Genomic DNA, 55,777 nt, shown 5'->3' with positions numbered 1-55,777 from the left:
GGCGAACGCGCCGGAGTCCGATGACACCTCCTTCACCTGGGAGTTGTTCGCCGCGGGAGTCAACAAGGATCTCGCCGACACACTCGGCAACTTCGTCAACCGCGTGCTGTCCTTCTCCCGTAAGCGGTTCGGCGACGAGGTGCCCGCGGGTTCCGCCGCCGGTGAGGCGGAGGCGAAGCTCGGCGAGCAGATCGCGGGTCTGCTGGCGGAGTACGAAAGCCACATGGAGACACTGCAGTTCCGCAAGGCCGCCCAGTCGCTGCGCGCGCTGTGGAGCGCGGGCAACTCCTACCTGGAGGAGAAGGCGCCCTGGATGGAGATCAAGACCGACCCCGACGGCGCCGCGCTCACCCTGCGCACCGCGATGAACCTCATCCACCTCTACGCGGTCGTCTCCGAGCCCTTCATCCCGGCCTCCGCCGCCGCGATGCGGGCCGCGTTCACGCTGCCCGACGACACGGCCCCCTGGGTCAGCGCCGACGAGGCCCGCGCCTTGGCCTCGGTGCCCGCCGGCACCCCGTTCACGGTGCCGCCGGTGCTCTTCGCCAAGATCAGCGACGAGGACCTGGCGTCATACGTCGAGCGCTTCGGCGGCGACCCGGACGCCCAGGCGTAGTACGGCGGTTCGGCTCCGGCTTCGGCTCCGTGCCGCCGCCGTCAGCGAGGGCACGGGACGCGGCACGGCAGCGTCACCTGGCCCGCTGAGGCGGCGGCTCCGAGCCCGGGGAGCGGGGTGTGCGGTACGGGCGCGGAGCGGCCCGCCGTGCCGGTCGCGGCCTCCCCCGAGCGCGGCGGCGGCAGGCGCAGCGGCCCCTCCTCCGCCACCCGCGAGGGCCGCGCTCCCGCGCTCGACTCGGCGCAGCCGGTGAGCGCGAGGGTGACGGCCGCGGTGACGAGGAGAGCCGCGAGCGCGGTGGGACGGGTGGTACGCATGGCAGGGCCTTTCCGGTGGGGGGCCGCGGTCAGCTGAACGACGCGGTCGTCAGCACGGACCTGGCCTCGGAACTCTGCGCCTTCGTCGGGCGGGAGAGGCAGACGGAGGCGTCGACCACCAGGTCGGAGCCGGGGCGCGCCGGGTCGGCGATCAGTGCCTCCCAGACCTGTGTGCCGCCCGCCAGGAGACAGGACTTGGTCAGCTCCGGCGCGTACACCTGGTGCGAGACGCGGACCTTGTCGGCCGTCAGGCGGCTGTACTTCGGCCGCAGCACCACCAGCGCGCCGCCGCTCGGCAGCCGCTTCACCAGCGGCGAGCAGTAACCGTCCATCGGCTGCTTGCAGTGCGCGTTCTGCCCGGACAGCTGCTGCGAGGCGGCGAAGCTGACGTCCGCGGACTCCAGGCGCGACCAGGCGCGCGGCAGCGTCAGGGTGAGGCCGCCCAGGGTGCGGAACTCCACCCGGGTGTACCGGTCCAGGGTCGTGCTGGTGATCGGCGTCGGTGTCGGGTCGGGGCGAGCGTCCGGGGTCGGCGCGTGGGTCACCGCGGTCGGTGCCGGGGCCGCCCCCACGGGGGCGCCGCCGCCGTCCGACGAGTGCAGCAGCCCCGGCACGGTCAGCGAGACCGCCACCGCGGCGGCGACGGCTGTCACCGACAGCGCGGCCGTACGCTGTCGGCGCCGCCGTGTCACCCGGGCCCGTACCCGCTCCAGGCGCTGTGCGGGGGAGGGCAGTTGGGGGACGCCGCGGTGCAGCAGGACGCGCAGCTCGTCCTCGGGGTACTCCTCGTTCCGCTCATCGGCCACAGCGCTCACCCCCGTCCACGGACACCGTCACGGGCAACCGGCCGCGCAGCGACCGCAGCGCCTTCGACGCCTGGCTCTTGACGGTGCCCTCCGTGCAGCCGAGCACCTCCGCGGTGTCCGCCACGCTCAGGTCCTCGAAGTACCGCAGCACGACCACCGCGCGCTGGCGTACGGGCAGTTCCCGTATCGCCGTGGCGAGGGACTGCTCCAGGTCGACCCCCGCGAAATCGTCCACCGCCCCTGGGCGGTCCGGGAGTTCGCCGTGCGGCACCTCGCCGCGCCAGCGGCGGCGCCACCACGAGGCGTGCGTGTGCACCAGCGCTTTGCGCACATACGCTTCCGGGTTGTCCTTCGCGATCCGGCGCCATTTCGGCCACACCCTCGCCAGCACCGTCTGCAGCAGGTCCTCTGCGAGGTGCGAGTCGCCTGTCAGCAGCCACGCGACTCGCAGCAGCCGGGGGCCGCGAGCCGCCACCCACTCCTCGAACCCGGGTTCGCTCACCGTCGATCCTCTCCACACCGCTTTAACGCGATGGGCCCGCCCCCGGGTTGCCTCGCCCCGATAGGGGCGCGGGGAACTGCGCGGCCCGCCCCCACCGGCCGGTGGTCCGAAGACCACGCGTCTGCCCCATTGGGGCCGGTGGTGACCTGCAGCCACGCGACGGCTGGTCGCGCAGTTCCCCGCGCCCCTTCGGGGCGAGGTCTTACTTCCTGGGGCGGAGTTGGATGTGGAGCTCGCGCAGCCGCGCCTCTTCGACCTCGGAGGGCGCACCCATGAGGAGATCCTCGGCGTGCTGGTTGAGCGGGAAGGCGATGGTCTCGCGGATGTTCGGCTCGTCGGCGAGAAGCATGACCATGCGGTCGACACCGGGCGCGATCCCACCGTGGGGCGGAGCCCCGAAGTGGAAGGCGCGGAGCATGCCGCCGAACTCGGCCTCGACCGTCTCACGGGTGTAGCCCGCGATCTCGAAGGCCTTGAACATGACGGCGGGCTCGTGGTTCCGGATGGCGCCGGAGGACAGCTCGATGCCGTTGCAGACGATGTCGTACTGCCAGGCGAGGATGTCCAGCGGGTCCTTCGTCTCCAGGGCTTCCAGGCCACCCTGGGGCATGGAGAAGGGGTTGTGGGAGAACTCGACGGCGCCGGTGTCCTCGTTGCGCTCGAACATCGGGAAGTCGACGATCCAGCAGAAGCGGAAGGCCTTCTCGTCGAACTGCCCGGCGCGCTTGGCGGCCTCGACGCGGACCGGGCCCATGATCCTGGAGACCTCGTCGAACTCCCCGGCGCCGAAGAAGATCGCGGTGCCGGGCTTGGCGCCGACCGCCGCGACCAGCGCGGTGACGTCGTCCTCGGTGAGGAACTTGGCGATCGGGCCGGTCAGCGCGTTGTCGTCGCCGACCCGCACCCAGGCCAGGCCCTTCGCGCCGAGCGAGACCGCGTATTCGCCGAGGCCGTCGAAGAACTTGCGCGACTGGTCGGCGGTGTCGGGCACCGCGAGGGCGCGTACGTGCTTGTCGGCGAACGCCTTGAAGCCGCTGCCCGCGAACACGGCGGAGACGTCGACCAGTTCGAGCGCGGTGCGCAGGTCCGGCTTGTCGTTGCCGTACTTGACCATCGACTCGCGGAACGGGATGCGCGGGAACGGCGAGGTGACCGTGCGGCCGCCGCCGAACTCGGTGAAGAGGTCGGTCATCACCTTCTCGATGACGCCGAAGACGTCCTCCTGCTCGACGAAGCTCATCTCGACGTCGAGCTGGTAGAACTCACCGGGCGACCGGTCGGCGCGCGAGTCCTCGTCGCGGAAGCAGGGCGCGATCTGGAAGTAGCGGTCGAAGCCGGAGATCATCAGCAGCTGCTTGAACTGCTGCGGCGCCTGCGGCAGCGCGTAGAACTTGCCCGCGTGCACGCGGGAGGGCACCAGGAAGTCGCGGGCGCCCTCGGGGGAGGTCGCCGACAGGATCGGGGTGGCCATCTCGTTGAAGCCGAGCGCGATCATCTCGCGGCGCAGGAACGAGATCACCTGGGTGCGCAGCATGATGTTGCGGTGCATGCGCTGGCGGCGCAGGTCGAGGAAGCGGTTGGTGAGCCGCATCTCCTCGTTGGCGTTGTCCTCGGGGAAGACCGGGAAGGGCAGCGGGTCGGCGGCGCCGAGCACCTCCAGGGAGCTCACCTCGACCTCGACCTCGCCGGTCGGCAGCTCGGGGTTGACGTTCTCCGCGGAGCGGGCCAGCACCCGGCCGTCGACGCGGACCACGGACTCCTTGGACTGGCTGCTGAGCTGGTCGTACACCGGCGATCCCGGACGCACCACGAGCTGCGTGAAGCCGTAGTGGTCCCGCAGGTCGACGAAGAGGATGCCGCCCAGGTCGCGGCGATTGTGCAGCCAGCCGGACAGGCGGACGTCGGTGTCGACGTCGGTGGCGCGCAGCTCGCCGCAGGTGTGGGACCGGTACCGGTGCATCGTTCATCCAAGTCGTCGGACAGCGGGGGGTCGCAGTGAGTGGCCGTGAAGCGGCCCAGGACAGCCTACCGGCGTCGGGGGCCCGTCCCCCATCCGGATCATTGGCTCATACCATCTGTATCCCCATAAAATGGCGCAATGCGCACCGAGGACGTCCTGGCTGCGGCCGGCACGGGCCTGTGGCAGTGGGACGACGCCACCGGCACCGTGACGGTCGACGACACGGCGGCCGGTCTGCTGGGCCTGGACGGCGGGGCGAGCGAGCACCGGTCGTCCGCCGTACGGGCGTGCCTGCACGCGGCGGACTACGTGTCGCTCTCCGGCGAGGTGTCGCTGGCCACCGCGGAGGGCACGGTCGCCGAGTCGGTGCTGCGGGTGGTCGGCGAGGACGGCACGATCGTCCGTACGGTACGGGCCAGGCTGCGGCCGCACGGGCCGCTGCTGGCGGGCACCCTGCACGAGGTGCGCGACGGCTCGGCCCCGCCGCCCGCGGCGGCCGCCGGGGACTGGCGCCGGGCCCGGGAGGCGTTCCTGCTGGACGCGGGGCGGGCGCTGGCCGAGGCCGACTCGACCGCGGAGGTGCTGCGGGTCGCGGCCACCCTGTCGATGCCGGGTTTCTCGCCGGACGGCCTGGCCGTCTTCGGTGTCGACGGCGACCGGCTGTCGATCATCGGCCACCACGGGCACGAGACCGGCGCCGAGGGCCCCTTCCGCGAGATACCGCTGAACACCGACTACCCGGCCGCGCTGGTGGTCCGTACCGGCCAGGCGGTCTATCTGCCGAGCCCGGTGGCGTACGAGGACCGGTTCCCCGTCACCTGGCCGCTGGTGGCGCCCTTCGGCCGGTCGTCCTGGGCGTATCTGCCGCTGATCGTGGCCGGGTCCACCATCGGCGCCTGGATGGCGGCCTTCCGCGACCCGGTGGACTTCACCCCCGACGAGCGCTCGGTGCTCACCACGGTGGCCAGGATGCTGGCCCAGGCGCTCTCCCGGGCCCATGTGCACGAGTCGGAGCGCGCCCTGTCCGACGGTCTGCAGCGCACCATGCTGCCGGCGCGCGAGCCGGGCATCGACGGCATGGCGGTGGCCGCCCGCTATGTGCCGACCGGCGGCGGGCTGCAGGTCGGCGGCGACTGGTACGACGTGATCGAGCTGCCGTCCGGCCGGACCGCCCTGGTCATCGGCGACGTCCAGGGCCATGACGTACGGGCCGCCGGGATCATGGGCCAGCTCAGGATCGCGCTGCGGGCGTACGCGGCCGAGGGCCACCACCCCGACGCGGTGCTCTCCCGCACCTCGCGCTTCCTGGCCGGGCTGATCGACACCGAGTTCCTGGACGACGTGCGCTTCGCGACCTGCCTCTACCTGGAGGTCGACCCGGCGTCCGGCACGCTCGACGTGGTGCGGGCCGGGCACCCGGAGCCCGCGATCAGGCTCGCCGACGGCACCACGATCGTCCGTCCCACGGCGGGCGGGCTGCCGCTGGGCATCGCGCCGGATTCCGACTACCCGACCACGCGGATGGTGCTGGAGCCGGGCGAGGTGCTGCTGCTGTGCACCGACGGCCTGATCGAGACCGGCGGCCACGACCTGGAGACCGGCTGGCGGCGGCTGGCGCAGGTGCTGGAGGGCGGGCCCGCCGACGACCTGGAGGCGCTGGCGGACGCGATGGTGCGGGCGGTGCACGGGCCCGCCTCGCACCACACGACCGGGCCGCTGGCCGACCGGCGCGAGGACGACATCGCGCTGGTGCTGCTCCGCCGCGACCTGGACGGCCCCATCTGCGCGGTGCCGGTGCGCCGGGCGGTCCTCACGGTCTCGCAGACCGACCCGGGCCGGATCCGCGCGGCCCGCGCGGACATCCGCGCCCTTCTGCACGACTGGGCGGGCGCCGACCAGGTGGAGTCCGCGGTCCTGCTGGTCTCCGAGCTGGTCACCAACGTCCTGGTGCACACCGACGGCGACGCCGTGCTGACCGCGGTGCTCACCGGCACGCCCGGCAGCCGCCGACTGCACATCGAGGTCGGCGACCGCTCCGACGACATGCCCCATCTGCGCTCCCCCGGCGAGATGGCGTCCTCGGGGCGCGGTCTGCTGCTCATCGAGGAACTCGCCGACGCCTGGGGAGTCGATCCCCACGGCGACGGCAAGTCCATCTGGTTCGAGCTCTACGAGGCCGGCGCCACGGCCGCGTAGCCGCGCGCCGGGTGCGGGCTCAGTGGCCGTACGGCGAGTCCGCGGGGATGGTGCCGAGGCGGCCCGCCTGGAAGTCGTCGAACGCCTGGGCCAGTTCGGCGTGGGTGTTCATCACGAACGGGCCGTACTGCATCATCGGCTCGCGGATCGGCAGCCCGCCGAGCAGCACCACCTCGAAGTTGGGGCTGCGCGAGTCCTGGGTCTCGTCGGCCCGGATGGTGAGGGCGTCCCCGCCGCCGAACACCACGGCCTGGCCCATCCGGAAGGGGCGGGACTCGGGGCCCGCGAAACCGCGGCCCGACAGACCGTAGGCGAGGGCGTTGAAGTCCGCCCGCCAGGGGAGGGTGACCTCGGCCCCGGGGTTGACGGAGACATGGATCATGGTGATCGGGGTGTGGGTGGCGCCGGGTCCCTGGTGGCCGCCGAGGTCGCCCGCGATCAGCCGGATCAGCGCGCCGCCGTCACCCGAGGTGAGCAGCTTGAGGCCGCCGGCCCGGATGTCCTGGTACTTGGGCGGCATCATCTTGTCGGCCTTGGGGAGGTTCACCCACAGCTGGAGGCCGTGGAAGAGGCCGCCGCTGAGCACCAGCGACTCCGGCGGGGTCTCGATGTGCAGCAGCCCGGACCCGGCGGTCATCCACTGGGTGTCGCCGTTGGTGATGGTGCCGCCGCCACCGTGCGAGTCCTGGTGGATGAAGGTGCCGTCCATGATGTACGTGACGGTCTCGAAGCCGCGGTGCGGGTGCCAGGGAGTGCCCTTGGGCTCGCCCGGCGCGTACTCCACCTCACCCATCTGGTCCATCATGATGAACGGGTCGAGGTGCCGGTAGTCGACGCCCGCGAACGCGCGTCGCACCGGGAAACCCTCGCCCTCGAAGCCACTGGGCGCGGTGGAGACCGCCAGCGCCTTGCGCGGCTGCGCGTCGGCCGGTGCGGTCACCTTCGGCAGGGTCAGCGGGTTCTCTACGGTCACGGCGGGCATGACGGCCTCCTCTGGGATGCTCAGCACCCAATATAGTTGAATGCTGAACATCCAACAAGGCGGCGTGTATTCCGCTTCGCCTCACTCCACAGGTAACAGGCGGCCGTGCGGTTTCGCGGTACGCGCGCGGCAGTACCCCTCAGCCGTACATCCGGCGCATGGTGAACTCGACCATCTGTTCGACCGCCTTCGCGTCGAAGACCATGCGATGCTGGCCGTCGATGTCCAGGACGAAGCCGTAGCCGGTGGGCAGCAGGTCGAGCACCTCGGCTCCGGTGATCACGAAGTACTTCGACTCCTTGCCCGCGTACCGCCGCAGCTCCTTCAGGGAGGTGAACATCGGGATGACCGGCTGCTGGGTGTCGTGCAGCGCCAGGAAGCCGGGGTTCTCACCCCGTGGGCAGTACACCTTCGACGTGGCGAAGATCGCCTGGAAGTCCTCGGCCGACATCGACCCGGTGGTGAACGCCCGCACCGCGTCGGCCAGCGACGGCGGGGAGGGCTCCGGGTAGCCACCCGGCATGGGTGCGGCACCCGGGGCAGGCCCGGGTCCAGGGTTCACGCTCTGCTCGTAGCCGTACACGCGCCCAAGGGTAACGAGGAAACGGTCACATCCGAGCCGTCGGGTGTTGCTTCTTATTACTGGCGGGTAGCATCATTTCGTACGACCACCACACCTGCCTTCCCTACCGACCAGTTTTGACAGTCATCACGCGATACGGAGAGCCGTCGTCATGGGCCACTACAAGTCGAACCTCCGCGACATCGAGTTCAACCTCTTCGAGGTGCTCGGCCGCGACCAGCTCTACGGCACGGGTCCGTTCGCCGAGATGGACGTCGAGACCGCGAAGGACATCCTGGGCGAGCTGGCGCGCCTGGCCGAGAACGAGCTGGCGGAGTCCTTCGCGGACGCCGACCGCAACCCGCCGGTCTTCGACCCGGAGACCAACACCGCGCCGGTCCCCGACACCTTCAAGAAGAGCTACGCCGCCTTCATGGAGTCCGAGTACTGGCGGCTGGGCCTGCCCGAGGAGATCGGCGGCACCACCGCGCCCCGCTCCCTGATCTGGTCGTACGCCGAACTGGTGCTCGGCTCGAACCCCGCGGTGTGGATGTACTCCTCGGGTCCGGCCTTCGCCGGCATCCTCTACGAGGAGGGCACCGAGGAGCAGAAGAAGATCGCCGCCATCGCGGTCGAGAAGCAGTGGGGCTCCACCATGGTGCTGACCGAGCCCGACGCGGGCTCGGACGTCGGCGCGGGCCGCACCAAGGCCGTCCAGCAGGAGGACGGCACCTGGCACATCGAGGGCGTCAAGCGCTTCATCACCTCGGGCGAGCACGACATGTCCGAGAACATCATCCACTACGTGCTGGCCCGCCCCGAGGGCGCGGGACCGGGCACCAAGGGCCTGTCGCTCTTCATGGTGCCGAAGTACGAGTTCGACTTCGAGACCGGCGAGCTGGGCGCGCGCAACGGCGCCTACGCCACCAACGTCGAGCACAAGATGGGCCTCAAGGCGTCCAACACCTGCGAGATGACCTTCGGCGACAAGCACCCCGCCAAGGGCTGGCTGATCGGCGAGAAGCACGACGGCATCCGCCAGATGTTCCGGATCATCGAGTTCGCCCGGATGATGGTCGGCACGAAGGCCATCGCCACCCTCTCCACCGGCTACCTCAACGCGCTGGAGTACGCCAAGGAGCGCGTGCAGGGCACCGACCTGTCGCAGTTCATGGACAAGACCGCGCCCAAGGTCACCATCACCCACCACCCCGACGTGCGCCGCTCGCTGATGACGCAGAAGGCGTACGCCGAGGGCATGCGCGCCCTCGTCCTCTACACCGCCTCCGTCCAGGACGCGATCCAGGTCGCCGAGGCCACCGGTGAGGACGCCAAGCAGCTGCACAGCCTCAACGACCTGCTGCTGCCGATCGTGAAGGGCTACGGCTCGGAGAAGTCGTACGAGCAGCTCGCCCAGTCGCTGCAGACCTTCGGTGGCTCCGGGTACCTCCAGGAGTACCCGATCGAGCAGTACATCCGGGACGCCAAGATCGACACCCTCTACGAGGGCACCACGGCGATCCAGGGCCAGGACTACTTCTTCCGCAAGATCGTCCGCGACCAGGGCCAGGCCCTGACCGGGCTGTCGGAGGAGATCAAGAAGTTCCTCGCCGAGGCGACCGGTGGCGAGGAGCTGGCCGCCGCCCGCGACCAGCTCGCGAAGGCCGCGGTCGACCTGGAGGCGATCGTGGGCGCCATGCTCACCGACCTCGCGGCCACCGAGCAGGATGTCCGCTCGATCTACAAGGTCGGGCTGAACTCCACCCGCCTCCTGCTCGCCTCCGGCGACGTCGTCATCGGCTACCTCCTGCTCAAGGGCGCCAGCGTCGCCGCCGCGAAGCTCGCTGACGCCTCCCCGCGGGACACCGCCTTCTACACCGGCAAGATCGCCGCCGCGAAGTTCTTCGCGACCAACATCCTCCCGGGCGTCGGCAGCCAGCGCGCCCTCGCCGAGGCCGTCACCCTCGACGTCATGGACCTCCCGGAGGAGTCCTTCTAACCCGAAGTGGGGCGCCCCGTTGCTTTTAGGGGCGCGGGGAACTGCGCTGCTCGCGCGGAGGACGTGCCCCGAAGGGGCGCGGGGAACTGCGCGACAAGCCACCGCGGTGGCGCGCGTCACCACCGGCCCCAATGGGGCAGACGCGTGGTCTTCGGACCACCGGCCGGTGGAGGCGGGCCGCGCAGTTCCCCGCGCCCCTAACGGGGCACGACCGGTGCCTGGCCCACCGCAAGCGCAGCGCGCTTCCCCGCGCCCCTAACGGGGCACGACCTCTTCCGCAACCCGAGCCGGAGGGCTCCTATGCTGGCGGCATGAGCCCACAGCCGCGTTTCTTTGACCGGAAGCACACCGACGACCTGGCCGCCTTCGTGGAGGCGAGCCCGACGGCGTATCACGCGGTGCGCAGCGTGGCGGAGCGCCTGGAGAAGGCGGGGTTCCGGCAGGTGGCGGAGACGGACGCGTGGGACGGCGAGAGCGGCGGCTCGTACGTGCTGCGGGGCGGCGCGGTGGTGGCGTGGTACGTGCCGCGAGGCGCCCGGCCGGAGACGCCGTTCCGGATCGTGGGCGCCCATACGGACTCGCCGAACCTGCGGGTGAAGCCGCGCCCCGACATGGGCTCGGCGGGCTGGCGCCAGGTCGCCGTGGAGATCTACGGCGGCCCGCTGCTCAACAGCTGGCTGGACCGCGACCTGGGCCTGGCCGGACGGCTGACGCTGCGCGACGGCAGCACCCGGCTGATCGCCACCGAGCGCCCGCTGCTGCGCGTGCCGCAGCTCGCCATCCACCTGGACCGCCAGGTCAACGAGGGCCTGACCCTGGACAAGCAGCGCCATCTGCAGCCGGTCTGGGGCCTGGGCGACGCCGCCGACGGCGACCTGATCGGGTACCTGGCCGAGGAGGCGGGCCTGGACCCGGAGGACGTGGTCGGCTGGGACCTGATGACGCACGACATGCAGCCGCCCGCGTACCTCGGCCGCGACAAGGACCTGCTGGCCGCGCCCCGGCTGGACAACCTGCTCTCGGTGCACGCGGGCACCGCCGCGCTGGCCGCGGCCGCGCACCCCGACCTGCCGTACATCCCGGTGCTCGCCGCCTTCGACCACGAGGAGAACGGCAGCGAGTCCGACACCGGCGCCCAGGGCCCGCTGCTGGGCAATGTGCTGACCCGCTCGGTGCACGCCCGCGGCGGCAGCTACGAGGACAGCCGCCGCGCGCTGGCCGCCACGGTCTGCGTCTCGTCCGACTCCGGCCACGCGGTGCACCCCAACTACGCCGAGCGGCACGACCCGACGCACCACCCGCGGGCCAACGGCGGCCCGATCCTCAAGACCAACGTCAACCAGCGGTACGCCACCGACGGCACCGGGCGCGGCCTGTTCGCCGCCGCCTGCGACCGGGTCGGCGTGCCCTTCCAGCACTTCGTCTCCAGCAACGCGATGCCCTGCGGCACCACCATCGGCCCCATCACCTCGGCCCGGCACGGCATCACCACCGTCGACGTCGGCGTCCCGATCCTGTCGATGCACTCCGCCCGCGAGCTGTGCGGCGCCGACGACCCGCACCTGCTGGCCAGTGCGCTGAAGTCGTTCCTGGAGCAGTGAGCCGGGGGCGCGGGCCGGCGAACGGGCCGTCTCCGCGGGGCCGCTGATTGCGGGTCGGAAGCCCGGGTAGGCGGGCGGCGAGGGGAACTCCCCTCATCCGGGAACCCCCTATGGAGGCGAGCGCCGTGGGAATCGGAGGCTGCATCATCCTGATCGCGATCGGCGCGATCATCACCTTCGCGACCAACTGGCACGCGAAAGGCGTCAACATGGACCTGCTCGGCCTGATCATGATGGCCGTGGGCCTCATCGGTCTGGCCGCGTACGTGAGCATCTTCAAGCGCCGCCGCATCCCCCCGACCGCCGACGGCGACGTCCCCCCGGTCGTGGAGGAGCGCTACTACCCCGGCGGCCGCTACTGAGCCCTGCGCCCGCGCAAGTCCCGCGCCCCAAAAGGGGCGCGGGGAACCGCGCGACCGGCCCTCACAACCCCGCTTCCGGGTCGTCCAGACCCGCCAGCACCAGCGCCAGCCGGGCGACACCGGTGTCGCCGAGCCGTACCGGGACACCCCAGTCCTGCTGGTGGACGTGGCAGGCCGGGTACGGGTTGTCCGGGTCGTCGTCGCAGGAGGCGGCCATCGCGGAGACGTGCAGCACGCCCTCGGGCACGGCGGGGTCGAGCACCAGATCGCGGAAGAGGTCGGTGCCCTTCCCCGCGCCCTCGGCGAGGAGTTCCGGCGGGGTCGCGCTGACCAGCAGCCGGGTGGACGGCCCGTAGCGCTGGTCCAGCTTCTGCCCCGCGGGGGCGGAGAAGACCACTTCGAGCCGGAAGGGGCCCGGGGCGACGTCGGTCGCGGCCCGCTGGGTGCGGTGCGCGACCGGCTCCACCCGCACCGCCTCGTCGGGCAGCCGCAGCCGCGTCAGCCGGTGCCGCGCCGACTCGACGACCACGACGTCGTGCCCGGCCAGCACGGCGTCCGACGGCTCGCGCAGATCGGTGGCCAGCGTGCTGACCTCCCCGGTCGCCGGGTCGTACCGCCGCAGCGCGTTGTTGTACGTGTCGCTGACCACGACCGAGTTGTCGGGCAGCGCGGTGACGCCCAGCGGGTGCTGGAGCAGCGCCTGCCCGGCCGGTCCGTCACGGTGGCCGAAGTCGAACAGCCCGGTGCCGACCGCCGTACGGATCACGTATCCGCCGTCGTCACCGCGCTCCGCCCAGCGCAGCGCCGAGGTCTCGGAGTCCGCGATCCACAGGCGGTCCCCCGCCGCCGAGAGCCCCGACGGCTGCGCGAACCACGCCTCATGGGCGGGTCCGTCGACCAGGCCCTCGTTGGTCGTCCCCGCGGCGGCCTCCACGGTGCGCGTGGCCGGGTCGTACGTCCAGAGCTGGTGGACGCCCGCCATGGCGATCCACACCCGGTCCTCGAACCAGGCCACGTCCCACGGGGAGGACAGGTCGACCTCGCGGGCCGGGCCCGAGGTCGCCGAGCCCTGCCACCACTGCGCGCCGGTGCCGGCGAGCGTGGTGACCCGGCCGCTCTCCAGGTCGACGTGGCGCAGCGCGTGGTTGACGGTGTCGGCGACCACCACGCCGCCGTCCGGCAGCAGCGCCAGGCCCTGCGGCTCGCTGAACCGGGCGGTCTCCGCGTCGCCGTCGGCCAGCCCGCGCTCCCCGCCGCCGATCCGCCGTACGACCGTCTCGCCGTCGGGCGCCAGCTCCACCAGCGCGTGCCGGGTGGAGTCCGACACCAGGAAGTTCCCCGAGCCGGGCAGCAGTACGGCCTTCCCCGGGAACCGCAGATCCGTCGCCACGGGCTCAGGCGGCGTGTAGGGCCCGTCACCGCGCCGCAGCGTCCCGCGTGCCGCGTGGGTGGCCTCCAGCTCGCTCACGAGCTGCTCCAGGGCGTGGGCGTGCCCCTCACCGGCGTGCTGCGCGACCACGTACCCCTCGGGGTCGATCACCACCAGCGTCGGCCACGCCCGCACCGCGTACTGCTTCCAGGTGGCCAGCTCCGGGTCGTCCAGCACCGGGTGCCGCACCCCGTACCGCTCCACGGCGTCCACCACCGCCTGGTGCTCGGCCTCGTGCACGAACTTCGGCGAGTGCACCCCGACGATCACCACCGTGTCCCGATGCCGCTCCTCCAGCTCGCGCAGCTCATCGAGGACATGCAGGCAGTTCACACAGCAGAAGGTCCAGAAATCGAGGATCACAATCGATCCCCGCAGGTCAGCGAGGGTGAGGTGCTTGTCACCTGTATTCAGCCAGCCGCCCTTGCCGACCAGCTCGGGGGCCCGGACGCGTGCACGTGCAGTCATAAACCCATCCAACCGCATCACCCGGGGTAGGCATTCCCCCATGAAATTCGTGGTGCGGGAGAAGATGTTCGCCATCGGCGACGACTACTGGATCGAGGACGAGAACGGGCAGCGCGCGTTCTACGTCGACGGGAAGGTCATGCGGCTGCGGGACACCCTGGAGCTGCAGGACGCGCAAGGCGCCGAGGTCGCCGTCATCCGCAAGAAGCTGGTGAGTCTGCGGGACGCGATGACCATCGAGCGCGACGGGCAGGTGCTCGTCACCGTCAAGAAGAAGCGGTTGCACCTGGTGCACGACGTCTACCGCGCCGAACTCGCCTCCGGCGAGGAGCTCGAGGTGCGCGGCGACCTCATCGGCAAGGAGTTCGACATCGAGTACGAGGGTGAGCGGCTCGCCCGCATCTCCCGCAAGTGGTTCACCCTCCGTGACGCCTACGCCATCGACGTCGAGCGGCCCGACGCCGACGCCGGCATGCTCATCGCTGTCGCGGTCTGCGTCGACCGCATGGTCGACAAGGAGCACGACGAGTAGCGCCCCGTAGGGGCGCGGGGAACTGCGCGACCAGCCGTCGCGGGCCTGCAGGTCACCACCGGCCCCAATGGGGCAGACGCGTGGTCTTCGGGCCACCGGCCCGGTGGGGGCTGAGCGCGCAGTTCCCCGCACCCCTACGGGGCACGTCCGGTGCCTGGGCCTCCGCTAGCGCAGCGCGCGTCCCCGCGCCCCTACGGGGCGAGGTTCGGCCTGGGGAGGCCGAGGACGCGGTCGCGGAGGACGGGGAAATCGCGGCGGGTGGCGGCCACCCGGGAGAGGTCGAGGTCGGCGGTGAGGGCACCCTCGTCCGGGCCGGCCTCGCAGAGAACCTCTCCCCACGGATCGACGATCATGCTGTGCCCCGCCTGCTCGACCCCGGCGTGGGTACCCGCCGTACCGCAGGCGAGGACGTACGTCTGGGACTCGACCGCGCGGGCCTGGACGAGCAGCCGCCAGTGGGCGAGGCGGCGCGCGGGCCAGCCCGCCGGGAGGACGAGCATCTCGGCGCCCGCGTCGACCAGCAGCCGGAACTGCTCGGGGAAGCGCAGGTCGTAACAGGTCGCCAGGCCGAGGACGCCCTGCGGCAGCCGGGCGGTGACGATCTCGCCGCCCGCCGTCATCAGCGCCGCCTCGCCCTCGTCGAAGCCGAAGCGGTGGATCTTGCGGTACACGGCCCGTAGCCCACCGTCGGGGGAGAAGACCAGCGAGGTGTTGTACAGCCGTCCCTCGCTGTCCTTTTCGACGATCGAACCGGCGTGCAGCCACACCGCCGCGTCGCGCGCCGCCGCCGCCATCGCGACCGCCGTCGGCCCGTTTTCGACCGCTTCCGCCTCGCGGCCGAAGTCGTCCGCCGCGAAGGCTCCGACCGGCCACAACTCCGGCAGCACGACAAGATCGGCGGCCCCTTGCGCGCGCACCAGCGCCGCCACACGGGTTCGCCGGTCGGCGACCGTCTCGCTCGGGTCAACCTCGATCTGCAGCAGCGTTGCGCGCACCTGGACACCGCCCATACGTTGGGTCGTCAAGTCGGGCCTACCATCGTCACTCGAAAGCACTGCGTGGGCGCCCGCGCGCAGCGTAACTTAGGCGCACACCACCACGACCGCGCATCGACCGTCGAGGGGTCCCGTGACCGTCCACAGCCAGCTCCAGCCGTACATCGACGCCTGGACCCACTCCATAGAATCCATCAACGAACTGGTGTCGCCGCTGACCGAGGGGGAGTGGAACCGCCCCACGGACTGCCCCTACTGGTCCGTGCGTGACGTCGTCTCCCACATCATCGGCTTCGAGTGCGAGCTTCTCGGCGACCCGCGCCCGATCCACACCCTCCCCAGCGACCTGCGGCACATCACCAGCGAGTCCGCCCGCTACACCGAGGTCCCGGTCGACATCCGGCGGCACCACACGGCGCCGGAGATGACGTCGGAGCTGGAGTACACGATCATCCGCCGCTCGCGGCAGCTCAGGAACGAGACCCGGCAGCCGGACGCGACCGTTCGGGCGATCGGCGGCGGCGAGACCACCCTCGAAGAGCAGCTCTGGAAGCGCGTGTTCGACGTGTGGGTGCACGAGCAGGACCTGCGCCGCGCCCTCGACAAGCCCGGCAACCTCGCCTCCCCCGCCGCCGTACTGGCCCGGGACTACGTGCTGCGCGGGCTGCCGAAGCTGGTCGCCAAGGACGCGGGCGCCAAGCCCGGCTCCGCGGTGGTCTTCGACGTGCACGGCCCGCTGGAGTTCATGCGGACGGTACGGGTGAACGCCGAGGGCCGCGGTTCGATCGACTCCGCGGTCTCGCTCGGTCCCGCCGTCACCTTCGTCGTCGACTGGGAGACCTTCCTGCGCCTGCTGGCGGGCCGTGTCCGCCCGGCCGCCGTCGCCGACCACCTCAAGTCCGAGGGCGACCTGGAGCTCGCGGAAGCGATCCTCTCCCACATCGCCGTCACGCCGTAGCACCTCCCGCCGCCGACGGCCCGCGCCCGACCAACGGGGGCCGTCAGGGCGGCGGGGGTGGGCGGGTCCCGGTCGTGGGATCGCTCAGTCGGTGACGACGGCCGCCGTCGTACGGTGCACGCTCTCCACCCGGCTGACCGCGATGCGTTCGCGCTCCAGCCGCTCCGCGCGGCGGTGCAGGCGCAGGATCTGGCTGGTGCCGAAGGCCTGGAGGACGAAGACGCTGCTCCAGGCGATCCGGTAGTTGTCGCCCGTGGCGTCCAGCAGCAGGCCGATGGCGAGCAGGGTGAGCACGGAGGCGGTGAAGCCGCCGATGTTGACGATGCCGGACGCGGTGCCGAAGCGCTCGGGCGGGTTGGCCGGGCGCGCGAAGTCGAAGCCGATCATCGAGGCGGGCCCGCAGGCGCCGAGCACCACGCACAGCACGACCAGCAGCCACATCGGGTCGTGGCCGCCGCCGGGCCAGCCGAGCACGGCCGCCCAGGTCAGCGCGGTGACCCCGATCACGCCGAGGGTCAGCGGCAGCCGCGCCCCGTGGTGACGGGCGATGAGCTGGCCGAAGACCATCCCGAAGACCATGTTGGCGACCACCACCAGGGTCAGCATGCCGCCCGCCGCGCCGCGCGTCAGGCCCTGGTCCTCGACCAGGTATGGCAGCCCCCACAGCAGCAGGAACACCATGCCGGAGAACTGCGTGGTGAAGTGCGTCCACATCCCCAGCCGGGTACCGGGCTCGGCCCACGCGTCGGCGATCTGCCGCCGTACGTACACCAGTCCCGCGTGGTCGGCGCCGGTACGGGGTGCGGGCTCGTACCCCTCGGGGTGGTCCTTGAGGAAGAGCGCGACCAGTACCAGGACCAGCGCGCCGCCCAGCGCTGTACCGAGGAAGGTCGGCGTCCAGCCCGCGGAGTGCAGCAGCCGGGAGAGGGCGACGGTCGAGACGAGGTTGCCCGCCACGCCGAAGAGCGCGGCGCCCTGCGCGATCATCGGCCCGCGCCGGGCCGGGAACCACCGCGAGCCGAGCCGCAGCACGCTCACGAACGTCATCGCGTCACCGCACCCCAGCACCGCGCGGGCGCCCAGCGCCATCCCGTACGAGTGCGACAGCGCGAACGCGAACTGGCCCGTGGTGAACAGCACCGCGCCCAGCATCAGCACCCGCTTGGTGCCGAGCCGGTCGACCATCAGGCCGACGGGTATCTGCATCCCCGCGTAGACCAGCACCTGGAGGATGGAGAAGGTCGACAGCGCGGAGGCGCCGATGTGGAAGCGGTCGGCGGCGTCGATCCCGGCCACGCCGAGGCTGGTGCGGTGCACGACCGCGACCATGTAGACGAGGGTGCCGACCCCCCACACCAGCACGGCCCTCCGCCCCCCGGGTGGATCTCCGGGCAGCGCACCCCGTATGTCCTTCACGCTTCGCCCCTGGCCAGGACGTTGACCCAGGACACGTGCTGCTCGACGAGGGCGGCCGCGGTCTCGGCGGCGCCGGCGCGGAGGGCGGCGAGGATGTCGGTGTGCTCGGCGAGGTTCTTGGCGACGCGGCTCGGCTCGGCGTGCATGGTGGCGACGCCCATCCGCAGCTGGCGGTCGCGCAACTGGTCGTAGAGGTGGGCGAGGATACGGTTTCCGGCCGCGCGGACGATCTCCGCGTGGAAGCAGCGGTCGGCGACGGCGAAGGCGGCGAGGTCGCCGTTCTCCGCGTGCACGCGCTGCTCGGCCAGCGACTCCTCCAGGCGGGCGAGCAGGTGCGGCGGCACCGCGCCGACCACCTTGGCGACCGCGTGCTGTTCCACCAGCAGCCGTGTCTCCACCACGTCGGCGATCTCCTGCGCCGACACCGGCAGCACCAGTGCGCCCTTCTTCGGATAGAGCTTGAGCAGCCCCTCCGCCTCCAGCCGCAGCAGCGCCTCCCGTACGGGGGTGCGCGACACCCCGACGGCGTCCGCCAGATCGCCCTCGGTCAGCAGCGTGCCGCCCTCGTAACGGCGGTCCAGCACGCCGCTCTTCACATGCAGATAGACCCGCTCGGCGGCGGGCGGGGACTTCGTCGGAACCGCGGTGGCATCCATGATGCACGCATCATAGATACAACACTCGGGCCGACGCCGCCCCCGTCCGCGATCCGGACAGCGGGGTGGGTCAGGCGGGGCCGGAGGACCTGGCGGCGCGCCAGCCGGAGCGCAGTGCGGCGCCGGTGGCGGGGAAGGCGAGGTGCGCGTCCAGCAGGAGGATCAGCACACCGGCGATCACGTGGAGCGCGCCCACCCAGGGCGCGTGGTCCGTGCCGTTGGTGGCCAGCTCGTGCTGGAGCGGCCCGGCCGCCAGCCCGAGCACCACGGCCTCCCAGATCACCATTTTGCCCGCCCGGACGACGAGCGCGACCAGGAAGAGCAGCACCGTCAGGCCGATGATCACCAGGGCGAAGTTGTCGTGCAGCGTGAAGTACCGGTCCTTGAACTCCCCGCCGTGCGCGGTGTCGAAGGTGCCGAGCCCCGCCAGGAGGAACTGTACGAAGATGGCGAGGAGCGTTAACTGCGCGATGATCCGCACCGCCCGTATCCCCCGTGCCTGCTCGTTCACTGCCATTGTGCCTCCAGGACGTCATGTCTGAACCGGGTCGACGGCAGGAAGGCAGGGGGTGGCACAGCAGCGGACACTCCCCTCCCACCCGCCGCTGCGACTACAGTCCCGTAGACGTTCGTCCGGGCGCAAGGGACTTCGGTAAGGGCTTGGGCAAGCCTTCGGGCGGGGGACAGGGGACGCGAATGACCACGGCGCACTACGCGGAGGACCGCTCGGCCCTGACCTGGCCGCTGTTGGGGCTCGGGGTGGCCGTTCCCGCGCTGCTCGCGGCCGGTTTCGTCGCGGGGGTGGTCACCGGCCTCGCGCCGCTGTGGGGCATCACCGCGCCGCTGCTGGTGCTGTGCCTGCTGTTCTGGGGCGGGCTCGCTCTGCGCAACTGGCCGACAGGCATCCGCATCACCGCCGGCGACATCCGTATCGGCGCGGTGAGGTCCGCTCGGGCGGAGCGGCGCAGGCCCACCGTCACCCACCAGAACTGGGCGGTGTTCACCTGCCCGCTCGACGGGGTGCGGGGATTGAGGGTCGAGACGGATCCGGCGGCGATTCGGCGCATCCTTCGGGCGCCGGAGTTCTTCACGCTGAGCAACCGGTGGGGAAAGCCGCGTGAGATGGGCCGCTGCAAGCTCGGGGTGCTGAGCGCCCCCTTCATGCGGGCCGCCCTCGTCATCGAACTGGACGGCGGCTGGGCGCACTTCCCCGCCACGCGCCCGGCGTTCTTCTTCCCGAACACGCCCGGCCGCCCTTTCCGCACCCGGCTCGTCCCCGACGAATCCCTCACCTGGGTGGTGCCCACCCGCCATCCGGAGCGGTTGTGGGCGGCGGTGGAGGCGGCGGGGCTGGGACGTTGACGGGGGTGCGGGGAAAAGGAGTTGGAGGGGTGGCTGGGGGGCGCTAGGGTCCTGGGTGTTGTCCGTGACGTCGGTGCAGGAGGTGAGACCCGTGAAGGCGGTATCGATGTGGGTGCTCCCCCTGTGTGTCACGGTCGGCGACTGATGTAGGTGTCGCCGGGAGCGCCTCGACCTGAAGGCACTCCCGAAAGGCCACTCCTATGTCCTCACACACTCTGCAGTTCACCGCCCGGACCTCCGTGAACGGCGTCGTGGAGCGCGACTTCACCGTCGGCGGCGTCACGGGCGCGCTCTGGTCCCCCGAATCCGGCGCCGATGGCGCGCCCCTGGTGCTGATGGGCCACGGCGGCGGCACCCATCGCAAGGCACCGGCGATGAAGGGCCGAGCCCAACGCCTGGTGGCCGACGGCGGATTCCATGTCGCGACCATCGACGCACCCGGGCACGGCGGCCGCCCGGTCACCGAGCACGACGAGCGCGAGATCGACGCGATGCAGGAGGCGATGGCGACGGGCGTGCCCGTCGGCCCGATCGTCGTCCGCTACAACGCGTACCTGGCCGAGCAGGCCGTGCCCGAGTGGCAGGCCACGCTGGACGCACTCCAGCGGCTGCCGGAGATCGGCGCGGACGGCCCGGTGGGCTACTTCGGCCTAAACATGGGCACCGCGATCGGCATCCCGCTCACCGCCGCCGACCCCCGTATCACCGCCGCGGTCTTCGGCCTCTTCTGGCCGGACCTCGTCGCCGAGACGGCCCGGCGGATCACCGTCCCGGTGGAGTTCTCCCTCCAGTGGGACGACGAGCACATCCCCCGCGAGGCCGGCCTGGCGCTCTACGACGCCTTCGGCTCTCGGGAGAAGTCGCTCCACGTCAACACGGGCAGGCACAAGGAGATGCCGCGCTTCGAGGCGGACAGCGCCGTCCGCTTCTTCGTCCGGCATCTGCGCGCTCCCGCTCCCGCGGCTGTCTAGGGGCGGATCGTGCTGACCAGGCTTGCCGTCGAGGTGAGCGTGGAGGCGATCGTGGGGGCCAGGCTGGTGCCGGAGAGGGTGAATCCCAGCAGGATGCAGATCACCGCGTGGCTGGCCTTCAGGGAGCGGTTGCGCATCAGCATCGCCGTCAGCACGACGAGAACCAGGACGACAGAGATGGAGACGACCATACGGTGATGGCAGCACATATGGTCACGGAAGTGCAGTAAACACGCGCAAGGGAAGGCGAGGTCGTCGGGGGGAACTGCTGTGCGCCGCCACGCCGGCGCGGGATACGACCAGCCGTTCCCCACGCACCAGCACGCAGGAGGGCCAGGACGATGTCCGTCCTGGCCCTCCTGTCCGTGCGTGGGCCGCTTACGCCCAGGTGATCAGCCGCTTGGGCTGCTCCAGGATGGCGGCCACGTCGGCCAGCACCTTGGAGCCGAGCTCGCCGTCGACCAGGCGGTGGTCGAAGGAGAGCGCCAGGGTGGTGACCTGACGGGGCTTCACCTTGCCCTTGTGGACCCAGGGCTGGAGCTTGACCGCGCCGAAGGCGAGGATCGCGGACTCGCCGGGGTTGAGGATGGGGGTGCCGGTGTCGACGCCGAAGACGCCGACGTTGGTGATGGTCACCGTGCCACCCTGCATCGCGGCGGGCGAGGTCTTGCCGTCACGTGCCGTGGTGATCAACTCACCCAGGGCGGACGCCAGTTCGGGCAGCGTCTTGTCCTGGGCGTCCTTGATGTTGGGGACGATGAGGCCACGGGGGGTGGCCGCGGCGATCCCCAGGTTCACGTACGACTTGTGGACGATCTCCTGGTTGGCCTCGTCCCAGGCCGCGTTGGCCCCGGGGTTGCGGCGCAGGGCGATCAGCAGCGCCTTGGCGACCAGGAGCAGCGGGCTGACGCGTACGCCCTCGAAGGCGCGGTCGGTCTTCAGCTCCTGGACCAGCTTCATCGTCCGCGTGATGTCGAACGTCACGAACTCGGTGACATGCGGCGCGGTGAAGGCGCTGGCCACCATCGCCTGCGCGGTGGCCTTGCGGACGCCCTTGATGGGGATCCGCGTCTCGCGCTCGCCGGGGGCGGGCGCGGGAGCGAGGGCACCCGGGGCGGTCACGGCCGGCGGCAGCGGGGCGGGCGGCGCGGCGGCCGCCCGGATGTCCTCGCGGGTCACCACACCGTTGGGGCCGGTGGGGGTGACGGTCGCCAGGTCGATGCCGAGGTCCTTGGCCAGCTTGCGGACCGGCGGCTTGGCCAGCGGCCGGTCGGCCGCCGGGGCGAGCCCGTTCGTCCGGTCGTGCCCGTTGAGCTCGGACCGCGCCGGGACGGCGGGAGCCGCGGCGGTCGCCTTGCGCGGGCGGCGCGTCGTGGACGACGGCGCGACGCCGTAGCCGACGAGCACCGCCTGCCGCTTGGCCTGCTCGGGCGCGGCGGGGGCGGCAGGAGCCGCGGGTGCGGCCGGTGCGGCAGGCGCCGCCTCGGCCTTCGGCGGGTAGTACGTCGCCTCGGGCGCCGCCGGAGGAGCCTCGGCCTCTCCCGCTGCCGGGCCGCCCGCGTCCACCACGATGATCGGCGTGCCGACGTCCACCGTCGTGCCCTCGTCGAAGCGGATCTCGCTGACCACCCCGTCGTACGGGATGGGCAGTTCGACGGCCGCCTTGGCGGTCTCGACCTCGCAGATCACCTGGCCGTCGGTGACGGTGTCACCGACGGTCACGTACCACTTGAGGATCTCCGCCTCGGTCAGGCCCTCGCCGACGTCCGGCATCCGGAACTCTCGGAAGCGCTGTGCCTGTGCGGTCATGGTCGTCACAACCCTCTCCTCAGAACGCCAGTGAGCGGTCGACGGCGTCGAGTACGCGGTCCAGGCCGGGCAGGTACTCCTCCTCCAGACGGGCCGGCGGGTAGGGGGCGTGGAAGCCGCCCACCCGGAGCACCGGGGCCTCGAGGTGATAGAAGCAGCGCTCGGTGATGCGGGCCGCGATCTCCGCTCCGGTGCCGTAGAAGGTCGGTGCCTCGTGCACGATCACCAGGTGGCGGGTCTTCTCCACCGACGCCTGCAGGGTGTCGAAGTCGACCGGGGAGAGCGACCGCAGGTCCACGACCTCAAGGCTACGGCCCTCGTTGGCGGCAGCGGCGGCGGCTTCCAGACAGACCTTCACCATCGGCCCGTAGGCGGCCAGCGTCAGATCGGTGCCCTGCTGGGCGACGACGGCCTGGTGCGGCGAGCCGGGGACGGCCGAGGTGTCGACCTCGCCCTTGTCCCAGTAGCGCCGCTTCGGCTCGAAGAAGATCACCGGGTCGTCGCACTCGATGGCCTGCTGGAGCATCCAGTAGGCGTCGGAGGCGTTCGAGGGGGTGATCACCTTCAGGCCCGGGACGTGCGCGAACAGCGCCTCGGGGGACTCGCTGTGGTGCTCGACCGCGCCGATGCCGCCCGCGTACGGGATGCGGATGACGACCGGCAGCTTGATCTTGCCGAGCGCGCGGGCGTGCATCTTCGCGAGCTGGGTGACGATCTGGTCGTAGGCAGGGAAGACGAAGCCGTCGAACTGGATCTCGACGACCGGGCGGTAGCCGCGCAGGGCCAGGCCGATCGCGGTGCCGACGATGCCGGACTCGGCCAGCGGGGTGTCGATGACCCGCCCCTCGCCGAAGTCCTTCTGCAGACCGTCGGTGATCCGGAAGACGCCGCCGAGCTTGCCGACGTCCTCGCCCATGATGAGGACCTTGGGGTCGTTCTCCAGCGCCTTGCGGAGCGACTCGTTCAGGGCCTTGGCGATTGCCATCTGGGTCATGTCAGTGCCCCTCATCCGAAGCGTCCGAAGCGGCACCCTCGAAGGAGGCCAGATACTCGGCGAACTGCGCGCGCTCCTCGTCGACCAGCGCGTGGCCGTCGGCGTAGACGTTGTCGAAGATCGCCATGGTGTCGGGGTTCGGCATGTTCCGTACGCCCTCGCGCACCCGCTTGGCGAGCGCGTCGCTCTCCTTGGCCGTCTCGGCGAAGAACGCCTCGTCGGCCAGGCCCTCCTTGTCCAGATACGTCTTCAGACGCTGGATGGGGTCCTTCGTCTCCCACTGCTCGCGCTCCTCGTCGGCGCGGTAGCGGGTCGGGTCGTCGGTGGTGGTGTGCGCGCCCATCCGGTACGTGAACGCCTCCACCAGCATCGGCCCCTGGCCACTGCGGGCGTGCTCCAGGGCCGCCCGGGTGACGGCGAGCACCGCGAGGACGTCGTTGCCGTCGACACGGACACCGGGGAAGCCGTAACCGGCGGCGCGCTGGTAGATCGGCACCCGGGACTGCTTCTCGGTCGGCTCGGAGATCGCCCACTGGTTGTTCTGGCAGAAGAACACCACGGGCGCGTTGTAGACCGCAGCGAAGGTGAACGCCTCGGCCACGTCGCCCTGGCTGGAGGCGCCGTCGCCGAAGTACGCGATCACGGCCGAGTCCGCGCCGTCCTTGGCGACGCCCATGGCGTAGCCGGTGGCGTGCAGCGTCTGCGAGCCGATGACGATCGTGTACAGGTGGAAGTTGTTCTCGTTGGGGTCCCAGCCTCCGTGGTTGACCCCGCGGAACATGCCCAGCAGGTTCAGCGGGTCCACGTCCCGGGTCCAGGCGACGCCGTGCTCCCGGTACGTCGGGAAGACGTAGTCGTCCGGGCGGGTGGCGCGGCCCGATCCGATCTGGGCGGCCTCCTGGCCGAGCAGCGAGGCCCACAGGCCCAGCTCCCCCTGGCGTTGCAGGGTGATCGCCTCCGCGTCGAAGCGGCGGGTCAGCACCATGTCGCGGTACAGGCCACGCAGCTCTTCCGGCGTCAGGTCGATGGAGTACTCGCTGTGCTCGACGCGCTCCCCCTCAGGGGTCAGCAGCTGTACGAGCTCGGGCTCGGCCCCACGGCGCTTCGCGCCGCCGCCGCGGGTGGTCCTCCGCGTGGCAGTGCTCTTCACGCTCACGTTCGCTCCTCCGTCTGTCCGGCCCCCGGGATCCGCCGGGCACCAGTGCGGCTCACCTGGTCCGACGCGGCGCACGGGGTGTGTGCGGCATGGCCGTGCCAGGCGTGACAGTGCCCCGGCTAGTGGCCTGCAACAGAGACGTTACCTACTTCGGAACCCCTCCGCGTACGCGGAAGGCACAGTTTCTGACCTGCGACTTTGCTTGGATTTCCTAGCAAATCGCGTTCCTGACCGCGTTCCCGCAGGCCATCGCCGGGACATCCGCACCGTATCCCGGATACCCGGTGTGCGTAAGAGGCAGACAGATCACATCAGTGCGACGCTGGTCAGGTGGCACAAGACGGCGAGAAACCCACAATCCGTGTCTTTCTCCTCGACGATCACGAAGTGGTCCGCCGGGGAGTGCACGAACTGCTCTCGGTCGAGTCCGACATCGAGATCGTCGGCGAGGCGGGCAACGCCCATGAGGCGCTGGCCCGGATCCCCGCCACCCATCCGGACGTGGCGGTGCTCGACGTACGGCTGCCGGACGGCAGCGGGGTCGAGGTGTGCCGCGAGGTGCGCTCGCACGACCCGGACATCAAATGCCTGATGCTGACGTCGTACGCGGACGACGAGGCGCTCTTCGACGCGATCATGGCGGGCGCGGCCGGATACGTCCTGAAGGTCATCCGCGGGCACGACCTGATCGACGCGATCCGCGACGTGGCCGCGGGGCGTTCGCTGCTCGACCCGGTGGCCACCGCGAAGGTGCTGGAGCGGCTGCGCCAGGGCGGCACCCGCGACGGCCGCGAGGGCGGCGACGACCGGCTGGACGTGCTGACCGACCAGGAGCGGCGGATCCTGGACCTGATCGGCGAGGGCCTCACCAACCGGCAGATCGGCGAGCACCTGCACCTGGCGGAGAAGACGGTCAAGAACTACGTGTCCTCGCTGCTGGGCAAGCTCGACATGGAGCGGCGCACCCAGGCGGCGGCGTACGTGGCCCGGCTGCACGCGGAGGAGGACCGCTCCTAGGGCGGCTGCGCGGCTCCCCCAGCTCCATTAGCAGGTGACGGGGATGGACCGCCACCTGCGTCGGGGCGGGCTGTCGTTGTGATCTACCCTGTGCCACGTGACGGGCACGGCGACGGCGCCGCAGGCACGCGGTTCACTGATCGCTCTGCTGCGCCGGTACGAGGAGGCGGGAACCCCGCTGACCTGCGAACCCGTCCCTCTGGGCTTACTCAACCGGGGCTACGAGATCACCACCACCCGGGGCCGTTTCTTCCTCAAGCAGTACCTCGCGCCGGACACCGCCGACCCCGGCCTGATCGTCCGCCAGCACCGGGCCACCAGCGGCCTGGCCCGGCTGGGACTGCCCGCCACCGCGCCCTTGACCGACATACGCGGGCGTACGGTCGCGCGGCTCGGCGGCTACGGCTACGCGCTCTTCCCGTGGATCGAGGGCAGCCATCGCGAGGGCACCGAACTGGACACCGAGCAGTCCGGGCGGCTCGGCGCCCTGCTCGGCGCGGTGCACACCGGCCTCGCCCGGATCCAGCCGCCGCCCCCGGCCGCCGAGCGCCGCCATCCGAGCGCCGAGGCGGCCCGTACGCACGCACAGATCGACCAGCTCCTCGCGCTGGTCCGCGGCCACCGGCCGCACGACGCCTTCGACGCGCTGGCCGAGCACCGGCTGCTGGAGCGCAGGGCGCTGCTGCGGCGGCTCGCCCACCGCCGCCCGCCGGACGCCGACGGGCCGGTCAGCGGCTGGGTGCACGGCGACTTCCACCCGCTGAACCTGCTCTACCAGGGCGACGAGCCGGCCGCGATCGTCGACTGGGACCGGCTGGCGGTGCAGCCGCGCGCGGAGGAGGCGGTACGGGCCGCCGCGATCTTCTACGTCCACCCGGTGGACGGCCGTCTCGACCTGCGGAAGGTCCGGCCGTACGCCCGCGCCTACCGCGCCGCCGCCGGGGTGTCGGCCGCCGAGGTCGCCGCCGCGGTGCACCGTGTCTGGTGGGAGCGGCTCAACGACTTCTGGATGCTGCACTGGCGCTACGAGCGCCGCGACCGCCGCTCCGACCCGCTCTTCCCGGCCGCCTCGGCGCTCGCGGTCTGGTGGACCAGCGAGTACGAGGCGGTCATGGACGCCTTCACCAACTGAGCCCCGGCGCGCGGATTGCGGTGCGCCGCCGGGCGGTGTGCCGTCAGAGCCCGGGCGCCGTGGGGGTGTCGGTCGCGGCCGGCGTCGTGGTCGGCGGGGAGCTGGGAGGCGTCGTCGGCGGCTTGGTCGTCGGCGGCGTGGTGGGAGGCGTGGTCGGCGGCGTCGTCGTCGGGTTCGTCGTCGGCGGCTTGGTCGTCGGGGCCGTCGTGGTCGGGTTCGTCGTCGGCGCGTCCGTGGGGCTGCCGGAGTCGGTGCCGGTGTCCGTCGGCTGGTCGGTCGGCTGGTCCGTCTGCTGCTGGCTGGTCTGGGTGGACACCGGCGGGGTGGTGTCGGCGGGCGTCTTGTCGCCGTTCCCACGGGTGGCCAGGAAGACGCCCAGCGCGATCGCCATCACCGCGGCGATCGCGAAGAGCACCGGCTTCATCCAGCGGTTGCCGCCGCCGCGCGGCGGCGGCTCGTCGTAGCCGTGCGCGCCGTCGTCCCGGCCGCCGACGCCCGCCAGCAGCGGGGCGCCGAACTCGGCCGTGGTGCTGTTGCCGCGGTAGCCCTGGGCGACCACGGTCGGCGCGGTGCCGCCGGGCCCGGCGGCGTAGGGCGCCACCGCCCCGGTGTTCCACATCCCGCCGGTCCAGCCGCCCTGGTGGAGCAGCGCCTGGTGGGCGTACTGGATGACGCCGCGCATCTCCTCGGCGCTCTGGAAGCGGTCGTCGGGCTGCTTGGCGAGCGAGCGCAGCACCAGGCCGTCCAGCTCGGGCGGCACCCGGTCGTTGAGCAGCGACGGGATCTGCGGCTCGTCCTGCACGTGCTGGTAGACCACCGACAGCGGGGTCTCACCGACGAAGGGCGGCCGCAGCGCCAGCAGCTCGTACAGCAGGCAGCCGGTCGCGTAGAGGTCGCTGCGGTGGTCGACGGACTTGCCGAGCGCCTGCTCGGGGGAGAGGTACTGGGGGGTGCCCATCACCATGCCGGTCTGCGTCATCGTGCTGGCGGCGCCGTGCAGCGCCCGCGCGATGCCGAAGTCCATGACCTTGACCGCGCCGTTCGTGGTGATGATCACATTGGCGGGCTTGATGTCGCGGTGCACGATGCCGTGCTGGTGGCTGTAGGCGAGCGCCTCCAGCACACCGGAGACGATCAGCAGCGCCTGGTCGACCGGCGGCGGCTCGGCGGCGGTCAGCAGATCACGGATGGTGTGGCCCTCGACCAGCTCCATCACGATGTACGACGCGGTGCCGGTGGGCGTACGGTCCTCGCCCGAGTCGTAGACGGCGACGACGGCGTGGTGGTTGAGACCGGCGACGGACTGCGCCTCCCGGGTGAACCGGGCCTTCGAGACCGGGTCCTCCGCCAGGTCGGTGCGGAGCAGCTTCACCGCGACGATCCGGCCCAGCCTGACGTCCTCCGCGGAGAACACCTCGGCCATGCCGCCGCGGCCGAGCCGCCCGGTCAGCCGGTACCGGCCGTCGCCGACGAGCGTGCCGACACCCCACTGGCCGGAGGTCTCCGACGCTCCGGGGCCGGCGGCCGTCTCGTTGGGGTCGCCCATCAGTCCTCGCCGTTGCTCGTCCATGGTCATCGTCCGTACACCATTGGTCACGGGCGGGCGCTCTCGCTTACCACCCGGAGCGGCCACCGTACCGCTTTCGCGTACCCGGCCGGGCGCCCGTCCATGTGCCGAGCACGCCCACGCGTGGTTCGGCGCCGGTCCGTTCCAGGTCCGCGGCGGTGTATCGGCAGTGTGCCCGCGATGTGTCCCGACTGTGTGCGCGCGCGATGCGCATCAGGTGACGAGATGGTCAACGAACTTGACGTGCCCGCGCGATCGGCCAGACTTGGCGGGCAAGCTCGGGGACGACTGTCTCCCGGCGAACTCTCCAGGGGGTAGCGGTACAGATGAGCGGGGACGCCACGCAGGGCGGCGAGTACACGGGGCGCTCGGTCGGCGGCGGGCGGTACGTGCTGCGCGACCTGCTGGGGCAGGGCGGCATGGCGTCGGTGCATCTGGCACATGACACGGTCCTGGACCGGCCGGTGGCCGTCAAGACCCTCCACACCAACCTGGGCAACGAGCAGTCCTTCCGCGAGCGTTTCCGCCGCGAGGCGCAGTCCGTCGCCAAGCTGAACCACACCAACATCGTCTCCGTCTTCGACTCCGGCGAGGACATGATCGACGGCCAGCTCGTGCCGTACATCGTCATGGAGTACGTGGAGGGGCAGCCGCTCGGCGACGTGCTGGCCTCCGACGTCGCGCAGTACGGCGCCATGCCCGCCGACAAGGCGCTGCGGATCACCGGCGACGTACTGGCGGCGCTCGCGGTCAGCCATGAGATGGGCCTGGTCCACCGGGACATCAAGCCGGGCAACGTGATGATCACCAAGCGCGGCGTGGTCAAGGTGATGGACTTCGGCATCGCGCGTGCCATGCAGTCCGGCGTCACCTCGATGACCCAGACGGGCATGGTCGTCGGCACCCCGCAGTACCTCTCCCCCGAGCAGGCGCTGGGGCGCGGTGTCGACGAGCGCTCCGACCTGTACTCGGTCGGCTGCATGCTCTTCGAACTCCTCACCGGGCGGCTGCCGTTCGACGCGGACTCGCCGCTGGCGATGGCGTACCAGCACGTGCAGGAGATCCCGCCGGCGCCGTCGCAGTTCAACCGGGCGCTGACCCCGGCGATCGACGCGCTGGTGGCCCGCGCGCTGCGCAAGAACCCGGCCGAGCGCTTCCCGACCGCCGACACCATGCACGACGAGACGGACCGGGTGCTGGCGGCCACCCAGCGCAACACGATGCCGATGATGTCCGGCGGCACGGCGACCGGCAGCCGCGGCGAGGGCGTCTCCGCCGCGGTCTTCCCGTCCGCGCAGGGCCAGGTGCACACCCCGGCGCCCCACATGCAGACGCCGTACGCGCCGACCACCCCGCAGCCGGGCTTCGGCCCGTCCACCCCGCCGCCGCCGTCGATGCCCTCGGCCTACGGCTACCCGCAGCAGTCCCAGACGCCGCCGCCCACCCCGGCGTACAACATGGCGCCCGCCATGCCGCAGCAGCAGATGCAGCAGGGCCTGCCGCCGCAGCGCCCCAGCGGCGTCGGCTACGGCGGTCCCGGGCAGGGCCCGGGCGGCCCGGGCGGTCACGGCGGCGCGGGCGGCGGGAAGTCCAACCGGCCGATGGTGATCGGCGCGGTGGTCGCGGTCGCGGCCGTCGCGGTGGTGATCGCGATCATCGTCGCGATGACCGGCGGCGGGTCGAAGGACGACGCGGGCAAGAACACCCAGACGACGACCCCGGCGCCGACCGCGACGAACAAGCAGCCGACGGCCGCGCCCGCCACGCAGGACGCCGTGGTGCAGGGCGACCCGAGCCGCACCATCGAGGCCACCCAGTGCACGGGCGCGCACAACGAGCTGATCAACCCCGGCAAGCCCAACGTCATGACGATGCCGAGCTTCCAGCATCTGTACGTGGACTCCGTGGTCGCCTGCATGCAGGCCGCCAACTGGAAGTACAAGATCAAGCAGACCAACGAGCAGCTCTGGGGCAAGGGCGCGGTCACCGACCAGAACCCGAAGTACCTGGCCGACTACAACCCCAAGACGTCGCCGCCGATCACCATCTGGGTGTCCACCGGCAAGAGCGCGGGCTGACCGCGGCCTCTCGCCGGTGAACGGGGACCGCCGCTCCGGGGTCCGGGGCTCCTAGAGGTACGGGGCTCCTAGAGGTACGGGCCCGAGCGGTGGCCGGGGTTGCCGCCGCTCTCGTCCTCGTCGTGGCCGCCCGCACCGGGCGGCAGCGCGCGGCGCATCTGCTCCAGTTGGGCGCGGGCCGCCATCTGCTGGGCGAACAGCGCGGTCTGGATGCCGTGGAAGAGCCCTTCGAGCCAGCCGACGAGCTGGGCTTGGGCGATCCGCAGCTCGGCCTCGCTGGGCACGCTCTCCTCGGTGAAGGGCAGCGACAGCCGCTCCAGCTCCTCCACCAGCTCGGGCGCGAGCCCGGCCTCCAGCTCCTTGACCGAGCTGGCGTGGATCTCCTTCAGCCGCACCCGGCTGGCCTCGTCCAGAGGAGCCGCGCGCACCTCCTCCAGAAGCTGCTTGATCATGCTGCCGATCCGCATGACCTTCGCGGGCTGCTCGACCATCTCCGTCACCGGGATCTCGCGCGGTTCGCCGTCCCCTCCGGGAGCACCTCCGAGCGCCATCCCGTCCGGTCCGACGATCAGGACCTGCGGGTTCTGCGAGCCTTCTGGCGACGGGTCGTTCATCGGCATCTCCATGCCGCCATTGTCCCGCACCCCCACTCCACCCGGCCGTGCGCCCCCCGGCCCGACGGACCGGGGGGCGCACTGGCGTACGGGCGTACGGCGGTGGATGCGCGGTGGGCGCGCGGCGCGCGACGGCCGCTACGCCTCCGCGCGCCGGGCGAGCTGGCTGCGCGAGCGGGTGACCAGCGCCGCGAGCAGCGTCGCGCCGAGCGGTACGGCGACCAGCAGGGCGGCGAGCGTGCCCCACGGGACGACGATCGGCACATGCGGCAGCATCGGGCCCGCACCGAATCCGGAGTCCACCGATTGCTGGTAGTACTTCATCTCCTGCCGCCGCTCGGTGTGCCGCAGGCCCACCGCGGGCAGGATGCCCGCCGCCGAGCCGAGCAGCACACCCATCGCCGCGACCGCGCCGCACTGGAAGCCGGACAGTGCCCGCCGCACCCGCGGCGGGGCGCCGATCGCGGCCAGCGTCTTGAGGTCGGGCTCGGCGTCGGCCTGCGCCAGGCCGGTGGCGATACCCGCGGCGCCCACGGTGACCAGGCCCGCGAAGATGCTCAGGGCCAGCAGCACCAGGTTGTTCTGGGTGGTGTAGCCCCGTTCGAGATAGACCTCGGCGTCGCTGGCGATCTTGGCCAGGTCGCCGGTGAGCGCCTGCCGCTCGTGGCTGTCGGGCATCCGCGTGGTGGTGAAGAGCGAGCCGATCGGCGTGGTGTTGATGTGCGCCGCCGCGGCCGCCTTGGCGGGCATGACGGCCGTCACCCCGTACGCCTGCGTGACGGTCTCCGCCGCGAGGTGGACGGGCACGGTCTTCACCGGCCCGACCGCCTCGGCGCCGTCGGCGACCGGCTTCGAGTTGTCGGTGACGATCTTCACCTTCAGGCTGCCGTTGTCGACGTACGCCTTGTTGAAGACCACGGTCTCGCCGCGGGCCAGCGCCTGTTCCGCGTCGCCGTCGCGGATACCGAGGGCGTGCAGCACGGCGGGGCCGCCGACCAGCACCCCGCTGCCGACGCTGATCGGCGGCGGGATATTGACGCGGGTGCACCGCCAATCCCTGCTCAGATCGCGGCGCTGCGCCACGCTGAGCTTGTCCGACGCGGCACTGTCGTCCAGCGGGCACCTGTTGGCCTTGGGCATCTGGAGTTCCACGTCGCCGCAGACGGCGCCGGTGTCCGTGTCGCAGTTGGGCTTGCCCGCGATGAGATCGGAGACATCGGCCCGGCCGGAGACCGGGTAGTCCTTCTCGATGGCCGCGCGGATCGCCCCGAGATCGCGTCCCTGGTCGCTGTAGGCGGTGACGGACACGACTCCCATCGGCGACCTGGCCTGGTACGCGTCCCGGGACTCCCGGTCGGAGCTGGCCGCGTAGGTGGCGACGGCGACCGTACCGGCGACGGCGGCGAGCACCGCCGCGACCGCGGGCGCCGTACGGCCCCGGTTGCGTACCGCGTCGCGCAGCGCGAGCCGCGGCGACAGCGGCAGCCACCTGCCGAGCCTGCCGAACATGCCCACCAGCGTCGGGGTGAGGGCGACGACGCCCAGCTCCGCGACACCGGAGCCGATGCCGACCGACAGAGTCGTACCGGTACCCAGTGCGCCGAACACGGCGATGCCGCTGCCGAGCAGCACCGCGGCCAGTCCGACGATCGGCAGCACACGGTTGGCGCGGCGAATGCCGCGGCGGCCGGTCAGCGAGGCCAGCACGCTCTGCCGGGAGGCGGTGAAGGCGGGTGCGATGGCCGCCAGCAGCCCGGTGAGCACCGCGAGCGCGGCGATCCCGACCAGCTCCGCGGGCCGCAGGGTGAGCCCGCCGAACCGCTTGCCGACGTAGTTCTCCAGGGTGCCGCGCAGCACGACGGTCAGCAGCAGGCCGAGGACCGTGCCGATGACCGCGGCGACGGCGCCGATCACCAGGCCGCCGGAGAGCACCACGGCCCGGATGTGGCGGCGGTCGCCGCCGTTCGCACCGACCAGGCCGAGCTGGCGGCGGGAGCGGCGGGCGCCGACGGCGAACGCGGGGCCCGCCAGCAGGCAGATCTCCAGCATCGCCAGGCCGACCACGGTCGCGGCGGCCGCGAGGGCGGCGGCCCGCTCCGCGCTGCTGCTGCCGTACTTGTTCGGCCTGCCGTCGGGCGTCTGGTAGAGCGGCACGTCGGCGTCAGCTGGCGGGTGCAGCAGCACCGCGCGTGAAGTGACCGTGACGCCCTTGGCGTTGGCCTGCTTCACCATGTCCCAGCTGAAGCCGCCGGGCACCGCCACCAGATAGGAGAGCGGCTCCTGGTAGGTGTGGCCCCCGGTCCTCTTCAGCGCCTCGGTGTACGCCGCGAGGAAGGTGCCCGGCAACGCGTTGAGCTGGGCGGTCTTGAGTTCGTTCGGCAGGTCGTAGGCGCCGACGATCACGTAGTCGCGGTCGAAGTCGCGGGCCTGGACCCGCGAACCGACGTGCAGATCGGCGTTCCTGAGGAACTCGTTGGTGGCCATCACCTCACCGGGGGCGGCCGGATAGCGGCCCTTGGTGAGGTCCATGATCCCGGCGGCCAGCGGATCGGCGGCCTTCAACTCCCGTACGGGGGCGTCCAGTAGGCCGTACTTGGTCTTGAACCGGACATACGCCTGGTCGTCGGTGATGCTGTGCGCGCCCGCGGGGAGCGCGGCGGCGGTCGCGGCGTCCACCTTGGCGTTGCCGCTCTGCGAGTCGGCCTGGTCGGCGTTGCTCTTGACCGGGTTGACCGACTGGCCGTCGGGGGACTGGTACACCGGCTGGCTGCCGTACCCGGAGCTGGACAGCCGGGCGTCGGCCGCGCCGATCTGCCGGGTGATCTTCTGCTGCGGTGAGAGCTGCGAGCTGCGGATGGTGATGTCCGCGGCGCTCACGCCGACGATCGGCAGCGCGATCATCGCCAGCACCATGGCGCTGCGGCCCTTGGCCCGCCAGGCGTCGCGCCGGGCGATACGGATGGCGACCCGCCAGGAGTTGAACCGGCCCGAGTCGGGGGAGGTGCCGCTCACTTCGCCGCACCGCCGGAGCCGTTGCCGCCGCGGGCGGTGCCGTGGCCGGTGCCGCCGCCTCCGCGGCCCGGGCCGCCGGAGCCGGTGCCGGTGCCCGCCGCGGCGAGCAGCGAGTCGGGCGACGAGCGCAGCGTCATGTCGACGACGGACCCGTCCCGCAGGAAGACCACCCGGTCCGCCCAGGCGGCGAAGCGCGGTTCATGGGTGACCAGCACCCCGGCCGCCCCCGCGTCACAACGGGTGCGCAGCAGTGCCAGTACGGTGTCGCCGGTCTCGGAGTCCAGCGCGCCGGTGGGTTCGTCCGCGAGGACCAGCCGACGGTCGCCGACCAGCGCGCGGGCGATGGCGACGCGCTGCTGCTGGCCGCCGGACATCTCGTCGGGGAACCGGTCGGCGAGGTGGCCGAGGCCCATCTCCTCCAGCGCGGCGACGGACTCGCGGCGCGCCTTGCGGGCGCCGGTGCCGTCCAGCTCGCGGGGGAGTGCCACGTTCTCCGCGGCGGTGAGCGCGGGGATGAGGTTGTAGTCCTGGAAGACATAGCCGATGCTGCGGCGGCGCAGCGCGGCGATCTCCTTGCGGCTCGCCGTGGTCAGGTCGGTGCCCTCGACGATCACCCGGCCCGAGGTCGGCAGGTCGAGGCCGCCCGCGATGGTCAGCAGCGTGGACTTGCCGGAGCCCGACGGGCCCATCACGGCGACGAGTTCACCGGGGTGCACGTCCAGGTCGATACCGCGCAGCGCGTGGACCTCGGTGGCCCCACTGCCGTGCACGCGGGTCAGGCCCTCCAGCCGGAGGACGGGTGCGTCGGGCGCCGTGCGGCTGCCCGCCGCGCCGGGTGCTGGTGACGCGCCGGGCGCGTCCGGTGATGCGAGTCGGTCGGACATGGGTAGTCGTTCCCCCTGGTCAAGTGTGTTGCTCGTGCGGTGTGGGGTGGGGTGCGGAGGCGAGGGCGGTACGACGCGGGCGTTGGTCGGACACCCGCGCCGTACCGCCGGTGGGGGCGGCTAGCGGCGGGCCCGGGTACGTCTGAGGGCGCCGCGCAGCAACCCGTCCTGCGCGGCGCCCCCTTCTGCGTCCCCGTCCCCGCCGTGGCCGGTCGGGAAGTCGTCCTCCGCCGGGTCGGCGGTCGGTTCCGTGGTGGTGTCGCGAGGGGTGTCGGCCGGGGCGCCTTCACGGCTGCCGGCCTGTGCCAGGGCCGCCGCCGACAGCCGTACCAGGCGGGTCTCGCAGTGGTCGAGCCAGCGTGCCTCGGCCTCGGCCTGGAAGATCAGCTGGTCCAGGACCAACTGCCAGGCCACGTCGTCCCGGTCGGGCTGGGTGGCGGTCGTGGCGGTGGACTCCAGCGCCTGCGCCTTGAGCCGGGTGTAGTCCTGCATCGCCGCGATGGTGTGGGTGCGCTGGGCCTGGATCACCGCCCGTACGTCCACGTCCGGTGAGCCCACCGCCATCGCCAGCTTGATCGCCAGCTCGTTGCGCGGCGGATTGGCCCGGTCGACCGGGCTGGCGAACCACTGACGCAGTTCGCCGCGTCCTTCCTCGGTGATGGCGTAGAGCGCGTGCCCCGCGTCGTCCTCGCCCGCGGGCACCACCAGTCCGTCGCGCTCCAGTCGGCCGAGCGTGGTGTACACCTGGCCCACGTTCAGCGGCCAGGTCGAACCGGTGCGCGACTCGAACTCGGTGCGGAGCTGGAAGCCGTAGCGCGGGCCCCGCTCCAGGAGGGCCAGCAGGCCGTGACGGATCGACATACTCAGTATGTATACCGAGTATGGCCGTCCTGTCCAGCGCGCCCGTTCGCACAGAACCCTGTGAAACCCCTTAGGGGACGCTCCACCCGGACGGCCGCGGGGCCCCGTCGCACCGCCGCTACCTGCGGCGCATCCGCAGACCGAGGAAGCCGAGGCCCAGTCCGACGAGTTCGATACCGGCGCCGAGCGGCAGCACCCTCAGCACCCGGCGGGCGGGCTCGTCCACCGGCTCCGCCTGGCCCCTGTCCCCCACCGCGGGCGCGGCGGGCACGGGTTGCGGCGCCGCGGACACCGCGCCCGTACCGGTCTCGGGCACGAGCGAGGGCCCGCGCCCGGTGCCGCCGCCCATCGGCCGGAGCACCCGGTGCGGCGGCCGGAGCGCGGGACCGGTGTCGCGGGCGGTCGGATACGGCTCGTGGTGCGGCGGCCGCAGCGGACCGTCCTCCCGCGGGGGCGGGGGCGCGGGTTCGGGTGCGCTCACGGTCGGCCGGGGCCGCGGCCTGTGCGACGGGGTGGCGGTGGGGACGGCGGGCGCGCTGTGGGTGTGGGGCGCCGCGGGCGCGGTGGTGCGCGGGCGGCCGACCGTGGGCCGTACGGTCACCGGCGGCACCGCCACGCCCGAGGGCAACGGCGGCAGCGGAGGCAGCGCCGGCAGCGACGGCATTCCGGGCAGGCTCACCCCCGGGAGCGGAACCGAGGGCACCGGCGAGGTCGCCCACCCGACCCCCGCCTCCGACACCATCAACACCCCGGAGAACCCCAGCGCCAGCGCCACCACCGAACAGGCGACCCCGGCACGCCGGATGCCCGCTCCCGCCGCCCTGTTGGCGCCCTCTCCCCGCCGCACGCGCTCCGCCTTCCGCCGGACTGTGTGCCCTCAGCGTCACACAGCCCGACATTCGCGGCATCTCGGACAGAAGGCCGTATCGGCAGGCGCGGTCGGAGACTTCGGTCAGAAGGTGAGCAGCACCTTCCCCACGTGGGTGCTGCCGTCGACCACCCGGTGGCCCTCGGCCGCCTCCTGGATGGGGAGGGCGCGGTCCACCACCGGGCGGACGGCGCCCGACTCGATCAGCGGCCAGACGTGCTCGCGGACGGCCGCCACGATGGCGGCCTTCTCGTCGAGCGGGCGCGGACGCAGGGAGGTGGCGGCCACGGCTGCCCGCTTGGTGAGGAGCTGGGCGAGGTTCAACTCGGCCTTCACACCGCCCTGGAGACCGATGATCACCAGACGGCCGTTGACGGCGAGCGCGTCCACGTTCCGCTGCAGGTACTTGGCGCCCATGATGTCGAGGATGACGTCGGCGGTGACCTCGGCCGCGAAGTCCTGCTCGCGGTAGTTGACCAGGATGTCGGCGCCCAGCTCGCGGCAGGCGGCCAGCTTCTCGGCGCTGCCCGCGGTGACGGCGACGGTCGCGCCGACCGCCTTCCCGAGCTGGACGGCCATGGTGCCGATACCGCTCGACCCGCCGTGCACCAGCAGCGTCTCGCCGGGACGCAGATGCGCCACCATGAAGACGTTCGACCAGACGGTGGCCGTCACCTCGGGCAGCGCCGCCGCCGTGACCAGGTCGATCCCCTTCGGTACCGGCAGCAACTGCCCGGCGGGCACGGCGACCTTCTGCGCGTATCCGCCGCCGGAGAGCAGCGCGCACACCTCGTCGCCGACGTTCCAGCCGGACACGCCGGAGCCGATCGCGGTGATCCGACCCGAGCACTCCAGACCCGGGTACGGGGAAGCGCCGGGCGGTGGGTCGTAGAAGCCCTGGCGCTGGAGGAGGTCGGCCCGGTTCACCGCGGTCGCCGCCACCTCGACGACGACCTCGCCCTCGCCTGCCACCGGGTCCGGCACCTCTGCCCAGGTCAGTGCGTCGGGGCCGCCCGGCTGAGGAATCGTGATCGCATACATGCCGCGAGGCTACTCCCGCCCCGGTCGGCGGCCCGGCGCGTCAGGGCGCGGGCGGCGCCAAGGCGTTTCCTTCCGGTGGCGAGGCGCCTGGCGAGGTGGGGGTCAGCCCTCCTGGGCCCGGTACGGCTGATCGTCGCTGACCCGCTTGCCGTCGTCCGCGTCGCCGGTGCGCGCCTCGGTCCGCTGGCCCCGTTCCAGGTAGTCGCGGCAGATCAACTCGACCGCGTCCTGCGGGTTCCTGGTGCCGGACATCACCATGACCTCGATCACGAGATGGGCGTCAAGAGTGACGGTGACCTGCGCGTTGGCCATGGCGACTCCCGTTTCCTCACCGCGGCCCGGACCCGCGCCGCGCGTACGCCACAGGCTAGGGCGTGCCCCTGCGGCGCGGGGGCCGTTGCCGGATTCGCCCGGTGGATCGGGAGCGGTGGCGACGGGGGGGGTCCGTGGCGAGGGGCCGCGCGGCGACCGGGTGCGGCTGCCTCTTGCCGGGGAGTCTCAGGCGCCGCTCCCCCAGGTCACGGCCAGGGCGCCGATGTCGAGTACCGCCGTCTCCTCGCCGGCGCGGGCGCCGCCGGGCGGAATGACCGCCATGCCGTCGGCCGCGGCGAGGCCCCGCAGCATCGCGGGACCGGCGAAGTGCAGCGGGCGGGCGGCCGACTCGTCGTCGAAGACCACCGGTACCAGCCGGGTGTCGACCGGATGCCCGTGCACGTCCGCGGTGAGCGGCGCGGCGAACGGCGCCGGTACGGGGCGGCCCGCCAGCGTCCGCAGCAGCGGCGCGACCAGCGTCAGCACCCCGGACACCGCGGCCAGCGGATTGCCGGGCAGTCCGATGAGATGGCCGCCGGAGGGGAGTTCGGCGAGCAGCATGGGGTGCCCGGGGCGTACCGCCACCCCGTCGACCAGCAGCCGCGCGCCGATCCTGGCGAGTACGGGGTGGACGTGGTCGACCGGCCCGCCCGCCGTGCCGCCGGTGGTCACGACGACGTCCGCCGCGGTGTTCCGCACCGCCTCGTACAGCACGTCGGCGTCGTCCACCAGGCGGCGTACGGACGTCACGTCGGCGCCCAGCGCGCGCAGCCACGACGGCAGCATCGGGCCGAGCGCGTCACGGACCCGCCCGGCGCGCGGCAGCCCGCTGTCCAGCAGTTCGTCACCGAGGACCAGCAGCTCGACCCGCGGGCGGGCGGTGACGGTCAGCTCGTCGTACCCGGCCGCGGCGGCCAGGCCCAGCACGGCGGGCGTCACCACGGTGCCCGCGGGCAGCAACTCGTCGCCGCTGCGGCACTCCTGGCCCCGCGCCCGTACCTCCTGGCCCGTCACCGGGGCGCTGTGTGCCGCCCGCACCTGCAACCACTCGCCGTCCGTCCTGCGCTGCGTCCAGCCGTGCTCGCTGCGCAGCACCGCCGTGGTGCCCGTGGGCACCGCGGCGCCGGTCGCGATCGGCGTGGCGTGGCCGTCGAGCAGCGGCTCCCCCGGCCGCTGGCCCGCGAGCGTCTGGCCGCCCTTCAACCGCCAGGGGCCTGGCCCGGCGACCGCCCACCCGTCCATCGCGGACGCGTCGAACGACGGCAGGTCCGTCAGCGCCGTCAGCCCGCGCGCCAGCGCCATCCCGAGCACGTCCTCCCCCAGCTCCCGCGTCCGCGCCCCCAACCGCCGCCCCGCCCGCCGCGCCACGCGCCGCGCCTCGGGCCACGCGAGGTCGTCGCGGCTGTCGCCGGAGGACGCGTCGGGGGAGTCGGGGGTGTGGGAGGTGCGGGAGGTGTGGGAGTCCGCCGCGGGAGGGGACGGGACCGCGGGGCGCGGCGTCTGGGAGGAGGGTGGTGTGGGCGCGGGCCGGGCGGCGGGCGGGGTCTGCGCCGGGGGGCGGTCGTGGCCTGATCCCCCGGCGGCCGGCGCTCCCTCGTCGTGGCCGTGCCGGAGCGCCACGGCCAGCGGGTCGTTGTGGCCGCGGGCAGCGGGGCCCGCGAGGCCGCCGCCCGGCCGCCGCTGCTCGTTGGCCAGTGCCAGGGCGTCGTCGAGCGCGCGGTCGGCGGCGTCGGCGCCGGCGCCAGCGCCGGAACCCGGGGCGCTCATCTCGCCGGTTCCGCGTCGCCGCCCGACTCCGGCTTTCCGTCGGCCGCTTCCTCGGCCCAGCGCGCGGCCAGGTCGGCGGCCTTGCGCGCCGCCTCCCGTACCGCCTCCGGGCCGCCGCCCGCCTGCGCCGCCGCGTAGCCCACCAGGAAGGTGGTCAACGGCGCCGCGGGACGCGCGACGCCATGCGCCGCGTCACGGGCCACATCGAGCAGAACCCCGACGTTCACGTCCAGGTCGATGCCCAGTTCGGTCTTGGCTGCTGCGATCCATTCGTCCAACACAAGCCCTATGGTCCCCGATGCCGCCCCCGCCGCGACGAAGGCTCACCCCTTCTCACCCCCGGCCGCCCCATCCAGCCTCGCCCGCGCCACCGCCACGTCCTCCCAGGTGTCGCAGTCGAACGACGCCACCCCCGTCGGATCCGCGATCCTCCCCAACACCAACTCCCCCGTCAGCAACCTCAACGGCAATCCGCCCAGCCCCCCGTGCTCCGCCCCGATCAGCGCCAGCTCCCGCCGCAGCGCCTCCACCCGATACGCCCCCGCCAGCATCTGGTCCCGCCCCTCGCCATCCACCAGCACCACCCCGTCCGTCCCCTCGCCCAACCCCCCGACCAGCGCCCCCACCGTCTCCCCTGTCAGAAACGGCAGATCCGCCGCCAGCACGAGGACGACCCGGGGGTCGGGGGCAGACGTGAGGGTGGAGGTGGAGGTGGAGGCGGCGGGGGAGCCGGGGACGGGCAGACCCAGGGCGGCGAGTCCGGCGGCGAGGGCGGGCAGGGGGCCGCCGCCCGGCGGGTCCTCGCGGGCCCACCGCACCGGCCGCACGGTGGGACGGCGCGGCCCCACGACGACGGTGCTGCCCGCGCCCGCGCACGCGCCGAGCACGCGGTCGAGCAGCATCTGGCCGCCGACCGACAGCGCGGGCTTGTCCGCCCCGCCGAGCCGCCTGGCCGCGCCACCGGCCAGGACCACCGCGTCGTAGCTCATCGTCATGCCCGCGAGTATCCCTCGGCCCGGACCCGCCCGGACCTGCCCCGAGCGGACGGGCCGGGGGCAGGTGGCCGGGCGGACGGACCGGCGGGCTCGCCCGCCGCGCGCCGCGCGCCGCGCGCTCGAGCCTGCGAGCCCGCGGCACGCACTCACACCGCGGCGAGCAGCACCGCCGGACTCTCCACGCAGTCGGCCACGAACCGCAGGAAGCCGCCCGCCGTGCCTCCGTCGCACACCCTGTGGTCGAAGGTGAACGACAGCTGCACCACCTGCCGTACCGCCAACTCCCCCTGGTGCACCCAGGGCTTGGGCGTGATCCGGCCGACTCCGAGCATCGCCGCCTCGGGGTGGTTGATGATCGGCGTCGAGCCGTCCACTCCGAACACGCCGTAGTTGTTCAGCGTGAACGTCCCGCCGGTCAGCTCCCCGGGCGTCAGCGATCCGGTCCTCGCGGCCTCCGTCAGCCGCCCGATCTCCGCCGACAGCCCGGCCGTGGTCCGGCCCTGCGCGTCCCGCACGACGGGCACGACCAGTCCCCGGTCGGTCTGCGCGGCGAAACCGAGGTGCACGGCGGGCAGCCGTACGATCTCGCGCCGCTCGGCGTCCACCGTGGCGTTCAGCTCCGGGTACCGGGCAAGCGCCGCCGTCACGATCCGGGCGAACAGCGCGAGCACCGATATGCGCTCGCCACCCGCCGCGTTCATCGCGGCGCGCGCCGCCAGCAGTTCGGTGGCGTCGGCGTCCACCCAGCACGTGGCGTCGGGGATCTCCCGCCGGCTGCGCGCCAGCTTGTCCGCGACCGCGCCCCGTATCCCGCGCAGCGGCACACGCTCCACGCCGTCCACGACCGGCACCGCCGCGGCGACCGATGCAGCCGATGCGACCGGTGCGGGTGCCACCGCGGGCTCGGCCGAAGCCGCTCCCGCCACTGCCCGCTCCACGTCGGCCCGCAGGATCAGGCCCTCGGGGCCCGTACCCGCCAAGGCCCGCAGGTCCAGGCCGTGTTCCCTGGCGATCCGCCGGACCAGCGGCGATATGACGGCGACCGGGCCGCCGTCCACGACCGTCAGAGCAGGCGCCGCGGTCGGATCCGGAACCGTACCCGTCGCGTCGAGCGCGGTGGCCGTGGGCACGGCGGTGCTCGCCGCCGCCACAGGAGCGGACGCCGTGCCGGGCGACACCGCTGCCACCGCCCGGACCCGGGCCCTGCGCCGGGCGACCGCGCCGCCCGTGCCGTATCCGACCAGGACGTTGCCCGAGCCGCCGTCGTCGTCGGCACGCTCGTGGCCGCCGCCGTCACCGCCGCCGTCGGTGTCCTGCGTGCGGCTGCCGACCGCGACGGTGACCAGCGGGCGGCCGACCTCCAGGGTGTCGCCCTCCGCTCCGAAGCGGGCGGTGACCACGCCGCCGTAGGGGCAGGGGACTTCGACGACGGCCTTGGCGGTCTCGACCTCGACCACGGGCTGGTCGATGGCCACGACCTCGCCGACCTCCACCAGCCAGCGGACGATCTCCGCCTCGGTGAGTCCTTCTCCCAGGTCCGGGAGGGTGAACTCCTTGACGACGGCCATCAGTCCTCCTCCCACTGCAACCGGCCGACCGCGTCGAGGATCCGGTCGACGCCCGGCAGATGGTGGCGCTCCAGCATCGGCGGCGGGTACGGGATGTCGAACCCGGAGACGCGCAGCACCGGCGCCTCCAGGTGGTGGAAGCAGCGCTCGGTGATCCGGGCGGCTATCTCCGCGCCCGCACCGCCGAACCCGGCGGACTCGTGCACCACGACCGCCCGTCCGGTGCCGCGTACGGCGGCCGCCACGGTCTCCTCGTCGAACGGCACCAGGCTGCGCAGGTCGACGACCCCCAGGTCCCAGCCCTCCTCCTTCGCCGCCTCGGCCGCCTCCAGGCAGACCGGCAGCGAGGGACCGTAGGTGATGAGGGTGGCGGTGCGCCCGGTGCGCCGCACCACGGCCCGGCCGATCGGCTCGACCGGCGCGGGCGCCTGCGGCGACCAGTCGGACTTCGACCAGTAGAGCCGCTTGGGCTCCAGGAAGATCACCGGGTCGTCGGAGGCGATCGACTCGCGCAGCAGCCCGTAGGCGTCCTCCACGGTGGCGGGCGTGACCACGTGCAGGCCGGGGGTGTGCGTGTAGTACGCCTCGGAGGCGTCGCTGTGGTGCTCGACCCCGCCGATGCCGCCGCCGTAGGGGATGCGGATGGTGATCGGCAGCGTCAGCGCGCCACGCGTGCGGTTGCGCATCTTGGCGACATGGCTGACGAGCTGCTCGAACGCCGGGTAGGCGAAGGCGTCGAACTGCATCTCCACGACGGGCCGCAGCCCGTACATCGCCATACCGACGGCCGTGCCCAGGATGCCCGCCTCGGCGAGCGGGGTGTCGGTGCAGCGGTCCTCGCCGAACTCCTTGGTGAGCCCGTCGGTGATACGGAAGACGCCACCGAGGGTGCCGACGTCCTCGCCCAGCACGTGCACCGTGCTGTCGGCCGCGAGGGAGTCACGCAGTGCCTGGTTGAGGGCCTGCGCCATGGTGGCGGGTTTGCGGGTGGGCGCGGCGGCCCGGCCCGCGGTGGGTGCCGCTGTGGTCATGACTGCCGCTCCGCTTCGAGCTCGGCCCGAAGCTGCGCGGCCTGCTGGCGCAACTGCTGGGTGGGTTCGGCGTAGACGTGCGAGAAGAGCTCCATCGGGTCGAGCTGCGGATCGGCGTTCATCCGCTCCCGCAGGGACGCGGCCATCGTCTCGGCCTCGTCCTGCGCGGCGCGGCGCACCGTGTCGTCCAGCAGTCCGCGGCCGGTCATCTCGCGTTCGAGCAGCGTGAGCGGGTCGTGCGCCCGCCAGGCCGCCACCTCGGAGTCCTCCCGGTAGCGGGTGGCGTCGTCGGCGTTGGTGTGCGCCTCCATGCGGTAGGTGACGGCCTCGACCAGCGTGGGGCCGCCGCCGTCCCTGGCCCGCCCGACGGCCTCGGCGAGCACCTGGTGCACGGCCGCCGCGTCGTTTCCGTCCACGAGCCGCCCCGGCATTCCGTAGCCGACCGCCTTGTGGGCGAACGAGGGGGCCGCGGACTGCTTGGCGAGTGGTACGGAGATGGCGAAGCCGTTGTTCTGCACGAGGAAGACGACGGGGGCCCGCCACACGGCCGCGAAGTTCAGCGCCTCGTGGAAGTCGCCCTCGCTGGTGCCGCCGTCGCCGACCATGGCGAGCGCCACCACGTCGTCACCGCTGAGCCGCGCGGCGTGCGCGAGCCCGACGGCGTGCGGGAGCTGGGTGGCAAGCGGGGTGCTGAGCGGGGCCACCCGGTGTTCGTGCGGGTCGTAGCCGGTGTGCCAGTCACCGCGCAGCAGCGTGAGGGCCGCCACGGGGTCCACCCCGCGGGCGACGACCGCGAGGGTGTCGCGGTAGCTGGGGAACAGCCAGTCCTGGGGCTTCAGCGCGAGAGCGGCGGCGATCTCGCAAGCCTCCTGACCGGTGCTCGACGGGTAGACGGCGAGCCGGCCCTGCTTGGTGAGCGCGGTCGCCTGCTGGTTGTAGCGGCGCCCGCGGACGAGCTGCCCGTAGAGCGTGCTGAGCAGCGCGGGGTCCAGCTCGGCGGCGGCGGGGGTGCCGAGCAGCCGATACGGCTCCGGGTCGGGCAGCAGCGGCGCGGCATCGGTGCGGGGGCGCCAGGCAGGGGTGTCCAGCACGGTCATGGCGAGCACCTCCTCGTGTTCGGTGACCGAAAAAAGCGGTGGGCGTGAGCGGGTTTCGCTCCCTACCGATTGTTCGGTCGCTGGAGGCATTTTGGCTACAGGGCAGATCTGCCTGTGGACAAACGGTTCTGCACAGCCTGAGATGGAGCCAGTACGTCCATGGTAGGCAGGCACGGGGGGATGGCAGGAGAACAGATGGCCGAAGAGGAACCCGAGGTCCGACCGCTCGATCCGATCGACCGCACGATCCTGCGACTGCTGCAGGAGGACGGCAGGGCCTCCATACGCTCGGTCGCCGAGCGCGTGCACGTGTCCCGGGCAAACGCCTACTCCCGGATCAACCGGTTGATAGAGGACGGAGTGATCCGAGGTTTCACCGCCCGGGTCGACCACGAGCGCGCCGGGCAGGGCGCCTCCGCCTACATCACCCTCAAGATCGTCCAGAACTCCTGGCGGACCGTCCGCGAAAAACTCGTCACCCTACCGGGTGTAGTCCATATTGCCCTGGTAAGTGGTGATTTCGACGTTCTGCTGCTGGTGCACACGGTCGACAACCGCAGTCTGCGCGAACTGGTGCTGACCCGGCTGCAGGCGATCGAGGAAGTGCTCAGCAGTCGCACCCTGCTGGTCTTCGAGGAGACCGATCTGGTCGTCGGCGACTGACCGCGTCCGACCGGCCGCCGTACCGCCCTCAGCTCCCGTACTTCTTGAGGAACGCCTTGACCTGGGCGTAGTTCGCCGGGTCGGAGAGCATGCTCACCCCGTGGTTGGCGCCGCCGACGATGTGGAGGTCGTTCTCCGCGGCCTTCTTCGTCGCCTTGCTGAGCGCCTTGGTGGACTCCGCGAACTCGGTGTCGTCCTGCGCCGCCATGTAGAAGACCGGCATCGTCAGGGTCGGCACGGCCGAGGACGCGTCCATGCCGTTGTAGGTCCCGGGCGCCGAGAGGGAGACCACGGCGTCCACCTTGGGGGTGATCTCGGCCGCGGCGGACAGCACCGACGTACCGCCCTTGGACGCGCCGACGAGCAGCACCTTCTTCGCGCCCCTGCCCCGCAGGTAGGTGGCCGCCGCGGTGATCTCGGGCACCTCGCTCCCGGCCGAGTCGACCGCGAGGACCGTGTAGCCCTCCTTGGCGAGATCGAGGGCGTTCGGCACCCACTGGCAGACGTCGCCGTCGGCCTGGTGGGCAAGGACCAGTGCGGTCGTCCCCGTACCGGTGCGGAAGCCTTCGACGTCCTGGCCCTCGGAACTGGGGAAGGTCACCGAGCCCGCCTTGGCCTGAGCGGGTGAGAGGCAGCCGAAGTCGTTCGCCGTGGCGGACGGCGACGGGGCCGCCGTACTCCCGCCGCCACCGCCGCCTCCGCACCCGGCAAGCAGCAGGAACGACACCGTCAGCGCGGAGGCGGCCACCGCCCGTACCGGCGGGCGGAATCGCACGGAATAGCGATCAGCGGAGAACATGGCTGGATCGTGTCCGCCCCGGGCACACCGGGTCAATGGTCTGGACCAAAAGAGTGACAGGAGGACCCGCCCGGCACGGACGGGTCCTACGCCCGCAACCCGTCGAAGGCCAGCCGCACCACCGCGTCCGCGACCTGCTCCCGCTCCGACCCGCCCTTGGCGTCCGGCCGGTACCACTCCACGACGGAGTTGATCATCCCGAAGAGCAGCCTGGTGGCCAGCCGCGCCTCGACGTCCGAGCGCAGATCCCCCTCCGCGGCGGCCGCCTTGACCAGTTCCGACACCCGCTGGTCGAACTCCCGGCGGCGCTCCATGGCCCAGCGCTCGGTCGTGGTGTTCCCGCGCACCCGCAGCAGCAGCGTGACGTAGGGAAGTTCCTCCATCAGCACCACCGCCGTACGGCGGGTGACGTACTCCAGCCGCTGCACCGCACGCCCCGACAGCGCCTCCGGCTGCTCCAGGATGCCGAAAAGGCCGTCGAGGGCGCGTCCCACCGCCCTGTTCAGCAGTTCTTCCTTGCCCCGCACATGGTGGTAGATCGACGACTTGGAGATCCCCGCGGCGCGCGAGAGGTGCTCCATGGACGTGCCGTCGTAACCGCGCTCGTTGAAAACCTCGACGGCCACGGCGAGCAGCGAGTCGGGCGTATAGGTGTCGCGTTTGGACATGGTCATGAGGAGACCACATCCTCGTCGACGTCCCCACGCCGCCATAGGGCGAGCGAGGGCGCGTAGCGGCCGGTGGGGTACCACTCGTGCATGCTTTCGAGGAATTCCCGCACCCAGAGCGCCGAGATTCGGTCGCCCCACTCCAGCGGGCCCAGCGGATAGTTCACGCCGAGCCGCATGGCGGTGTCGATGTCCGCGGCGGACGCGACGTCCCTGGCGACCGCGTCGCAGGCGAGGTCGACCAGCATGGCGACGGTCCGCCCGACGATCAGACCGGGCACCTCCCGGACGACGCTGACCTTCTTGCCCAGCGCCTGGAAGAAGCCCGTGGCGTGCGCGAGGCCCGCGTCCGTGACCCCGCGCGACGGCGCTATCGCGATCCTGGTCGCCGCCCGGTAGTCCAGGGCGAGGTCGAACTGGACGCCCTCACCCAGGGTGCCGTCCGCCAGCCACAGCGCCGTCCCGTCGGGCAGCTCGATCCTGTTCATGGACCGCAGCGCCTCCTGCGGCCGCACCTCGATCCCGGCCTCGACCGCGAGGTCGACCAGCGCCTGGGCGGGGCCCAGGTCGCCGCCCACGACGATGTACCGCGGCGCGTCCGCCGGTTCGGCGGTGTGCGGCGCCGCCGCGTCCGCCCCGCCGGCGGCACCCGCGGCGCGACCGTCGTCGTACGGGTACCAGCCGTGTCCCGACTTGCGGCCCAGCCGTCCCGACTCGACCAGACGGCGCTGGGCGAGCGACGGGGTGAACTTCGGGTCGTGGAAGAACCCCTCCCAGACCGAGCGGGTGACGGCCTCGTTGACGTCCTGCCCGATCAGGTCCATCAGGGCGAAGGGCCCCATGGCGAAGCCGCCGGACTCGCGCAGTACGGCGTCGATGGTGGCGGGGTCGGCGGCACGCTCCTCGTACACGCGCAGCGCCTCGGCGTAGTAGGGGCGGGCGATGCGGTTGACGACGAATCCCGGGGTGTCCGCGCAGCGCACCGGGGACTTCCCCCAGGCCGCGGCCGTGTCGTAGGCGGCCGTGACGGCATCGGGGTGGGAGGCTGCGCCCGCCACGACCTCCACCAGCGGGAGCAGCGGCGCGGGATTGAAGAAGTGCAGGCCGACGAGGCGGCCGGGCAGCCGCAGGGCGCCCGCGACGGCCGTCACCGACAACGAGGAGGTGTTGGTGGCCAGCAGGCAGTCGTCGGCGACGACGGCCTCCAGATCGGCGAAGAGCCGCTGCTTGGCGGCCAGGTCCTCCACGACGGCCTCGACCACGAGCCCCGCGTCGGCCAGGTCCTCGACCCGCTCCGCCGCGATGAGCCGGGAGAGTGCCGCCTCGTGCTCGGCCGCGTCCAGGCGGCCCTTCTCGGCCAGCCTGTCGAGGCGGGCGGACACGCCGACGGCGGCCTTCTCCGCGAATCCCGGTACGGCGTCGTGCAGCAGCACCCGATGCCCCGCCAGCAGGGCGACCTGTGCGATTCCCTGGCCCATGGTGCCGGTGCCGACGACGGCTACGGTGCGGGTGCGTTCAAGTGCGGTCACGGTGTCCACGACTCCCTGCCGAGTTATCCACAGGCCGGGACGTCCCTCTTGTCCCGACCGAACATTCGGTTAATCTAGCGTTGTCTCTTCCACTCAGCCCAGCTCGACGAGGAGTTGGTCCCATTGCCCGCCGATCTGTCCACCGTGCTCTTGATCGAACGTCACCGCGGCACCCTCGACAAGGCGCTGGACGCTGTCAGAACCCGTGCGTACTGGTCGCCCTACCCCGAACACCCGAAGGCCTACGGCGACGGCGAGGAGGGCAAGGCCGCCTTCGACGCCCTGCTCGGCAAGCGCTTCGACCTGGACCAGCCGGGCACCGACGGCTGGACGGGTGACGAGCGGTCGCCGTACGGGACAGAGCTCGGCGTACAGTACCCGCACCCCGATCCCGACGTGCTGCTTCCCGCCATGCGCGAGGCGATGCCCGCTTGGCGTGACGCCGGGCCCGAGGCTCGCGCGATGGTCTGCCTGGAGATCCTGGCCCGGATCAACGCCCGCACCCACGAGTTCGCCCACGCGGTGATGCACACCTCGGGACAGGCGTTCACGATGGCCTTCCAGGCCGGTGGCCCGCACGCGCAGGACCGCGGCCTCGAAGCGGTGGCGTACGCGTACGTGGAGCAGGTCCGTACCCCCGACACCGCGGAGTGGACCAAGCCGCAGGGCAAGCGCGACCCGCTCAGCCTGCGGAAGTCCTTCACCGCGGTGCCGCGCGGCATCGGCCTGGTGATCGGCTGCAACACCTTCCCGACGTGGAACGGCTACCCGGGCCTGTTCGCCTCCCTGGCCACCGGCAATCCGGTGCTGGTCAAGCCGCACCCGCGCGCGGTGCTGCCGCTGGCGCTGACCGTCGCGGTGGCCCGCGAGGTTCTGGCCGAGGCGGGCTTCTCGCCCGACCTGGTCTGCCTGGCCGTCGAGCGGCCCGGCGAGGGCCTCGCCAAGACGCTGGCGGTCCGCCCCGAGGTGCGGGTCATCGACTACACCGGCTCCACCGCCTTCGGCGACTGGCTGGAGACCCACGCCCGCCAGGCGCAGGTCTACACCGAGAAGGCCGGCGTCAACAGCGTGGTCATCGACTCCACCGACGACTACCGCGGCATGCTCAACAACCTCGCCTTCGCGCTGTCCCTGTACAGCGGCCAGATGTGCACCACCCCGCAGAACCTGCTGATCCCCCGGGACGGCATCGAGACCGAGGCGGGCCCGCGGACCTACGACGAGGTCACCGCCGACCTCGCCACCGCCGTGGAGAAGCTGCTCGGCGACGACGCGCGGGCCAACGCGCTGCTCGGCGCCCTGGTGAACCCGGATGTGAAGGCGCGGCTCGACGGCGCCGCGGGGATCGGGGAAGTCGCCCTCGCCTCCCGGGCCGTCGCCCACCCCGATTTCCCCGACGCGGTCGTCCGCACCCCCGCCCTGGTCAAGCTGGACGGCGCCAAGCCGGACGACGAGGCGGCGTACATGTCGGAGTGCTTCGGCCCGGTCGCCTTCGCCGTCGCCGTCGACTCCACCGCCGACGCGCTGGAGTTGCTGCGCCGCACGATCCGCGACAAGGGCGCGATGACGGTCGGCGGCTACACCACCTCGGCCGAGGTGGAGCGGCAGATGGAGGAGGTCTGCTGGGACGAGTGCGCGCAGCTCTCGCTCAATCTGACCGGCGGCGTCTATGTGAACCAGACGGCGGCCTTCTCCGACTTCCACGGCTCCGGCGGCAACCCCGCGGCCAACGCGGCGCTGTGCGACGGGGCGTTCGTCGCCAACCGCTTCCGGATGGTGGAGGTGCGCCGGCCCGTCTGACGGACGGACCTGCCCCTGGCCGCCGTGCACCGGCCAGGGGCGGCGAGGCGGGAAGCGGTGTCAGGGACGTCCCGGTACCAGCGGGGACCGGGACGTGGCCGCCCAGTGGTAGAGCGTCATGCCGACGCTGGTGGCCAGGTTGTAGCTGGACACCTGCGGCCGCATGGGCAGGGCGACCAAGGCGTCGGCCCGGTCCCTGAGTTCGGCCGACACGCCGTGCCGCTCGGAGCCGAAGACGACCAGGGCGTCGTCGGGCAGTCCGGCGGAGCGGATGTCCTTGCCCTCCGGGTCCAGGACGTACAGCGGGCCCGGCGGCAGAGCGTCGGTGCCCGTACGCTCCACCGCGGTCGCGTAGTGCAGTCCGGCGCCGGAGCGCACCGCGTTGGGATGCCAGGGGTCGAGGTCCCCGGTGGTGACCACGCCGGTGACGCCGAACCCGGCGGCGAGCCGGATGACGGCGCCGACGTTGCCGAGGTTGCGGGGGCTGTCCAGGACCACCACCGGCGCCCGGCGGGGCAGCAGGGCCAGCGCCGCGAGGTTCGCGTCCCGGTCGCGCCGGACGGCGAGGGCGGCCACCGCGGTGGGGTGCACCCTGGGCACCAGTTCCCGCAGCTCCGCGGCCGGGACCGCGGTGACCCGCCGCTCCAGCTCCGCGGTCAGGTCGGGGGCCAGCTCGGTGGCCAGCCGCAGCATGGCGTCCCGGTCCGCGGTGACCGCCACCGGCACCGTCGCGCCGAAGCGCAGCGCGTGCTTGAGCGCGTGGAAGCCGTCGAGCAGCACCGCGTCGGGCGCGTGCTCCCGCCAGCGCCGTACGGCGGTCTCGTGCTCGGTCATGGCCTCAGCGTACGGGGCTGCCGACCGGCCCGATCACGTCACGGCGCTGGGCGGGGACGCCTCGACGACGGGCTCCTCGTACTTGCCCGACCGCTGTTCCACCAGGACCGGAACAGGCTGCCCGCCGCCCGGCCGCACCAGCCGTACCAACTGCTGACCGGCCCAGCGCAGGAAGCCGGTCGGCAGGAACACCGCGTCGGCGGCGATCATCGCGAGGGAGAAGAAGGGGAGACCGAGCACGATCGCGATGGACGCGTGCTCCACCATCATCGCGACCAGCAGCACGTTCTTCACCCGCCGGTTGAACAGGGTGAAGGGGAAGGCGACCTGCACCATGACCGTGCCGTAGGTGATCAGCATGACCATGACGTCGTTGCCCGCGAGGGTGTGCGACAGGGCGGGCCAGGGGGTGAAGTCGTCCAGGTGGAGCGGGTAGTAGAGCGCGGTGCCGTCCTGCCACCGGCTGCCCTGGATCTTGTACCAGCCCGCGGTGGAGTAGATCAGGCACACCTCGACGACGATCACCAGCATCGCGCCGTTGTGCATGATGTTGGCGATGATGTCGAGCACGGTACGCGGCTCACCCGGAGCCCAGCGCCGCACGGCCCACCACAGCGCCTGGGCCAGCCAGCTCGCCCAGAAGATGACCGTCCACTCGCCACTGAGCTTCCCGAGCAGTGTCGCGGCCACGAGCGCGGCGCCGAGCACCGCCCACAGGGCGATCCCCACCGGATCGAGGGCGGAGGCGGCGGCGCGGTTCGTCTTCGCGGCGCTCTCCACGTCGGCCGCGCTCTCGCCGTCGGCGGACGCCGGTTCGGCGGCCCGGCTCAGCTCGGCCGCCCTGCGCTGGCGGTCGGCGCGGCGGCGGTCCAGCGACCAGACCTGGCCGCAGCGGGTGAAGGCCAGATAGATCGCCATCAGGTGGATGACGTTGTCGCCGCCGTCGCCCACGAAGATGCTGCGGTTCTGCAGCGACAGCACGCCGATCATGAACAGCACGGAGGCAGTCCTGGTCCGCCAGCCCAGGAGCAGCATCAGGCTGGAGGCGATGGCGAGGGTGTAGACGAGCTCGAACCAGGTGCGGCCGTCGTTCCACAGCACCACGGTGAAGGCGTGGTTGTCGGCGATCAGCCGCCGTGCCAGGTCGACGCCCCACGGGCTGTCGGGGCCGTACAGCTCGGAGCGGTGCGGCCACTCGCGCAGCAGGAACAGCAGCCAGGTCAGCGAGAAGCCTATGCGGACGATCGCGCTCTGGTACGGCCCGACGGCCGTGCTGGTCACCTTGGCCAGACCACGCGAGACACCGCGGTCGATACCGGCGGCGAGGCCCGCGAAGGGGGACGGCGCGTGGCTGTGGGGGGCGGTCACGAGGCGCTCTCCTGCCCGGTCGGCGTGTTGTCGACGGCCCACCAGGGCAGTTCCCGGTAGTAGGTCTGGGTGTCGGACTTCTCGCCACTCCAGGAGGGCTTGGCGACCGAGACGGTGGCGGAACGGGCCTGGAGGCGTACGACGTCGCCGCCGTTGAGCCGGTGGCCGAACCGCATCTCCAGAATCCGCAGCAGATAGGTGCGGCTCATGTCGCTGCGGTCACCCGAGGTGGCCTGCTCCTTGCCGTCGTGCGTGTCGGTGTAGAAGCTCCAGGCGCGGCGCAGCTCGTTCTGCTGGGTGTGGCTCGGCGCCGGGTCGTGCCGCATCGCGGCGATGTCCATGCCCGTCAGGTCCACCCAAGAGGTGGTCGACAGGGTGCCGCCCGCCTTGCGGATCTCGGCGCGGGCCTGGACGTGGATGTTCTGCTGGAGCGGGTCCGGCGCGAACAGCTTCCAGTTCTGCTCGAACTCCGGATAGATGTAGTCGTCAACCGCTTTGCTGTGCTCGCGGCTGATCGTGTTGGACGGCGCGACGTGCAGGAAGACCATGGCCAGGTGGTAGAGCGCACCCACCGCGACGACGGCCACCGCAAGCGCCACGGCTATTCGCGCGGGCAGCGACAAGGCTCCCACCTGGGGTGGTGGCCCCTCGAACGACTCCATCGACTCCCCGTCCTCACCCGCGCCCGGTGCGCGCCCGCCGCCCGGCACGCTACTCACCACGTGCCCAGGCGGTGACCTTACCGAGTTATCCACAGGCCGGGGTATGGCCTTGACACCCCAAGGTGTGCCACCGACCATGGAGTGGACCGAACGATCGGTCGGTTGGTTGACGGCGAAGGACGCGGCACGGTCCGCGACCACGAGAGAGGGAGGGGTCCGCATGACGACGACGGCAGCACCAGCGGCGACCGCCGGGGAGGCACCGGCGGCGGACCAGGCAGCCCTCCTGGCCGCCTTCGACGCGGCGGTGGCCGAGGACTCGAGGATCGAGCCCCGCGACTGGATGCCGGACGCGTACCGGGCGACACTCGTACGCCAGATGGCCCAGCACGCCCATTCCGAGATCATCGGTATGCAGCCCGAGGCCAACTGGATCAGCCGGGCGCCCTCGCTGCGCCGCAAGGCAATCCTGATGGCGAAGGTGCAGGACGAGGCGGGCCACGGCCTCTACCTCTACAGCGCCGCCGAGACCCTCGGCGTGAGCCGCGACGAGCTGCTGGACAAGCTGCACGCCGGCCGCCAGCGGTATTCGTCGATCTTCAACTACCCCACCCTGACCTGGGCCGACGTCGGCGCCATCGGCTGGCTGGTGGACGGCGCCGCGATCACCAACCAGGTGCCGCTGTGCCGCTGCTCCTACGGCCCCTACGCCCGCGCCATGGTGCGGATCTGCAAGGAGGAGTCCTTCCACCAGCGCCAGGGTTACGAGCTGCTGCTCGCCCTGAGCCAGGGGACGGACGCCCAGCACGCGATGGCACAGGACGCGGTGGACCGCTGGTGGTGGCCGTCCCTGATGATGTTCGGCCCGCCCGACGACGAGTCGGCGCACTCCGCCCAGTCCATGGAGTGGAAGATCAAGCGCCACTCCAACGACGAGTTGCGCCAGCGGTTCGTCGACATATGCGTCCCGCAGGCGCAGGTGCTCGGACTCACCCTCCCCGACCCCGACCTGCGCTGGAACGAAGAACGCGGCGGGTACGACTACGGGGCCATCGACTGGACGGAGTTCCAGGAGGTGCTGCGCGGCAACGGCCCCTGCAACGAGGAACGGATCACACGGCGCCGGGCCGCCCACGAGAACGGCGCCTGGGTCCGCGAAGCGGCCGCCGCCTACGCGGCCAAGCACGGAGAGGCACACGCATGACCGGGCAGGGCAACAACGAGTGGCCGCTGTGGGAGGTCTTCGTCCGCAGCAGGCGAGGGCTCAGCCACAGCCATGCGGGCAGCCTGCACGCCCCTGACGCCGAGATGGCGCTGCGCAACGCCCGGGACCTCTACACCCGGCGGGCCGAAGGCGTCTCGATCTGGGTGGTGCCGTCCTCCGCGGTCACCGCGTCGTCCCCCGACGAGAAGGACCCGTTCTTCGCGTCCGCCGCCGACAAGCCCTACCGGCACCCGACCTTCTACGAGATCCCGGAAGGGGTGAAGCACCTGTGACCGCCACCGCCGGCGGGGCTACGGACACCACGTCCACGGCCCCCGTGTCCGCAGCCGCCACCCCCTCCGCATCCACCGGAGCCCTGTCCGCGAGCGCCGTGTCCGCCGCCCGCGCGCTCGGCGACGACGCCCTGGTGCTCGCCCAGCGGCTCGCGGAGTGGGCCGGGGACGCGCCGGTGCTGGAGGAGGACGTCGCGCTGACCAACATCGCGCTCGACCTGCTCGGCCAGGCCCGCACCCTGCTGTCGATGACCGGTGACGAGGACGAGCTGGCGTTCGGTCGCGAGGAGCACGAGTTCCACAACGTGCAGCTGGTGGAGCGGCCCAACGGCGACTTCGCCGACACCATCGCCCGGCAGCTCTATTTCTCCGTCTACCAGGAGCTGCTGTACGGCGCGCTCGCCGCCTCGGACGACGCCCTGGCCCCGCTGGGGGCCAAGGCGGTCAAGGAGGTCGCCTACCACCGCGACCACGCCGAGCAGTGGACCCTGCGGCTCGGCGACGGCACCGAGGAGAGCCACCAGCGGATGCAGCGCGCCGTCGACGGGCTGTGGCGCTACACCGGCGAGCTGTTCGAGCCGCTCGACGGCCTCGGCGTCGACCTGCCCGCGCTGCGCAACCCGTGGCTGGAGCGGATCACCGACATCCTGAGCCGGGCCACCCTGGAGACACCGCGGGGTTCGGACCGCACCCCCTGGTCCGCCGGGGCGGGCAGGCAGGGCGTCCACACCGAGCCCTTCGGCCGCCTGCTGGCGGAGATGCAGTATCTGCACCGCGCCCACCCGGGGGCGACATGGTGACCACGACCCCTCTGGAAGAAGAGCTGCTGCGGCTCGCGGGCGCCGTGCCGGACCCGGAGCTGCCGGTGATATCGCTCGCCGAGCTGGGCGTGCTGCGGGACCTGCGGGTGACCGGGCCCGGCCGGGTCCAGGTCGAGCTGACCCCCACCTGGACCGGCTGTCCCGCGCTCGACACCATGGCCGCGGACATCACCGAGGTGCTGACCGCGCACGGCATGTCCGAGGTCTCGGTCCGTACCGTGCTCTCGCCCGCCTGGTCGACCGACGCGATATCCCCCGAGGGACGCCGCAAGCTCGCCGAGCACGGGGTCGCGCCGCCGCGCACCCCCGCCGCCCGGCACGCCTCCGGTGGCCCCGTCCCGGTGGACCTGGCGGTGCGCTGCCCGCACTGTGGGTCCGTCGACACCCGGCTGCTGAGCCGCTTCTCGTCCACGGCGTGCAAGACGCTGCGCCGCTGTGAGTCCTGCCGCGAGCCCTTCGACCACTTCAAGGAGCTGTGAATGTTCCATCCGCTCCGGGTGACGGAGGTCAGCCCGCTCACGGACGACTCGGTGACCATCGCCTTCGAGGTGCCCGAGGAGCTGCGCGCCGAGTACCGCTACAGGGCGGGGCAGCACATCGCGGTCCGCCGGTTCGTGGACGGCGCCGAGATACGCCGCACCTA

Annotated in this window: 52 protein-coding genes and 1 pseudogene (2 of these 53 only partly in view); 19 read left to right on the top strand and 34 right to left on the bottom strand. The window is 72.2% G+C overall.

Annotated elements, in window-relative coordinates; genetic code table 11:
* On the top strand, nt 1-616 hold the final stretch of the coding sequence (metG, locus tag AB0M29_RS03855; RefSeq protein WP_365378375.1) for a methionine--tRNA ligase. 1,115 nt of this gene lie to the left of the window's left edge; only the last 616 of its 1,731 coding nucleotides appear in the window; its start codon lies beyond the left edge, outside the window; the stop codon is at nt 614-616.
* Between the two features lie 41 nt (nt 617-657).
* On the opposite strand, the gene AB0M29_RS03850 is transcribed toward metG, so the two are convergent.
* From AB0M29_RS03850 to aspS, 4 genes are all read right to left on the bottom strand, one after another.
* Nucleotides 658-933: a hypothetical protein gene (locus AB0M29_RS03850; RefSeq protein ID WP_365378373.1), complete on the bottom strand. Its 276-nt coding sequence runs from the start codon at nt 931-933 to the stop codon at nt 658-660.
* Between the two features lie 29 nt (nt 934-962).
* Nucleotides 963-1,739: a hypothetical protein gene (locus AB0M29_RS03845; protein ID WP_365378371.1), complete on the bottom strand. Its 777-nt coding sequence runs from the start codon at nt 1,737-1,739 to the stop codon at nt 963-965.
* Nucleotides 1,729-2,241, bottom strand: a complete 513-nt coding sequence (locus AB0M29_RS03840) for a SigE family RNA polymerase sigma factor (RefSeq protein WP_365378369.1) — start codon at nt 2,239-2,241, stop codon at nt 1,729-1,731. Before AB0M29_RS03840 ends, AB0M29_RS03845 begins: the two co-directional genes overlap by 11 nt.
* Nucleotides 2,242-2,443: 202 nt before the next feature.
* Nucleotides 2,444-4,201: an aspartate--tRNA ligase gene (aspS, locus tag AB0M29_RS03835; RefSeq protein ID WP_365378366.1), complete on the bottom strand. Its 1,758-nt coding sequence runs from the start codon at nt 4,199-4,201 to the stop codon at nt 2,444-2,446.
* Between the two features lie 138 nt (nt 4,202-4,339).
* On the opposite strand from aspS, the gene AB0M29_RS03830 reads away from it, so the two are divergent.
* On the top strand, nt 4,340-6,397 hold the full coding sequence (locus tag AB0M29_RS03830) for a SpoIIE family protein phosphatase (RefSeq protein ID WP_365378363.1): 2,058 nt from the start codon (nt 4,340-4,342) through the stop codon (nt 6,395-6,397).
* 19 nt (nt 6,398-6,416) lie between these two features.
* Here AB0M29_RS03830 and AB0M29_RS03825 read toward each other — a convergent pair whose 3' ends face one another.
* Entirely contained in the window at nt 6,417-7,379 is a 963-nt protein-coding gene (locus tag AB0M29_RS03825; RefSeq protein WP_365378361.1) for a pirin family protein, read from the bottom strand.
* Between the two features lie 139 nt (nt 7,380-7,518).
* Nucleotides 7,519-7,902 (bottom strand): SseB family protein, encoded by a 384-nt coding sequence (locus AB0M29_RS03820; RefSeq protein WP_365378358.1) that lies wholly within the window; start codon nt 7,900-7,902, stop codon nt 7,519-7,521.
* A 211-nt stretch (nt 7,903-8,113) separates the two neighbouring features.
* Here AB0M29_RS03820 and AB0M29_RS03815 point away from each other — a divergent pair, with 211 nt between their 5' ends.
* The 3 genes from AB0M29_RS03815 to AB0M29_RS03805 all read left to right on the top strand — a co-directional run bounded on the left by AB0M29_RS03815 (nt 8,114) and on the right by AB0M29_RS03805 (nt 11,903).
* Nucleotides 8,114-9,940, top strand: a complete 1,827-nt coding sequence (locus AB0M29_RS03815) for an acyl-CoA dehydrogenase (protein ID WP_365378356.1) — start codon at nt 8,114-8,116, stop codon at nt 9,938-9,940.
* Between the two features lie 311 nt (nt 9,941-10,251).
* The gene (locus AB0M29_RS03810) at nt 10,252-11,541 is read left to right on the top strand and encodes a M18 family aminopeptidase (protein WP_365378353.1); all 1,290 of its coding nucleotides are present in this window, start codon (nt 10,252-10,254) and stop codon (nt 11,539-11,541) included.
* Between the two features lie 125 nt (nt 11,542-11,666).
* The gene (locus tag AB0M29_RS03805) at nt 11,667-11,903 is read left to right on the top strand and encodes a hypothetical protein (RefSeq protein ID WP_365378350.1); all 237 of its coding nucleotides are present in this window, start codon (nt 11,667-11,669) and stop codon (nt 11,901-11,903) included.
* Nucleotides 11,904-11,964: 61 nt separating this feature from the next.
* On the opposite strand, the gene AB0M29_RS03800 is transcribed toward AB0M29_RS03805, so the two are convergent.
* A complete protein-coding gene (locus tag AB0M29_RS03800; RefSeq protein ID WP_365378347.1) occupies nt 11,965-13,800 on the bottom strand; it encodes an NHL domain-containing thioredoxin family protein in 1,836 nt (611 codons plus the stop codon).
* A gap of 40 nt (nt 13,801-13,840) precedes the next feature.
* Here AB0M29_RS03800 and AB0M29_RS03795 point away from each other — a divergent pair, with 40 nt between their 5' ends.
* On the top strand, nt 13,841-14,332 hold the full coding sequence (locus tag AB0M29_RS03795; protein WP_365378344.1) for an LURP-one-related family protein: 492 nt from the start codon (nt 13,841-13,843) through the stop codon (nt 14,330-14,332).
* A gap of 191 nt (nt 14,333-14,523) precedes the next feature.
* Here the strand turns inward: AB0M29_RS03795 and AB0M29_RS03790 are convergent, their stop codons facing one another.
* Nucleotides 14,524-15,327: a carbon-nitrogen family hydrolase gene (locus AB0M29_RS03790; RefSeq protein ID WP_365378621.1), complete on the bottom strand. Its 804-nt coding sequence runs from the start codon at nt 15,325-15,327 to the stop codon at nt 14,524-14,526.
* A gap of 133 nt (nt 15,328-15,460) precedes the next feature.
* Here AB0M29_RS03790 and AB0M29_RS03785 point away from each other — a divergent pair, with 133 nt between their 5' ends.
* Complete coding sequence (locus tag AB0M29_RS03785) at nt 15,461-16,285, top strand: maleylpyruvate isomerase family mycothiol-dependent enzyme (protein ID WP_365378341.1); 825 nt, start codon at nt 15,461-15,463, stop codon at nt 16,283-16,285.
* Between the two features lie 84 nt (nt 16,286-16,369).
* Here the strand turns inward: AB0M29_RS03785 and AB0M29_RS03780 are convergent, their stop codons facing one another.
* The 3 genes from AB0M29_RS03780 to AB0M29_RS03770 all read right to left on the bottom strand — a co-directional run bounded on the left by AB0M29_RS03780 (nt 16,370) and on the right by AB0M29_RS03770 (nt 18,874).
* Nucleotides 16,370-17,701 carry an MFS transporter gene (locus AB0M29_RS03780; RefSeq protein ID WP_365378338.1) on the bottom strand — a complete coding sequence of 444 codons (1,332 nt, stop codon included), beginning with the start codon at nt 17,699-17,701 and terminating at the stop codon, nt 16,370-16,372.
* The gene (locus AB0M29_RS03775) at nt 17,698-18,357 is read right to left on the bottom strand and encodes a GntR family transcriptional regulator (RefSeq protein ID WP_365378336.1); all 660 of its coding nucleotides are present in this window, start codon (nt 18,355-18,357) and stop codon (nt 17,698-17,700) included. Before AB0M29_RS03775 ends, AB0M29_RS03780 begins: the two co-directional genes overlap by 4 nt.
* 70 nt (nt 18,358-18,427) lie before the next feature.
* Complete coding sequence (locus AB0M29_RS03770) at nt 18,428-18,874, bottom strand: DUF6220 domain-containing protein (protein WP_365378333.1); 447 nt, start codon at nt 18,872-18,874, stop codon at nt 18,428-18,430.
* 179 nt (nt 18,875-19,053) lie between these two features.
* Between AB0M29_RS03770 and AB0M29_RS03765 the strand changes: the two genes are divergently transcribed.
* Both AB0M29_RS03765 and AB0M29_RS03760 read left to right on the top strand, forming a co-directional pair.
* On the top strand, nt 19,054-19,719 hold the full coding sequence (locus AB0M29_RS03765) for a hypothetical protein (protein ID WP_365378331.1): 666 nt from the start codon (nt 19,054-19,056) through the stop codon (nt 19,717-19,719).
* A 200-nt stretch (nt 19,720-19,919) separates the two neighbouring features.
* Nucleotides 19,920-20,690, top strand: a complete 771-nt coding sequence (locus AB0M29_RS03760) for an alpha/beta hydrolase (RefSeq protein ID WP_365378329.1) — start codon at nt 19,920-19,922, stop codon at nt 20,688-20,690.
* Here AB0M29_RS03760 and AB0M29_RS03755 read toward each other — a convergent pair.
* From AB0M29_RS03755 to pdhA (AB0M29_RS03740), 4 genes are all read right to left on the bottom strand, one after another.
* Complete coding sequence (locus AB0M29_RS03755) at nt 20,687-20,881, bottom strand: hypothetical protein (protein WP_365378327.1); 195 nt, start codon at nt 20,879-20,881, stop codon at nt 20,687-20,689. The two genes, AB0M29_RS03760 and AB0M29_RS03755, sit on opposite strands and share 4 nt — an antisense overlap.
* A gap of 187 nt (nt 20,882-21,068) precedes the next feature.
* Nucleotides 21,069-22,508: a dihydrolipoamide acetyltransferase family protein gene (locus AB0M29_RS03750; RefSeq protein ID WP_365378325.1), complete on the bottom strand. Its 1,440-nt coding sequence runs from the start codon at nt 22,506-22,508 to the stop codon at nt 21,069-21,071.
* Between the two features lie 10 nt (nt 22,509-22,518).
* The gene (locus AB0M29_RS03745; RefSeq protein WP_365378322.1) at nt 22,519-23,493 is read right to left on the bottom strand and encodes an alpha-ketoacid dehydrogenase subunit beta; all 975 of its coding nucleotides are present in this window, start codon (nt 23,491-23,493) and stop codon (nt 22,519-22,521) included.
* Nucleotide 23,494: 1 nt separating this feature from the next.
* Nucleotides 23,495-24,643: a pyruvate dehydrogenase (acetyl-transferring) E1 component subunit alpha gene (gene pdhA, locus AB0M29_RS03740; protein ID WP_365378618.1), complete on the bottom strand. Its 1,149-nt coding sequence runs from the start codon at nt 24,641-24,643 to the stop codon at nt 23,495-23,497.
* A gap of 336 nt (nt 24,644-24,979) precedes the next feature.
* Between pdhA (AB0M29_RS03740) and AB0M29_RS03735 the strand changes: the two genes are divergently transcribed.
* Entirely contained in the window at nt 24,980-25,666 is a 687-nt protein-coding gene (locus AB0M29_RS03735; protein WP_365378320.1) for a response regulator transcription factor, read from the top strand.
* 97 nt (nt 25,667-25,763) lie between these two features.
* Nucleotides 25,764-26,798 carry a phosphotransferase gene (locus AB0M29_RS03730; protein ID WP_365378317.1) on the top strand — a complete coding sequence of 345 codons (1,035 nt, stop codon included), beginning with the start codon at nt 25,764-25,766 and terminating at the stop codon, nt 26,796-26,798.
* Nucleotides 26,799-26,841: 43 nt separating this feature from the next.
* Here the strand turns inward: AB0M29_RS03730 and AB0M29_RS03725 are convergent, their stop codons facing one another.
* Nucleotides 26,842-28,344, bottom strand: coding sequence for a protein kinase (locus AB0M29_RS03725; RefSeq protein ID WP_365378616.1), 1,503 nt, complete (start codon nt 28,342-28,344; stop codon nt 26,842-26,844).
* A 347-nt stretch (nt 28,345-28,691) separates the two neighbouring features.
* Here AB0M29_RS03725 and AB0M29_RS03720 point away from each other — a divergent pair, with 347 nt between their 5' ends.
* A complete protein-coding gene (locus tag AB0M29_RS03720; RefSeq protein WP_365378314.1) occupies nt 28,692-30,443 on the top strand; it encodes a protein kinase in 1,752 nt (583 codons plus the stop codon).
* 68 nt (nt 30,444-30,511) lie between these two features.
* Here the strand turns inward: AB0M29_RS03720 and AB0M29_RS03715 are convergent, their stop codons facing one another.
* The 12 genes and pseudogenes from AB0M29_RS03715 to pdhA (AB0M29_RS03660) all read right to left on the bottom strand — a co-directional run bounded on the left by AB0M29_RS03715 (nt 30,512) and on the right by pdhA (AB0M29_RS03660) (nt 44,493).
* Entirely contained in the window at nt 30,512-31,069 is a 558-nt protein-coding gene (locus AB0M29_RS03715; RefSeq protein WP_365378312.1) for a bacterial proteasome activator family protein, read from the bottom strand.
* Between the two features lie 126 nt (nt 31,070-31,195).
* Nucleotides 31,196-33,958, bottom strand: coding sequence for an ABC transporter permease (locus AB0M29_RS03710; protein ID WP_365378613.1), 2,763 nt, complete (start codon nt 33,956-33,958; stop codon nt 31,196-31,198).
* A 107-nt stretch (nt 33,959-34,065) separates the two neighbouring features.
* Complete coding sequence (locus AB0M29_RS03705; RefSeq protein WP_365378310.1) at nt 34,066-34,953, bottom strand: ABC transporter ATP-binding protein; 888 nt, start codon at nt 34,951-34,953, stop codon at nt 34,066-34,068.
* Nucleotides 34,954-35,073: 120 nt separating this feature from the next.
* Nucleotides 35,074-35,814: a PadR family transcriptional regulator gene (locus tag AB0M29_RS03700; protein WP_365378307.1), complete on the bottom strand. Its 741-nt coding sequence runs from the start codon at nt 35,812-35,814 to the stop codon at nt 35,074-35,076.
* Nucleotides 35,815-35,932: 118 nt separating this feature from the next.
* Nucleotides 35,933-36,661, bottom strand: a complete 729-nt coding sequence (locus AB0M29_RS03695) for a hypothetical protein (protein ID WP_365378304.1) — start codon at nt 36,659-36,661, stop codon at nt 35,933-35,935.
* Nucleotides 36,662-36,766: 105 nt separating this feature from the next.
* Entirely contained in the window at nt 36,767-37,723 is a 957-nt protein-coding gene (locus AB0M29_RS03690) for an NAD(P)H-quinone oxidoreductase (protein WP_365378302.1), read from the bottom strand.
* A gap of 102 nt (nt 37,724-37,825) precedes the next feature.
* Nucleotides 37,826-38,035: a hypothetical protein gene (locus AB0M29_RS03685; protein WP_365378299.1), complete on the bottom strand. Its 210-nt coding sequence runs from the start codon at nt 38,033-38,035 to the stop codon at nt 37,826-37,828.
* A gap of 186 nt (nt 38,036-38,221) precedes the next feature.
* Nucleotides 38,222-39,802: a molybdopterin molybdotransferase MoeA gene (locus tag AB0M29_RS03680; RefSeq protein WP_365378297.1), complete on the bottom strand. Its 1,581-nt coding sequence runs from the start codon at nt 39,800-39,802 to the stop codon at nt 38,222-38,224.
* Nucleotides 39,799-40,797: pseudogene (locus tag AB0M29_RS03675) on the bottom strand (DUF6457 domain-containing protein). Before AB0M29_RS03675 ends, AB0M29_RS03680 begins: the two are co-directional and overlap by 4 nt.
* Before the next feature lie 146 nt (nt 40,798-40,943).
* A complete protein-coding gene (locus tag AB0M29_RS03670; RefSeq protein ID WP_365378295.1) occupies nt 40,944-42,365 on the bottom strand; it encodes a dihydrolipoamide acetyltransferase family protein in 1,422 nt (473 codons plus the stop codon).
* Nucleotides 42,365-43,396, bottom strand: coding sequence for an alpha-ketoacid dehydrogenase subunit beta (locus tag AB0M29_RS03665; RefSeq protein WP_365378292.1), 1,032 nt, complete (start codon nt 43,394-43,396; stop codon nt 42,365-42,367). Before AB0M29_RS03665 ends, AB0M29_RS03670 begins: the two co-directional genes overlap by 1 nt.
* Entirely contained in the window at nt 43,393-44,493 is a 1,101-nt protein-coding gene (pdhA, locus tag AB0M29_RS03660; protein WP_365378290.1) for a pyruvate dehydrogenase (acetyl-transferring) E1 component subunit alpha, read from the bottom strand. The genes AB0M29_RS03665 and pdhA (AB0M29_RS03660) overlap by 4 nt, the downstream gene beginning before the upstream one ends.
* 180 nt (nt 44,494-44,673) lie before the next feature.
* Here pdhA (AB0M29_RS03660) and AB0M29_RS03655 point away from each other — a divergent pair, with 180 nt between their 5' ends.
* Nucleotides 44,674-45,156 carry an Lrp/AsnC family transcriptional regulator gene (locus AB0M29_RS03655; protein ID WP_365378287.1) on the top strand — a complete coding sequence of 161 codons (483 nt, stop codon included), beginning with the start codon at nt 44,674-44,676 and terminating at the stop codon, nt 45,154-45,156.
* Between the two features lie 28 nt (nt 45,157-45,184).
* On the opposite strand, the gene AB0M29_RS03650 is transcribed toward AB0M29_RS03655, so the two are convergent.
* The 3 genes from AB0M29_RS03650 to AB0M29_RS03640 all read right to left on the bottom strand — a co-directional run bounded on the left by AB0M29_RS03650 (nt 45,185) and on the right by AB0M29_RS03640 (nt 48,152).
* On the bottom strand, nt 45,185-45,955 hold the full coding sequence (locus tag AB0M29_RS03650; protein WP_365378284.1) for a dienelactone hydrolase family protein: 771 nt from the start codon (nt 45,953-45,955) through the stop codon (nt 45,185-45,187).
* Between the two features lie 86 nt (nt 45,956-46,041).
* The gene (locus AB0M29_RS03645) at nt 46,042-46,629 is read right to left on the bottom strand and encodes a TetR/AcrR family transcriptional regulator (protein WP_365378282.1); all 588 of its coding nucleotides are present in this window, start codon (nt 46,627-46,629) and stop codon (nt 46,042-46,044) included.
* Nucleotides 46,626-48,152: a 3-hydroxyacyl-CoA dehydrogenase gene (locus tag AB0M29_RS03640; protein WP_365378279.1), complete on the bottom strand. Its 1,527-nt coding sequence runs from the start codon at nt 48,150-48,152 to the stop codon at nt 46,626-46,628. Before AB0M29_RS03640 ends, AB0M29_RS03645 begins: the two co-directional genes overlap by 4 nt.
* A 123-nt stretch (nt 48,153-48,275) precedes the next feature.
* Between AB0M29_RS03640 and paaN the strand changes: the two genes are divergently transcribed.
* On the top strand, nt 48,276-49,952 hold the full coding sequence (gene paaN, locus AB0M29_RS03635; RefSeq protein WP_365378277.1) for a phenylacetic acid degradation protein PaaN: 1,677 nt from the start codon (nt 48,276-48,278) through the stop codon (nt 49,950-49,952).
* Between the two features lie 60 nt (nt 49,953-50,012).
* Here the strand turns inward: paaN and AB0M29_RS03630 are convergent, their stop codons facing one another.
* From AB0M29_RS03630 to AB0M29_RS03620, 3 genes are read right to left on the bottom strand one after another with little or no spacing between them, the layout of a single operon-like run.
* A complete protein-coding gene (locus AB0M29_RS03630; protein ID WP_365378274.1) occupies nt 50,013-50,786 on the bottom strand; it encodes a TrmH family RNA methyltransferase in 774 nt (257 codons plus the stop codon).
* Nucleotides 50,787-50,819: 33 nt separating this feature from the next.
* Nucleotides 50,820-52,100 (bottom strand): HTTM domain-containing protein, encoded by a 1,281-nt coding sequence (locus tag AB0M29_RS03625; RefSeq protein WP_365378611.1) that lies wholly within the window; start codon nt 52,098-52,100, stop codon nt 50,820-50,822.
* 50 nt (nt 52,101-52,150) lie between these two features.
* Entirely contained in the window at nt 52,151-52,816 is a 666-nt protein-coding gene (locus AB0M29_RS03620) for a DUF5819 family protein (RefSeq protein ID WP_365378271.1), read from the bottom strand.
* Between the two features lie 220 nt (nt 52,817-53,036).
* Between AB0M29_RS03620 and paaA the strand changes: the two genes are divergently transcribed.
* The 5 genes in view from paaA to AB0M29_RS03595 are tightly spaced (each overlapping or abutting the next) and all read left to right on the top strand, a layout consistent with a single transcriptional unit that may run on beyond the window.
* Entirely contained in the window at nt 53,037-54,020 is a 984-nt protein-coding gene (gene paaA / locus AB0M29_RS03615) for a 1,2-phenylacetyl-CoA epoxidase subunit PaaA (RefSeq protein WP_365378269.1), read from the top strand.
* Complete coding sequence (gene paaB / locus AB0M29_RS03610) at nt 54,017-54,313, top strand: 1,2-phenylacetyl-CoA epoxidase subunit PaaB (RefSeq protein ID WP_365378266.1); 297 nt, start codon at nt 54,017-54,019, stop codon at nt 54,311-54,313. The genes paaA and paaB overlap by 4 nt, the downstream gene beginning before the upstream one ends.
* Nucleotides 54,310-55,113: a 1,2-phenylacetyl-CoA epoxidase subunit PaaC gene (gene paaC, locus AB0M29_RS03605; RefSeq protein WP_365378263.1), complete on the top strand. Its 804-nt coding sequence runs from the start codon at nt 54,310-54,312 to the stop codon at nt 55,111-55,113. Before paaB ends, paaC begins: the two co-directional genes overlap by 4 nt.
* Nucleotides 55,107-55,613, top strand: coding sequence for a 1,2-phenylacetyl-CoA epoxidase subunit PaaD (gene paaD / locus AB0M29_RS03600; protein WP_365378261.1), 507 nt, complete (start codon nt 55,107-55,109; stop codon nt 55,611-55,613). Before paaC ends, paaD begins: the two co-directional genes overlap by 7 nt.
* Nucleotides 55,614-55,777 carry the start of a 2Fe-2S iron-sulfur cluster-binding protein gene (locus AB0M29_RS03595; protein ID WP_365378258.1) on the top strand. The gene runs 925 nt beyond the window's last position, so only the first 164 of its 1,089 coding nucleotides appear in the window; its start codon is at nt 55,614-55,616; its stop codon lies off the right edge, out of view.

It is taken from the genome of Streptomyces sp. NPDC051976, from assembly GCF_040680795.1.
In the GTDB taxonomy this organism is placed as follows: Bacteria; Actinomycetota; Actinomycetes; order Streptomycetales; family Streptomycetaceae; genus Actinacidiphila.
This window is presented reverse-complemented; position numbering and strand designations above follow the sequence as displayed.

Excerpts from the sequence above, each read along its gene's own strand:
- AB0M29_RS03850 (WP_365378373.1), bottom strand. The coding sequence starts at position 933 with ATGCGTACCACCCGTCCCACCGCGCTCGCGGCTCTCCTCGTCACCGCG.
- aspS (WP_365378366.1), bottom strand. The coding sequence starts at position 4,201 with ATGCACCGGTACCGGTCCCACACCTGCGGCGAGCTGCGCGCCACCGAC.
- AB0M29_RS03830 (WP_365378363.1), top strand. The coding sequence starts at position 4,340 with ATGCGCACCGAGGACGTCCTGGCTGCGGCCGGCACGGGCCTGTGGCAG.
- AB0M29_RS03825 (WP_365378361.1), bottom strand. The coding sequence starts at position 7,379 with ATGCCCGCCGTGACCGTAGAGAACCCGCTGACCCTGCCGAAGGTGACC.
- AB0M29_RS03820 (WP_365378358.1), bottom strand. The coding sequence starts at position 7,902 with ATGCCGGGTGGCTACCCGGAGCCCTCCCCGCCGTCGCTGGCCGACGCG.
- AB0M29_RS03815 (WP_365378356.1), top strand. The coding sequence starts at position 8,114 with ATGGGCCACTACAAGTCGAACCTCCGCGACATCGAGTTCAACCTCTTC.
- AB0M29_RS03810 (WP_365378353.1), top strand. The coding sequence starts at position 10,252 with ATGAGCCCACAGCCGCGTTTCTTTGACCGGAAGCACACCGACGACCTG.
- AB0M29_RS03800 (WP_365378347.1), bottom strand. The coding sequence starts at position 13,800 with ATGACTGCACGTGCACGCGTCCGGGCCCCCGAGCTGGTCGGCAAGGGC.
- AB0M29_RS03795 (WP_365378344.1), top strand. The coding sequence starts at position 13,841 with ATGAAATTCGTGGTGCGGGAGAAGATGTTCGCCATCGGCGACGACTAC.
- AB0M29_RS03775 (WP_365378336.1), bottom strand. The coding sequence starts at position 18,357 with ATGGATGCCACCGCGGTTCCGACGAAGTCCCCGCCCGCCGCCGAGCGG.
- AB0M29_RS03770 (WP_365378333.1), bottom strand. The coding sequence starts at position 18,874 with ATGGCAGTGAACGAGCAGGCACGGGGGATACGGGCGGTGCGGATCATC.
- AB0M29_RS03765 (WP_365378331.1), top strand. The coding sequence starts at position 19,054 with ATGACCACGGCGCACTACGCGGAGGACCGCTCGGCCCTGACCTGGCCG.
- AB0M29_RS03760 (WP_365378329.1), top strand. The coding sequence starts at position 19,920 with ATGTCCTCACACACTCTGCAGTTCACCGCCCGGACCTCCGTGAACGGC.
- AB0M29_RS03755 (WP_365378327.1), bottom strand. The coding sequence starts at position 20,881 with ATGGTCGTCTCCATCTCTGTCGTCCTGGTTCTCGTCGTGCTGACGGCG.
- AB0M29_RS03745 (WP_365378322.1), bottom strand. The coding sequence starts at position 23,493 with ATGACCCAGATGGCAATCGCCAAGGCCCTGAACGAGTCGCTCCGCAAG.
- AB0M29_RS03725 (WP_365378616.1), bottom strand. The coding sequence starts at position 28,344 with ATGGGCGACCCCAACGAGACGGCCGCCGGCCCCGGAGCGTCGGAGACC.
- AB0M29_RS03720 (WP_365378314.1), top strand. The coding sequence starts at position 28,692 with ATGAGCGGGGACGCCACGCAGGGCGGCGAGTACACGGGGCGCTCGGTC.
- AB0M29_RS03715 (WP_365378312.1), bottom strand. The coding sequence starts at position 31,069 with ATGGAGATGCCGATGAACGACCCGTCGCCAGAAGGCTCGCAGAACCCG.
- AB0M29_RS03710 (WP_365378613.1), bottom strand. The coding sequence starts at position 33,958 with ATGATCGCGCTGCCGATCGTCGGCGTGAGCGCCGCGGACATCACCATC.
- AB0M29_RS03705 (WP_365378310.1), bottom strand. The coding sequence starts at position 34,953 with ATGTCCGACCGACTCGCATCACCGGACGCGCCCGGCGCGTCACCAGCA.
- AB0M29_RS03700 (WP_365378307.1), bottom strand. The coding sequence starts at position 35,814 with ATGTCGATCCGTCACGGCCTGCTGGCCCTCCTGGAGCGGGGCCCGCGC.
- AB0M29_RS03690 (WP_365378302.1), bottom strand. The coding sequence starts at position 37,723 with ATGTATGCGATCACGATTCCTCAGCCGGGCGGCCCCGACGCACTGACC.
- AB0M29_RS03685 (WP_365378299.1), bottom strand. The coding sequence starts at position 38,035 with ATGGCCAACGCGCAGGTCACCGTCACTCTTGACGCCCATCTCGTGATC.
- AB0M29_RS03680 (WP_365378297.1), bottom strand. The coding sequence starts at position 39,802 with ATGAGCGCCCCGGGTTCCGGCGCTGGCGCCGGCGCCGACGCCGCCGAC.
- AB0M29_RS03670 (WP_365378295.1), bottom strand. The coding sequence starts at position 42,365 with ATGGCCGTCGTCAAGGAGTTCACCCTCCCGGACCTGGGAGAAGGACTC.
- AB0M29_RS03665 (WP_365378292.1), bottom strand. The coding sequence starts at position 43,396 with ATGACCACAGCGGCACCCACCGCGGGCCGGGCCGCCGCGCCCACCCGC.
- pdhA (WP_365378290.1), bottom strand. The coding sequence starts at position 44,493 with ATGACCGTGCTGGACACCCCTGCCTGGCGCCCCCGCACCGATGCCGCG.
- AB0M29_RS03655 (WP_365378287.1), top strand. The coding sequence starts at position 44,674 with ATGGCAGGAGAACAGATGGCCGAAGAGGAACCCGAGGTCCGACCGCTC.
- AB0M29_RS03650 (WP_365378284.1), bottom strand. The coding sequence starts at position 45,955 with ATGTTCTCCGCTGATCGCTATTCCGTGCGATTCCGCCCGCCGGTACGG.
- AB0M29_RS03645 (WP_365378282.1), bottom strand. The coding sequence starts at position 46,629 with ATGACCATGTCCAAACGCGACACCTATACGCCCGACTCGCTGCTCGCC.
- AB0M29_RS03630 (WP_365378274.1), bottom strand. The coding sequence starts at position 50,786 with ATGACCGAGCACGAGACCGCCGTACGGCGCTGGCGGGAGCACGCGCCC.
- AB0M29_RS03620 (WP_365378271.1), bottom strand. The coding sequence starts at position 52,816 with ATGGAGTCGTTCGAGGGGCCACCACCCCAGGTGGGAGCCTTGTCGCTG.
- paaA (WP_365378269.1), top strand. The coding sequence starts at position 53,037 with ATGACGACGACGGCAGCACCAGCGGCGACCGCCGGGGAGGCACCGGCG.
- paaB (WP_365378266.1), top strand. The coding sequence starts at position 54,017 with ATGACCGGGCAGGGCAACAACGAGTGGCCGCTGTGGGAGGTCTTCGTC.
- paaD (WP_365378261.1), top strand. The coding sequence starts at position 55,107 with ATGGTGACCACGACCCCTCTGGAAGAAGAGCTGCTGCGGCTCGCGGGC.